A 47,509-nucleotide genomic window follows, 5' to 3' on the forward strand; every position below is an offset into this window, starting at 1 on the left:
CCGATTAAGGTGGCAAATTGAGTTATTGTTCAAAGAGCTTAAATCGTATTGCAACCTTAAAAAATTCAGCACACAAAAAGAGCCTATTGTTTGCGCCTTAATCTATGCCAGCTTCATCACTGTGTTACTAAAAAGGATGATGGCATTTGCAACAGAGGCATTAAAATCTTTATGGATATCGACACAAAAAGTGGCGAGGTCCGCACCAACATGGCTATCACTGTTAGTTAATAAACTGAGTCAACATCATGCAGTAGCGATAGCAGTGGAGGAATGCGTAGAACTAATATCAAAGCTATGTCCACGCGCCCACCCCAAGCGAGATTTGAAAGATGGGCTATATCAATTCGGTGTTATATCCTTGGTTGAAAATAACGGGATTGATTAATAAGTGAGCTTAAGTACCTACATATGAAATGGATTTAGGTGTTAGAACGACGCAGGAGCCAAAGTCGAGAGTAAGCGCTGACAATGAACCATAAAACCTGAGCGAGAAGACTATACCCAGCCTCAGCAGCAAAGATATTAGTTTTCAATTAATTTCAAATCGCCCCATTAACAGTTCGGCTATTTGGAGTGATTTTAAATAATGCGGCAGCAAAAAAATCCAAGCAATTTGAAGATACTGAGCGTGCGCCTTGTCGTGACTTGGGCATAAGTAAGCCGGACTATTTTATTAAGATATGATTATGCGGGTGGCTGATTTTTAAGATCAATCTATTACTTTCGCTTTATTGTTTACAATTAACTTTAAACCAAATGGATTTTCTAGTATCTTGAATTTAACTTTTCATTAATAAATATTAACTATGCGAAATTTATATTATTACTTAATTCACTGCTTAATTTTATTACTCGTGTGTGCTTGTTCAAGCTCGTATAAACCCATAGCTCAAAATTTAGTGGTTGCACCCACTCAATCGACTGAAATTGAATATCATGTTGAAGGTAACTTAAATAAGTTGATCACCTTTGAACTGACTAACCCACAAGATTATGCCAGCATCAGTTTAAGTGCCGATAACGATATAATTTTAGATAATTTAGATATTCAATCGAGTGGCGATCACACATTAACAGCGCTGGTTAAGTTTACTAAGCTAGGCAAAACGCAACTGGCATTATCTAGCTTAAATGCAGAGTTAAGCATTGATTCATTTACGATTGCAGATGCGACCCATATTGAAATACCTAATTATCAAGATGTATCGGTAAAAGCCGGGTTAGACAAAGTGAGTTCAATTAAATATGGCGGCCCAACCATTGCCGATTTAGATAACGATGGCGATTACGATTTTATCGTAAATAACCATAATGCAGAAACCAGTAAACTGTATTGGAACAACGGTGATGGCACCGTACGCAAGCATAATAAAGATTTAGCCCGTTGGTTTATGCACGATTTACATGGGGTTTCGGCAGGAGATTACGATCACGATGGCGATCTCGATTTAATTATCACTCAAGGAGGAGGCAATGGTAAAAATCCATCTACCGCTAACTTTTATCATAACAATAATGGTAAATTGGTGTTAATGACAGGCGATGTTAATATTGACCGTGGCGGCCGTGGTCGGGGTGGGTTTTGGACCGACATGGATTTAGACGGCGATTTAGATTTGTTGTTAATTAATGAAACCAGTTTGCACGGTGACAAACCACAACATTTTGCGTACGAAAACCTCGGCGAAAACGGATTTAAATTTCGCCATATTGATGGCTTGCTTAATCAACACCCTTCACGAGCAGTGATAACCGACCTGAACAATGACCAAATAGACGACATTATTTTGTACGGTCCATTATCGGTGTGGCAAGGTAATGGCGATTTCACTTATACCGAGATCACCGCGCAATTTCCGAGTGAAGTGACCAAACTGGGTGGCATCATGGCCGTAGCTGATGTTGATATCGATAATGATGGCGACTTAGATTTATATTTAGCCCGCGGCAAAGAGTTTGAAAACGGCCGCGGTGAAGCGCCAAATGTTGATTTTGAACCGACAAAACAAATATTCTCAATTAAACCACGTGGCTTTAAAGGTAAAGATGCTTTTAGTTTTACCGCGCCTGCCGCCGTCAAACTTTATAATTATTACTATCTTACTCAAGGTGATTTTAGAGGGCAAGATTACCCCCTCTTTTTAGGCAAAAACAAACAAGCGCATAACGTACAATCGGGTGAAACCTTCACTTTACAACCACAAGCGGCGCTTGGCTGGCCACAAGATATTAGCGAAAACGGGGTTTATTTTGGTTACCTTGGCAATAACCAATGGAAAGCGGTGTTGGTGCGTAACAGCAATATATTTTGGAACTACAAATTTAGTTTAGCGGGTGTTAACACGGCAAAACTTGATTTTGCACCTGAAAATAGAAATTTAGCAGATGTATTACTCCGTAACGACAATGGTAAATTTGTTGATGTGTCAAAACAGTGGAATATCCCCCAAGGTGGTAACTCGCTGGGTGTAACGGTTGGAGACTTTAATAACGACACTTTACAAGATATTTTTGTTTACCGTTGGGGGCTTATTCATGCTCGCGGTTCTGATCTTATGTTACTTAATAGCGGCAACCAACAATTTATGGCCACTACCGCCCATGGCGCAAGCGATAAAACGGGCCCTGGCAATGGCGATATGGGACAAGCATTCGATTTTGATTTAGATGGCGATCTTGATTTACTCAGCGGCAGTGAAGGTGGCGAATGGTATTTGTATCAAAACCAAACAGTTGCAACTAATACCGCTATCAACACGGTCAAGAGCACGGTTAAGAGTACAGTAACAAGTGCAACCGCTAATGCCCCAAAACAAGGTAACTATGCATTAATACGGGTAAGCTATTCACCCAAAGCTAATATTGACGCGATATCCGCGACAGTAAAAATTAAGGTAGGTAATAAAACCTATCAAAAACGTGTTGGCTCTGCTGGCTCGGTATTCTCGCAAAGCTTACTTAACATTGTGCATTTTGGCTTAGCCGATAACACCGTAATTGACGAAATGACGGTTACCTGGCGCAACGGCGAAACGGTTAGTTTTAATCATCAAGCCGCAAACCAAATAATAAACGCAGGTATTCAATTACAACCCGCAGATAGACAAGCCAATCAAACCACACAAGCCGGTTATGTGGCTCCTTACGTTAAAATATTAAACCGTGATGAATTTGAAAACCAACCGCTTAAAGTGGGTGATAGCTTCACATTAAACGTGGCTTACCATGCTGGCACCGGTAATAAAGTTATCAAATCTGATCAAGGGGGGGTACGTTTCTGGTTCCGCCATTTTAAAAACCAATGGATCCCGATAAAAGATACGGTATTGATTGATAAATCGGTTGTAGGCACTGAATCAGGCGAAACAAAAATGACTTTTAAATTAACCGATTTAAAAGCAACCTCTGCATTGCCCGAAAAACAGCTTTATCAGTTTAGAGTCTCGTTTGCTTCAAGCAATGGTGATATGTTAAATGAAGTGATATATCCACTTAATTTGATTGAATAAAACAACTGAAAGAAATAGGGCTGAACAACAAGCTAACCTCGTCAGCCCTAGAATGGCACAACCGTCTATCTAAAAATTGAGTATCCTCGGTTTCCGCGAATTTGCGAACCAATCCATTTTTAAACTTGTTTTGTCATGTCGTCGTCTTTGCGGTATTAATTTATAGTTGTGGGCATCTAAGTTGGTTATACCCTATCAATTTCTTATTTAATCACGCGCTAAAAACTGATTTCAAAGCCAAATTTAATCCGATCTTTTTGTTTAAACTGACCATATAAACCCTCTGCTTTTCCCCAAATGATGTCAGTCGTTAACCAGATTTTTAGGTTATCGTTATAATCATGGATCAGGCTGGCGTTAATGAACCCATCATGGTCATCTATATTTTTTACGACAAGCAATTCACTGGTTAGGGTGTCATGCCAAAACTTATTGCGAATTAAAAACGTTACATGGGTATCGGTTGTTGGCTTAGTTAAATTAGGCTGCGTATTGATGGCATGGTTCTGCATAAATTGAGCACTGACTAGCGTGTTATTAAAGCCAAAATAATCAATACCTAAAAGATAAGTTAATTCATTATATTGACTGATTTGGTTATGTAAATTGCGTTGTTTAATATGGGTTTGATAAGCCATTTCACTGCGTAAAGTGATCTCTTTAAAGGTAGTAGCAACACTACCGCCTAATAAATGAGAGCGAAAGTATTCAGCGTTAATATTAAGGCGCTGTGGTGAATAACTTGTATTAAATAGGGGTAAATCCACAAAGTGATATAAATAGTTTAAGCTAAGATCCCAGCCATTAATAAAGCGTGTCCAACGTAAGCCTATATCCGCATTTTTCACATGCGTGCTGGGTCTGTTATTCGGGTTTTGAATAACGTTTATATCGCCTGTAGGTGAAAATGGGGTATCGGCTAGTTGCGGTACAATACGTGACGTGGTTACCGTAAAACTTGCATTTTGTGGCGCAAGTCTGTGAACGGTTGTATCGGGTATCCATAGTAGTTGTAAGACATCGTTATTTTCAAAACTAAATTCGACATTCAACATCCATAAAGGGATACGTGATTGCTCAAACTCATCAAAAATAAATTCGTTAAATGATTGTGGGTTTACGACATCTAATATTTTAATACCATCTGCTTTTCCCCATACGACTTGTTGTTTGCCTAAGGTTAAAAAGTACTGGTCTAACGGAATTTCAATATACAATTCACGTAAGGTTAATTCAGAATGATTCGCTAGGTTTGTTGTCGTATTAAATGCGGAATACGTTTTATCTTGAAAAATAGCTTGCATGCCATCGCTAAATTGACTGTTTAGATTAATGATGCTCGTGAGTGTAAAATCGTCTGTTTGGTAAGTGATGTCGCTGCTCAGTGAGTTACTGAATAGTTGTACTCGTTTTTCATTATTCTTTGTGGCAATTGCTATTTCACTACGCATTTTATGCGTTGTATTAATTTGGGCATAACCGTTGATTGCGCAAAATAAATTTGTGGCACTGAGGCCACAAATAAATAATACAGCGCGATTAAAATTGACAGCGCTGAGCATGGCTATAAACCTCTTTTTAGCGTTTGTTGCGTGAATATTTTATTGCTTATAACCTGGTCATAATTAACGTTTTTGAATATGAACTCGGTTGTGTGTTCCGTTTTATAGTTGACAACCTTGATCTGATGAGCCGTCCATATATTCTGAATTAAACGGATATCGGTAAACGTAATGGTTTTGAGTAAATTACCTTTGGTATCCCAATAAATCGCTTTTCGGGTTATCCAAATATTTTTGTCGATATAAGATTCAAGTTTGCTATAACCTAACTCTTTCGCTACGTGACTATTTTTAGGCACTGATTCAATTACATAATAATCTATACCCTCTATATACTTTGATTTAAGCGTTCTATGATTATAATCGTCCACCGATATTTTGGTTTCTAGTTTGATTTCTTCATAGGTGAAATCAGTACCTAGAAAGTAATCACCACGATCAGCTGCCGATATGCGACGAACACGTCGCATGGCGGGTAAATATAACCATTGGTCATCATCTTTGTTTTTATTAGCATAATCATAAGTAAGAAAAGCCGTATCTTTAATGTTCTTTGGCGTTTCATAAAAAATAGCGGTGCGTTTTTCATCGCCAAAATATTTTCTAAACGCTTGCGTTTCTCTGACGCGTTTTTTACCTGAACGATCAATCATTGTCATGGTTAACTGACGAGATACCGCTTCGCCTTCATCACGACTATTGACTTGTTGTACGATCCAATTAGCATCAATCAGTGTGTTAGCTTGCAAGGTAAAACTACACACTAAGGTGCTTATAAATAACGAAATAAATAAATAAATCTTCATCTTTTGCCCTTAATTTTTCAATTTAGCCGGTTAGGTTATACGTGTTGGTGTTAAGCTTTTTCTTGATGCGCATGGCTTGATTCAATCGTGGCCTCATTAAGTGCTAAAGCGATGTGATTTTTATCTTGTTGAAAACCCAGAAAACGGGGTTGAAATATTTTGATCAATGCGGGTAAAACCGTGATGCTTACAATAAAACTGATAGAAACGGCAAAGGCAATCAACATACCTAATTTTGCTAAAGGCGGAACATAACTTAGCCCAAGTACGCCAAACCCTAAAAACACGGCAAAAAAGTTAAATAACAACGCTCTGCCGGTGCTGGGGAAAAGTTGTAATAAAATAGAATCAATCTGGACTTTATTAAGCTCATCTGGCTCGTGTAATTCAGCCGTGTGCGATTTGATTAATACTTTAACGCGCTCTATCGTGTGAACCGCAAAATCAATCCCAATACCTAACCCGATTGCTGCGGTCATTGTCGTACCAACCGCAAGCGTAATACCTGCTGCTCCCATAAAGGCATAAATAGCTAACGTTGACAGCATGACCGGCACTAAAGCCAATGACCCCGTTCCTATCGATTTAAAGGCAAGACAAGCGACTAACCAAACTAATAACAAAGCCAAAGCAACCCCTTTAAAGTGAGAGTCGACTAAGTTAGTTAACCATTCATAATCAACATAAACCCGTCCAGATAAAGACGCTTTAATGTGAGTATCGTTAAACTCGTTATTTATATAAACCTGTAGTGCTTCTACAACCGGTTTAAAACTTTGTAAACGGCCATTAGTGAGCTGAACTCTGACCAGCGCTTGTTGATAATCATAATCGATTTCTTCTTCAAAATCGGTTGGGTCACCACTAGCCGCGTATAATAAAAAATATTGTGAAATTAAGTTTTCATCGTTCGGTATTCGGTATTCACTTGGCTTGTTCTCATTTAAAGAACGGTTCATTTGTTTGATATAATCGGCAATTGAAGTGCTGCCGCCAACAACATCAAAACGTTCAACAAAGTCTTGTAACTTTTCTATTTTGTGTAAGTTTTCAGGTTTAAATAAGCCTTCTTTTTCATGAGTACTCACAACAATATCAAGGTTACTTGTCCCATTCATTGTTGCGTTTATGGCAACATCAGCTTGATAAATGAGCTCTGTTTTTTTGAAGTTATCCACCCAAGATTCATTAACTGATAAATTCATGGCACCATAAATACCAGCACCCGCTAAGATGAGAGATAACGTTAAAACGGTTTTAGCCCTAGCCAAAACGAGCTTTCCGATAGTGGTCATGAATGTCGAAAAAATATCGTTTTTAATCGTGTTGTTTTTACTTTTAAAAGCGGAGCTATCGCCTGCTGGCATTAACATTAAACATGCCGGTACCACACATAAAGAATATATTCCCGCTATGGCCAGCCCTAACATTGAGTAAATGCCAAATGCTTGCATCGGCGGCATATACGAAGAGAGATAAACGCCAAAAAATCCAATCATTGAAGTCACGGTGGTTAAAACAATAGGACGCCACATTTTTTGAGTTGCATCGATCACCAGTAAGCGCTGGCTTAACTCGGGTTGTGCTGCTCGTTGTTCATAATATTCACTCATAATATGAATACTGTCAGCGACTGCAATACCAACTAATAATATAGGCATACTTGTTGTAATAACATAAATTGGATCGCCCATGGCACTCATTACACCCATGGCTGAAGTCGCCGCGGCTAAAATAACAATGCCTGGTAGCAGGGTGCCTTGCACGGTACGAAAAGCAAAAAAGCACAACAAAGTAATAATGATGACACTCAGCGGCACTAAGCGCGATGCGTCAGTTACAATGTAAGTTGATAAATAGCCTGATACTGCGCCGTCACCAGCAACATGTAAAACTTCGTTTTGTTTGATCGGTGCTTCAGCAACAAGCGCAAGCAATGATTCATAAAGAGCTGGTCCATTGGCATCATCCGTTAGTTCAATAACGATGAGGCTGGTACTGGCATCTTTTGAAACAATCGATCCCACATAAAGTGGAAAATCAAAAACGTGTTGAGCCAACCCATCGGCCTGTTGCTGACTGATAGGGAGTTCATCAACAAAAGGTTCGACTACTAAACCTTCTGCATTGCCGCTGATATTATCTTCAGTGGTTAAACTAATAACGCGCTCTTGATTGACCGCCGGCATCGCAAGGACTTTTTGCGTGAGCCAATGAATGAGCTCAATGCTATCGGGATTAAATATTCCATTTTTCCCTTCATTTGTGACGGCGATAACCATTGGGTCATTTAAGCCAAAAATATCTTCAACTTGTTGACGGTAAATTAACGCAGGTGAATCTTTAGGCAAAAAAGATTCTGCTTCAGGGTCCATCGTTAACTGGGGCAAAAATGCCGTAAAAAATAAAATGGCTAATAAGCCACTCAGCAATACTTTTTTGGGATTACCTGTGAGCCACCATAAAAGGGCCGAGGTTTTTGTCTTATTTAATGTGTTCATTTATACCATCCTGTAGTGTAATTACACTTTAAGTCGTAAAAAATTTTAAGGGTTAAAATTTAATTGATTAATTTGGTCTAATAACCGTGATAGTGTTGTCATATCTTGCCCAGCTAAGCTGGTTTGTATGTTTTCTTGAGCTTGTTGCCACAAAGGGCGAGCAGTATCGAGTGTTTCTTTACCGTGATGAGTCAAATTTGCATAGCGAGTGCGACCGACACCACTGCTTAACGTCACTAAACCTTCTTTTTCAAGTGGCTTCAAATTTCGCGTTAATGTTGTTCGTTCCATGCAAAGGCTCTCTGCTAAATTCGATATAGAAATTGGGGCTTGAATATTAATCGCCACTAACATAGAAAATTGATTGGCCTTTAAACCCGTTGGTTTTAGTGCGTCATCATAAAGCCGTGTAATCGTTCGACTAGCAGCACGTGTTTTATAACAAAAACAGTTTTTAGCAATGGTTTGATCATCAATCATATAGTTTATTATAAATAACTAGGTGTAATTACACTTTAGTTTTTTGATATCGAATTGTCAATTTTTAATTTTGTGGTAATAGCGACAATATCTTTAGATTGCGAGAAATATCTAAGTGCTAAAATAATTGTCATTATAATTCCGTATTCGTCAGATAAGATGAGTCGCAATAGATAATAATTGAACACGAGCCAATAATGACTGGGGAGGGTTCAATTATTATCCTTTCTGCGAAATCGGCTTTAGTCTGATTAACCCAAATAATGTGCGTTGCTCACAAATATGATGCAAATATAAATATTACACAGGGTTAAAGCCAAATTCCTTATTGAATTGCAGTTAAATTTAGCTAATAGATGGTACATAAATTGCTTCTATTGTTAGTGCATTATGTTTAATTAATTTTGGTGAGTATATAAATGAGTTTTAAGATTCGTATTTTATCGAGTTTGGTCATTGCTGTATTGACGGCAAGTGTAGCGGTGGTTGTGCTGATTGCTAATATATCGATTGCGGAGTTAAACACTAATATTCAAAAAGAGTCTCAGCGCGATTTAATTGCCAAGCGCGAGGCTATTACATCTAAAATAGAAAATTATTTTTCGCAAATAGAAAAGCAAATTATTACTTTATCCGCAAATCACCAAACTCAACAAGCGGCGTTAGATTTTATCAGTAGCTTTAAAGTGTATGAATCTGAGCGAGATGACTTATTGGTCGGCGAGACCCTCAGCTCTATTGAACGCTATTATAATAATGAGTTTGGTAAAAAATTTAGCGCGCTAAACGATAAAGCGATTAACACCGCACCTTTATATAAAAACCTGAATAATACCGCTAAATTATTGCAGTATGATTTTATTAGTAATAACACAAATCAATTGGGGCAAAAAGATAAGCTAACAGTACCAGAAGGCGATACTCGCTATGCTAAAGTTCATCAAAAATATCATCCAGACTTTCACACCTTTTTAGATAACTTCGGGTATTACGATATCTTTATTGTTGATAGTGCCTCGGGTGATATTGTTTACAGTGTATTTAAAGAGCTTGATTACGCGACCAATTTAATCAGTGGTCCTTATGCTAAAACAGGTATTGCAGAAGCCTTTAAAAAAGCCAAAAACTTATCTCATAATCAAACCTATATTTCTGATTTTAAACATTATTTACCATCTTATAACGGTGAAGCCAGTTTTATTGCAAGCCCTATTGAAATAGAAGGTAAACAAGAAGCTGTTCTTATTTTTCAAATGCCACTCGCAGAAATTAATAAAATAATGACCCATGAAAATGATTGGAAAAACAGAGGTTTTGGTAATAGTGGCGAAACTTATTTAGTCGGGCATGATAGAACGTTATTGAACGAGAGTCGTTTTTTTGTAGAAGATAAATCACAGTATTTAGCTGTGATTAAAAAAGACTCACCTTCAGTTGCGCGATTAATTGAAAATCAAAATACCTCGATCGGTATTCAACCTGTTGTTGGGGTTGCATTAGAGGCTGCGCTTTCTGGAAAAGTCGGTTTCACCACATTGCAAGACTATCGAGATGTTTCTGTTTTGTCTGCTTATGGGCCGATTCATTATGGTTCTCAAACACTAGCGTTGCTTTCGGAGGTCGACGTAGACGAAGCGTATGGTGCTTTAAATGTATTGAGTGAGCGTATTTGGATGTCGGCAATTACCGTTATTATTGTTTTATCCATCATCACATCACTACTTGGCTACTGGATGGCTATTATTTTAACAAAACCGATCAACAAACTCGGTAATGAAGTGGCTAAACTCAATAGCGGAGATGCTGATTTAAGTGTGGTTTTAAAAGATTCGGGTATTGTTGAAATAGATAGCGTTACGCAAAGCTTTAATCGGTTTATATCCATGATTAAAGAGGTTGTTGATTCAATAAAATTAAACGCTGACAATATTGCATCGTCGAGCACTCAACTTAGTGCCACAACAGAGCAAACCAATCAGTCTGCTTATAATCAACAAACACAAGCTCACGAAATCAACGAAGCACTCAAACAGTTTTATCATGCGATTGAAGAAATAGCGCAAAACTCGGTTGATACTTCAAATCAAACATCGACCGCTAAAGACATAACAACTGAAAATAGCGATCGTGCTACATTAGCCAAAGATAATATTAATCAATTAGTGTTAGAAATAACCGAGTCATCTGAAACGCTTAGCCATCTGCAAGAGCAGGTCGATAACATAAACAATGTGCTTAATGTTATTACATCAATTGCAGAGCAAACAAACTTGTTGGCGCTAAATGCAGCTATTGAAGCGGCAAGAGCAGGAGAGCATGGACGCGGTTTTGCAGTGGTTGCCGATGAAGTAAGACAGCTAGCCACCCGAACGCAACAAAGTACGGTAGAGATCCAACAAAACATTGGTTCATTAACCACGGTTGCTAGTGATGCGGTGAATGCAATGACGCGAGCTACAAATTCCGCTAAAGACGGTATTGAATTGGTTGATGGTGTTAGTGAATCGTTAAATGGTTTGTTAGTGGCAATTAAACAATTAGATGAATTTAATCATTCTGCGGCTTCAGCCAGTGAAGAACAAAAATATACTTGCGATTCTATTGTGCAAACCATGGAACAAGTCGAGATATCTGCAAATGAGTTGTTTTCAGCTTCCCAAGAAGTATCAAGTGCAAGCTTAACATTGTCGGATATAGCGATCGATTTACAAGGGCAAGTCACACGCTTTAAATAAGGATTAAGCTTTTATTTTTGGTATGTTTGATGCTGTCATGAATACTGCTCCACTTGATTTTATGGTTGTGACTGACAGCTGTTTCTTTTTAGTTGGCGAGAAAATCAAAGAGCAAATTTAAACCCACAGAGCTTATTTTGAAATTGCAAAGAATCTAACTGCGCTATACTTCTTGAAAATATTTATTTTAATATTAACCCGATATTAATTAAAAAGAGGTGGATGAAAGATGGCTTATATTGATAGTTTTGTCGCTGCGGTGCCAACCGCAAATAAACAAGCTTATTTAGCACACGCAACGTTATCGGCACAGCTATTCAAAGAGCAAGGTGCGTTGAATGTGATTGAAGCATGGGGAGATGATGTGCCAGCAGGCGAGGTGACCTCGTTTCCGATGGCAGTAAAATGTACAGCGGACGAAACCGTTGTTTTCTCGACGGTTATATGGCCTTCAAAAGCGATCCGCGATGCGGGATGGCAAGCGATTATGGCTGATGAGCGAATGGATCCTGCGGTTAACCCGATGCCTTTTGATGGTAAGCGTTTAATTTATGGCGGTTTTGACATTTTATTAAACGAATAATCCAACTTATTAACCTCAACTCGGTTCCATTTAACCTTAACCTAATTGACTGGCTGATTTTGACAAAAGCGAGCGTGATTAAAAATATCGATATTGATTGATCACGCTGAGCTCACTTAAGATAATATTTGTTTAACGCGGCCGACATCGCCACTTTCTAACCGTACCTTTATACCGTGAGGGTGATTAGGGCTATTGGTTAATATTTTTTCTACGATACCGCGTGTTAAGTTTCCGCTGCGTTGATCTTGTTTTAAAACAACATCAACCTCTAAGCCAATTGAAATATTTGCTCGAAGATTTCCCGACATACGTAAATGTTAAACCTTTATAAAATAATAATGTAGGCAGACTGCATTAAGTCGTTTAAACAATCAAGAGAAAGGTGGCTGTGTTTACGGCTTTTATATAGCGTGTAATCGTTTTATCGTCGTTAATAGCCGATCACCATAGCGGGTTAAAAGCGCACTTCAGTTTAGTGATATCACACTCCTTCCGTGTAAATATAAACGTAGGATCTTTATGTTGCGTGTATGTTTGTGGTAATGTATTTAATCTTTATAACCTTAAATTAGATTAAAGCACGAGAGGTTGAATATGAATCACGAATTATCAAGGCGTAATGCACTTAAACTAGCGATGGCAGGCGTTGTTACAGCCGGTGTGGGTTGCAATGCGACTACCCCTAATAACTTAAAAAAGGCCATTAATACCGTAAAAAACCATGAGCCGATGCAGGATAAGTGGGCAAAAACGCATGATCGACCTTGGATTGGTGGTGATTATTGGGCTAACCCGATGGAAGATTGGCATATTGTTAAAGGTGGCGCAGAGTGCACCAGTACCAATGGTCAAAGAAGTATCCATTCATTAACGCATCAATTAACTGATGCCACTCAAGCTTTTAATATATCGGTAGACGTTCAACAAATTGCACAAAACAACAATGACGGTGGTGTCGGGATCCGTTTAGGTGTTAAAAACGAGATTAACGAATACCGCAGTAGTTGCTTTGTGCAAAAGGGTTTAGATATCGGCATTATTGATAATCAATTATCGATTGCGGGTAAAAAATCACCTTTAACGATTCAATTGAGTAAACAAGTGGTTAAGATCGCTTTAACGGCGACCCCACAATATGGTGCTGTTAATTTAAAGGTGATTGCTAGCTTAGTTGATTCGGGTCAAATTATTGCTGAAATGGCACATTTAGTGCCTGCGGATGATGTGATTGGTAATGTGGCGGTAGTGAGTAACTTTGCGGTGCATGCTAAAGCCGGTCAGCGAGCGGGGCGATATCGTTTTGCTAATTGGACCTTATCAGGTGCTGCATTTGAGGTATCAAAAGCGCATAAATTTGGACCTCTGCTTTGGACCATGTATTCATTAAGTGATTCACGCAGCGAAGCGGGTTTTGTGATGAAGCTAAGTGCATTCACCGGTCCAATGGGCATTAATGATAATAAAACGGTTGAATTACAAGTTAAACAAGACGGTATTTGGCGTTCTTTAGGTCAGGCAACGTTAGACCCCGATGCATGGGTGGCTAACTTTAGAGTGACTAATTGGTCAGAAAAAACAGATAGCGCATTTAGAGTCATTTATAAAGAAAAGCATATTGATGGCAGTGAAACGCCTGATATTTGGTCGGGTATTATTAAAGCTAACCCGGCAGGGCGTTCATTACGTATGGCGGCGCTAACTTGCCAAAATGATTATAGTTTTCCTTATGCACCTGTTGCTGAAAATGTTAAAAAATTAGCGCCTGATTTGGTCTTCTTTTCGGGTGATCAAATTTACGAAAGCCATGGTGGTTTTGGTATTATACGTAGCCCTTTTAAACCCGCTTTTGAAAATTATTTACGTAAATTTTATCAATTTGGTTGGGCATTTAGAGACGTTATGCGTGACCAACCGACAATATGTTTACCTGATGATCATGATGTACTGCAAGGTAATTTATGGGGCGAGGGCGGTCAACTTAAAAAAGACCCTGCTGCTGATCCGAGTGCCTCGTTAACAGGGGGCTACATTGAATCGGTTCGTTTTGTTAATGCCGTGCATAAAACCTGTGTTAGCCACCATCCAGATGCTTATGACCCAACGCCTAATCCAAGCGGCATTAGCTGTTATTACGGAGATATGGTTTATGGCAATGTGGGATTTGCTATTTTAGCTGACCGACAATGGAAAACCGGGCCAGAACAAGCCGGCGTTGTAGTGGGTGAAACGGGGGTAGATGAAGCCCCTACTTTTATAAATGATGCGATTAACCCTAAAAATTCTGTTTTATTAGGTCAGCGCCAAGAAGATTTTTTAAAAAAATGGTCTCAAGACTGGCGTGGTCATAAACTGAAAGCCGTATTAAGTCAGACTGTTTTTGCGGGTATTGCGACACATCAACCGTCACCTGAACGTTATCTTAAATATGATTTTGACAGTAGTGGTTGGCCAAGACCCGCACGGGATTCGGCCGTAGAAATCATGCGTGAATCTAAAGCATTACATATTTGTGGTGACACTCATTTAGGTTCTTTAGCGCAATATGGTGTTCACAAGCAGCGCGATAGCAACTGGTCTTTTTGTACACCGGCGATTTCGGCTGGTTGGCCGCGTTTTTGGGTGCCTGATCAAATGGGGCTCCCGCATCAAAACCGTCCCGCTCATGGTTTGCCGCAAACGGGGGAGTATCTCGATGCATTTGGTAACAAAATGTATGTTTATGCGGTTGGCGTACCTGAAGTGGGTCAATCAAAAAATCGATACGTTAAAGCACATGAAAAAGGCAGCGGTTTTGGTTTTATTACCTTTAACACCGAACAACTGACTTATACCTTAGCTGCATACCGCTACTTAATTGATGTTGATATCGAAAGCCCTATAAACCAATTTGAAGGCTGGCCGGTAACGATTCATCAAGATGAAAATATCGGTAAAAACCGCTTAACCTAATAGGGTATTTAAAAATGCCAGCGTTACCACTATCGCTGGCTTAATTTTCACGTTATGACAAGCGGCTCGTTGCCGTGTTTCCCGCATTTAATACGATGTTCAAATAAAGAAGATGAGCTAATCGCTCCTAAAGCAGCTCCGCTTAGAGATTGTATTCTTTTGGCTTGTTGGGTATCACCAAAAATACGTTGCGTTAGTTGTTCTATATTTAACTTGAGGTTGTAAAGTTTCTCTTTTTAGTACAAAGTCCGCACTTAATACGCCTTCTAGACCCTTTTATTCTTTCGCTAGATCTTGTTATTGAACGCCCATTTTCGTTGTTTGCTAAATTAATATTATTCGAGTTGGTGTTCTCTTTCATCACGGTATGACGGGTGAATTTACCTTTGTGGAGGAAGGAGGAGGGGCTTATTTAGCTAAAATTTAAGTGGTGAAAACTTTTACGTGCAAGATAAAAAAAGCCCTGAGTTAACACTCAGGGCTTTTGGTTTATTAATTAAAAATGACTTAAATTAATTATACCAACGTTCATCAATACACTCTGGTAATGCAACCGCAGTGTTAAAGTTGGTAATGCTAGGGGACAACCTTTCTGAATGAGCATCAATAACTTCGTGATGCGTATCAGGGAAGTCATTCGCAGTCAGATTATAAACGTTAATATTAAAGTTATAATCCACGCCTTCTTCCTGAGCATTAGCCACTGGCGCAACTGAATCACCGATAAAGATTTGACCTCGGCTTGCCCATTGTTCTTCGGATGCTATACACAGGTTATCTGTAGTAGGGATGTAGTATAAATTTTCCAATTTCAAATTAGCTTCAGTTCCATAGTTAGCAGTCACGTTAAATACGTGTGACTCTGCAAACCAACCCGGTTTCAAGCCTGTTGCTTGATGCACTGCATCTAAACAAGCATTTGTCGGGTTAATACGGGTAGCCCAGCGACCACCGCCACGAACATAGGTCGTACTAGCACAGCCATCGCCGTATGTAGCATCAACCTCGTCTCGCCATTCATTACGTGTGAAACTGACGCCAGTTGGGCTAAATATCTCAACAAAGCCTTCATCTACACGCACTGCAAAGCTACAGCTGTTCGATGTAACACCGTTAACTTGTACCGAGCCATTCTCCATAAAGTGAGGGCCAAACATCACAGGCGCTAAACAATCCGTACCACTGATATTTTCAGCAAAAATATTACGAATACCGCCTTTTTTATGCTCTTTCATCGACAGGTTATCGGTTTCCATACGCAACGTAATACCGCCCTCACTGTGTAAGTCTCTGAACAGAATATTGTCAGCGGCGTAAGTTTGAATAACACCATAACCAAATAAAGAATTACTTTGATCAATTTTTTCGATTATTCCGTTTACTGGCCAATGCAAGTCACCATCGCGAACCGATACACCCACTAAGAAAGAGGCGAAGATAGTTTTACCATCTCTAATTCTAATATTAGAGATCTTAAAGTTCTCCATGTCGCCCATTCTAAATACAGCGGTTCTGACATTAGGTGCGTTTTGTAAATCAATAGTAAAGCCATTACCTAAACCAACAATACTTAGGTTTTCTGCTTTCTCGCCATGACCACTTTCAAACATAAACTCATTATAACTACCCGCTGTAACCATATGGAATGTAGCGCCTTCAGCCACTTCAATATGAACATTAGAGCGCAAGTGTAAGCTACGTAAGTAGTAGTCACCCGCAGGGATATGCAGCTTACCGCCACCCTGTACGTCGCTGATTTCATCAATAGCCGCTTGCAGCACAACCGTATCGTTTAAGGTATCAGTATTGATTACGGCAAAATCATTAACAGCATCAAGCTCAACATTGTAGCTCGCTGGTTCCGTGAAGAAGTTCTCGTCCGCTACTGGTAATGGTTCGGCACGGCCATTAGTTGTATAAGTGCCACTACCATCATGGATCCCATAGTCATACACTGGCGCATCACTAATTGCAGGGCGAGCAAATTCTTTATCACCAATCAATACATAATCGTCAATGATAACTTTGTCACCTGTTTCTAGGCCACCAAAGAAGAATGATGGAAGAACATCAACAATGTCATAACCACTTTCAAGTTGCCATAAATCAGGTACAGAGAATATTTGTGAATTGGTATTGGCATCAACAAACGTGACTTCAACCCAGTCACCAAACTCATTCGCTGCAACCGTTGCCGTATAATCGGCAGAAATGGCTTGCGCCGCCGCAACTTTACCGGTTTTACCGCCTTGTGTCGTTACGTTCCAAGGTAACAAGTGATGTTTAATAGTGACATTCTCAGAGCCCGTATTACCGGCTGCTTTTTCAACTTTGACTCGTAGCGTGACAGATTGAATCTCGGTGTCGACTGCGCCGCCGCCTAATGCTTTACTCCATGGGTTAGCGTTACCCCATTTGTGCCACAATAAAGAATGGTTATCGACGTATGTGCCGTCGTGGATGTCGGTAAACGATACTGCTTTGCTATCTAAATAGCCTGTGCTTTCTTCTAATGCATAAGCACCAAAACCTGAAGCAATGAAACCCCAACCGCCATTTTGTGCAATGGTAGCCGTTTCAAAATCATACTCGATTGTGAAGTCAGTAGGAATTGGAGCAGGTTCTCCCACGGTTGACATTGCTTGATAGTCATCAATGTATACTTTGTCACCCACTTCGGTGTTACCAAACTTAAATTCAGGATAAATTTGTAACTGATCTCCCGCCGCATGATACCAAGTAGGCGGTATAGTGAAATCTACACCCTCGGTACCTTCAATTACAAAATCAACTTCAACCCAACCTGTACTTCCAGCCGGAATGGTTCCTACTAATCGAGGCGTAGCCGCGATACCAGCCGGAATGTTAACGCTTTTGTTACCGTCTTCTAAGCCATAAGGAATTAAGCGGTGAAAAATCTGTACATCTTTTTCAGACGCTAGCTCAGTTTTGGCCCAAAGTTTGATACTGTTAATGGTATGGCCATTATTCTCAAACATAGTTGTAAACGGGTTAGCTCGCCAATCTTGTAAGTAAGTACCTGTTTGTTCTGGGTTAAGATTCACGTGAGTATCGGTATAAGACAACGCATTGCTTTCATTTCTACCGGCTTCTTCAAATCCCAGTTCACCACGATATACTCCTTGATCGACAACAGAGTGGATCCAACCTTGCGAACCTTGGTCTTCAGCTATTTCGTTTTGGTCAAAATTGAACGTAAAGGTTAAATTATCACCTATTTGGAAGTGACCATCAGCACCAGAAGCCCCAATTAAAGTTGCAACACCGGTATCGAAATTACCTCGTGGAAGTTCATTGTTATTTCCGCCACTACCACCAGTATTACCACCGTTAGAGCTACCATCGTCTTCAACAGGTTCACAGCAAGCGCCTTCAATTGGTGATTCACCGATTAAGTAGTTATCTAAGTAAACTTTATCGCCTACATCTAAGCCAGCAAATAAGAACTGAGGATACACTTGAATGGGTGATTCACCATCAACATTGACCCACGTATCAGGGATCGTAAATTGTGGTAAGCCCGTTGCGGTATCAATAAACTCAACTTGAACCCAGTTGCCGTTTTCAGCCGCCGGAATAATCATTTGATATTGAGGACTAACCGCAACACCGGCTGCAATTTCTTCACCTTTTGTGCCGTCAATTAATGGATAAGGAACCAAATTATGTTGAACAGTCACGTTACCTGGTGTTGCTTTTTCAACTTTAACCCACACAGAAACAGACTCTAACGTTTTGCCCTGTGCATCGCCTAAAAACTCAGTCCAAGGATTAATATTTTCTTGGTTAGTTCGGTTATTAAAACGAACACCGTTTTGCGCGATGTTAGTATTAGCACTGGTATCTTGATACGCAAGCACTGCAGAACCATCTTCACCTTGTTCGGTTTCAAACGTCATAACACCACGGTTAGCAGTAGGATACACCCAGCCTTCCCAATTGTTATTTTCAGTTTGTACCTGATTTAAGTTAAAGTTATAACTAAATTCAGTCTCGGTGATTGTATAACCCGGATCTGTGTTTTCTGCTTCCTCTTCAGGGGTGTTTTCTTCAGATGCAGCACCGATTATCGCTTGGTAATTATCGACATAAACCTTATCACCGACTTCTAAACCACCAAATAAGATGTCTGGATAAACTTGAATCGGTGAAGCACCATCAAAATGAGCCCATGTATCAGGGATATTAAAGGCCGAATTACCGGTATGGTTATTAATAAGCTCAATGCGGATCCATTTACCATTGTCTTCTGCTGCAACCACGGCTTGATATTCAGGACTTTGCTCAATACCGGCTCTGATTTGATTACCTTTGGTATCGTCAATTAATGGGTATGGAATTAAGTTGTGCTGCACAGTCACGGCACCTGGCGTTGCTTTTTCAACTTTAACCCATAAACTAACCGACTGTACGGCTTGACCTTGTGCTTGACCCAGTAAGTCAGTCCAAGGGTTTATATTGGCTTGATTTGTACGGTTATTAAAGCGAATACCATTTTGAGCAATATTGACATTAGTACTGGTATCTTCATATAAGTAAGCCGCTGAACCATCTTCACCTGCGTTAGCTTCAAACGTTACAACGCCTCTATGAAGAGTTGGATAGACCCAACCTTCAAAATTATTATTGGCCGTTTGTATTTGATCAGTATTAAAGTCGTAACTAAATACCGTTACATTAACTTCTTGCTCATATTTTTCAGCATCTAATGGGAAATAATCTTCAGCATCATTTACACCATCACCATCGGTATCGGCATCAAGCGGGTCAGTGCCATTAGCTAATTCGTCTAGGTCGGCTACACCGTCGTTGTCATCATCAAGGTCGGCATTATCACCCAAACCATCAAAATCAAAATCGTAAGCTTCTGTCGCATCAAGCGGGAATACATCAAGAGCATCATCAACGCCGTCAGCATCCGTATCAGGGTTTAGTGGATCCGTGCCCGCAGTCACTTCATCAATATCACTAACACCGTCATTATCATTGTCAGTATCAGCGTTGTCACCTATACCATCATTGTCTACATCAGCCCATTCAGTCGCATCAATTGGGAAAACATCGACTAAATCACTTACGCCATCAGCGTCGGTATCCGCATTTAATGGGTTAGTGCCATTTGCCGCTTCATCAAGATCGCTAATACCATCATTGTCATCGTCAAGATCAGCGTTATTACCCGTGCCATCAGTGTCGGTATCAAGCGTTTCGGTTGCATCAATTGGGAAAGCATCGGCTAAGTCATTAACACCGTCAGCATCCGTATCCGCATTTAACGGATCCGTACCGTTAGTCGCTTCATCAAGATCACTAACACCATCGTTGTCATCGTCTAAATCAGCGTTATCCCCAGTACCATCAGCATCGCTATCAAGGGTTTCAGTGGCATCAGTTGGGAATACATCGACTAAATCATTAACGCCATCAGCGTCGGTATCCGCATTTAACGGGTTCGTACCGTTAGCCGCTTCATCAAGATCGCTAACACCATCATTGTCATCGTCAAGATCAGCGTTATTGCCTGTGCCATCATTGTCGGTATCAAGGGTTTCGGTTGCATCAGTAGGGAATGCATCGGCTAAGTCATTAACACCGTCGGCATCCGTATCAGCATTTAACGGATCTGTACCGTTAGCAATTTCGTCGTCATCACTAATACCATCGTTGTCATCATCGGTATCGGCTCGGTTAATAATACCGTCACCGTCATAATCAATATGTTGTAAATGTGCTAATAACCAAACTTTAAGGATTGGTTTTTTTTCAAAATTATTAAGGATCCAGTCTCTTAATTCACTAATGTCAGTAAAGTTATTTTGAAACCAGCTTTTAACTTCATCAGCGTTACGCAGCTTATCTTTGAATAATTTTTTAAACTGCTTTCTTAATGATTTTTGTTTAGTCCACTTAAGGTGCTTTTTATGTTTGTTGTGGCTTCTTTGATAGTGAGCGTTATTCTCGTTTTTTCCATTTGAAAAAAACGGTTTGTCATTCCAATACTTAAAGAAGTCTAACAGGCTATACCGATCAGCGTTAGCAGACGCTTGCCCACTAACCCCAATCAGCAACGCTGATATTAAAAGACGTTTCTTATTTGAGTGTGCTTTCATTACGTGTCTTTTCCTAGTTTATTTCTGTAAACGTTAAGAAGTACCCAATTTAAACTTTGAGTCAGCACTTCTTATTGAGTATACGTATAATAGTGGTATTAATTTAAACATCATACCTATCAAATAATAACATGTTAAAAACAAAAATATAATCACTGTGACAAAAAAGTTAAAAAACAGGCTAAAACAACAAGGCGTTCAGCAGGCAGGTTACATAGTGCAATTAATCATAAGAACAGAGTTGCAAGTTAAATAAGCAAGGGAGGTTGGTTGAATCGTTATTAAGGTACGGTTCGCAAGTTCACGGCACCCTACGAAAATAATGATAGTTTTTAGGGCTGTATGAATAGGTTAAATGGATTTTGTAGGGTGGTTTAGCGAAGCGTAAGCCACCTGTTTGATACGCCGTGTTTGATATGCCCTATGCAAGATGACAAAGGGAATTTTTACCCTTGATTGGAGTTTATCCGGCTTACGCGCTAACGGCGCTAAACCGGTCTACATGTACATTCAAGTTCTGGGGCGGGAGCTTTTAATATGAAAATTGTTTGCGTGTTTTAACCCCCCTTTTTTACTTGGTATTTAAGCCAAATTAACTAATACTCTTAACCAGATCCTAATCATTAATTTAAGAGAGTGTCATGACAAATAAAAATAACATTCCGCAAGAAGCCTTTGATTGGTACGATGAATATGCACATGGCGGCATAGACAGAAGAACGTTTATGAAAAAATTAGGTTCATTGGCGGCGTTAGGGTATTCAATGACGTTGCTCACTTCGGCCTTATTACCTAATTATGCCTTAGCCGAGCAAGTTTCATTTAACGATAGCGATATTAAAGCCACTTATGCCACGTTTGATTCACCCTTAGGCCACGGTAAAGGCAACGGCTATTTAGTTACGCCAACCCAACAAACCGGTAAACGGCCTGTTGTATTAGTTATTCACGAAAATCGTGGACTCAATCCTTATATTAAAGATGTTGCACGGCGTTTAGCCAAAGCGGGGTTTATTGCATTTGCACCAGATGCGCTATTTCCGTTAGGGGGCTATCCGGGTAATGACGATGATGGCAGAGCCATGCAACGCACACTCGATCGCGCTAAAATAGAACAAGACTTTATTGCCGCCGCGCAATTTTTAAAAACGCATCAACACAGTAATGGCAAACTTGGCGCAGTTGGTTTTTGCTTTGGTGGTTATATGGTTAATTTTTTAGCGGCTGTATCGACTGATTTATTGGCTGCGGGTGTGCCTTTTTACGGAACCCCAGCGAAACCTGAATTACGCAAAAACATTAAAGCCCCTTTGTTAATTCAATTGGGTGAGCTTGATCAACGCGTGAATAAATCGTGGCCAGAATATGAGCAAGATTTAAAAACCTACGATGTTCCGTATCAAATGCATATGTATAAAAATGCTCATCATGGTTTTCATAACGATTCAACAAGCCGATACGATCAAAAAAGTGCCGATCTGGCTTGGCAGCGCACTTTAGCCTTTTTTAATAAAACACTAGGGCCTGTTTAACTTTCGAGTATGACTTAGCTGTAGGTCACTTGTGCCTATAGTAAGGTAACAAAGTAGCGTGTTGGCACATATGTAGCAACACGCTACAGTAATGTTATAAGCAACAGGAGTGTTATCATGGCTACAGCAAGTATTAGATTAAACAAAGAGTTAGTTGAAAAAGCTACAATTATGGCAAAGGCGCTTAATCGTACGCCTCCGAAACAAATTGAACATTGGGCAAAAATTGGTGAAATGATGGAAGATAATCCAGACCTGCCATATGAGTTTGTAAAACAAGTTATTATTGCTAAAGCGGAAAAAGAAGCAGGAAAGCTTGAGGCATATAATTTTGGCTAGCCAAATTAAGGTTCTACAAACTCCCAGTTTTAAAAAGTCGGTCAAAAAGCTTCACAATAATCAAAAGGCTGATCTTGATAAGGCAGTAAAAGAATTAATGTAAGATCTTTTATTAGGCGAGCAAAAGAAAGGTGACTTGTCATTTATGCGAGTTTATAAATTCAAAATGGTGGAGCAATTAACTATACTTGGCTACAGCTTTGAAGATGGGGCTTTAGTTCTTGAGTTAATGACCTTGGGAACTCACGAAAACTTTTACAGAGATGCCAAAACGTTATTTTGAGTGATAACATTTAGTATTCATTCACTCGTCGTTTGTGTGAATGGAACATTTGTTGAGCGGGTAGATACGTCGTGTGGATCAGGCATCAATAAGCTCTTCTATTAACTAACTCATTTATCAAAGGCAACTGTTGTGGGTGAGGTTAACATACCCTTGGCTACCCGATTATGTATCGGTGCTTATTAACATTTCTTCTAGTTTTTGGGTAATGTGTTTATTGTCGTCTAAATTTGTAGTTAACGGGTGTGATCTAAAGTGCTCTATTAATTTCCGGTAATCGCCTTTCCACATACGAATTAAAGGAAATTCAACTACAAATTTTATTTGTTCAATAATAAGTTCATCCAATACTTTTATTGCATTTGTAGAGCCTTCATCAAGCATGGCTTTTCTAACCTTTACCATATTCATCATTTCTAGGAATGCGGTTTTATTGATAATGTACGTGAATCCTGGCTTTAAACTTTCGTGAAACTCTTTTATTTCAGGTTGACATATTTCACTGTAATTAGCATAAAGCGATTCTTGGTTTGACATCGCTTCACTAACATTTGGTAGCAGTAATACTGGTAACAATATTTTATTGAATATTCTCATAGATACATAACGAGCTTGTAGAATAACTCGTATTTATTGTTATTTTTAATTGCGTTAAACAGTATCTGAGTTTGTCAGTCGCTTCAATCTTATTTACCGTATTTTTTGAGGGTATTTATGCTGATTAGCTATTTCAGGTGAGAGATTTATTTGTGGCGGCCCAGTAAATTACTAACACATTGCTATTTATATTGTTTATTTGCAGATAAACAATATATCAACGATAAAAATGCACGATTTGCGCATTTAATTGAATAGGGGAACCAAGACCGGGTTTATTAGTGCCTGCTGCATGAGTGCTCCTACCCGATAGTTTTCTAGTTTTCCATTTCAAAGTTTACGATAACAACAATGTATTTTTCTTCGCTTATATACTTATCAATATTTTTCTTTATTAACTTAACCGCTTCTCTACTATAAGGGTGATTCAAATCACTAGCTTCATGAAAAAACACTACCTCCCCCGTATTATCCAAAAAAAGTTTAAACTGAAGCTTGGCATTTTTAAAGTTGTTATGACTAAAAGCACTAGAATTCGGCAAGAGTTCAGTAACTTTTTTAACCTTTTGTTCATTATTTATCTTAAATATTAAATCCACTGTACCTGCACAGCATGATGCTATGAACATGTGACTAAATATAGTTAAAAAATAATTCTAATTATCATAGTTGATCCTCAATGGTAGCCCTTTGTACGCCCTATAAATGTCTTCTGCATTTGTCACCGTCCAATGCTCATTAAGGTTCTTAGATAGACTGTCCTCGATAGTATTAAGGTAAGATTGTACTTTAAGCAATAACGTGATCAACTAACTAATTATCAAACACAATGTAGCCAAGATCAGTTCAATCTATCTTTTCTTAGAGCTGCCGTCCCAGATAGTTTTTGTTCAATGTTTATTAACAGGCATATTAAGAGTAAACTCAAATCAAAAATAATGGAGCGCAGGATTTTATTGCCCCCTCGTTATGTTTAAATGGAGTTTAATTTGAAAAATACCGTGATTTATTTGTTGCTACTCTCTCTAGCCAGCTGCGGCGATTCTGATGATAAAGATACTTATACCGATTACTCAGAACAATATCAGAACCCAATAGGAAAATGGGGTTCGAATTGTTTTCTTACAACTGACGAGTATTTTAAAGATCCTATAGAACCAAAGATAATTGATATCGATTTATACGTTAAAGAAACATTGGAGTTTACAGATACAACTTTCAAAGCAACACGGCAGTTTTATTCGGATCCCAGCTGCAATCAATTAGCTAATTATGTCTTGGACCCTTATAGCGGGGAAACCGCTATTTATTTTTATATAAGCAACTTTGACAGCTCAGATGGATTAAAGTCGAATTCCTACAAAATGGAGTTTCCCTATTCCTATGGCATAAGCAGAGGCATCATTAGGTTAGACAGTAAAGGAGAGCCTATACCGAGTTTATTTGAAAAAGCCTATTACTTTGACGTTGAGAAAATGTACCCGGTTTTACCTGCACAAGAAAATTTATATGTTAATTATCAAATCGAATACACTTTATTGTGAGCTATGTAGGACTGGCACAATAAACCTATTTGCGCATTTTATGCTCAATCCGCGCACACCCAAAATCAAGACTTAAAATTAAATAAATCATAGGTTTATGAGTGCCTGTCCTGAATGGACGACTAACTCATTTATCAAAGACAACTGTTGTGGGCTGAGGGTTACATACCCTTGGCTACCTGATTATATGCCGATTACTCAAACGCGACAGAATTAATATCTGACTCTGCTTCTAGCTTTGATTTGAAAAACAATACGCATTCATCACTGCGAGATATTTTCTCTTTACCGAGTAACTTCTCTATAAATGAACGTTGCTTATCTATTTGAAAAATCCACTCTAATTCAGAGTTTGGATCATCTCCGTCTTTATAGAAGGTTGAAGCACCAAGCATGTACTCACGTTCATTCCATGTAATGTTGCTATACCACCCCCAATCTTCCGCATCAGGTTCTGTTATTTCGTGAGTTGAATTAAGTTCTAACTTTAACCATTTCAATAATGATTCGCCATAAATCGGATTTATGGGATTCTTATTTTCATTTGAAACATTAAACTTTGAAGTTTTAAAACTTATGGCAATATGCACGATTCCCTCCTAGGCATATAACGCTTAATCATGCGCGATTTGCGTATTTTTCTGCTCAATCCGCGCGTATTTTTATACTTGTTGTATTGTTAACAAATACGCTAATACATTGCTATTTATATTGTTTATTTGCAGATAAATAACTTATCTACCATAAAATGCGCAACTTGAGCATTTTATTGAATAGGGGAACCAATACAGGGTTTATTTGTGCCTGTCCTGCATGATCTTGGTGAGGTTAACATACCCTTGGCTACCCGATGAGTTGCCGCTTAGGCTAGTAGTGATATCGACATGATATTATTGTTAAATATGGATCTGATACAGCATACACAAGGCGATTGGTTTCATCTATTCGCCTAGACCAAAAGCCTGACAAGTTCTCCTTTAATGGCTCAGGCTTACCAATACCTTCAAATGGTGAACGCTTACAATCACTAATTAACTTATTAACACGTTTTAACGTCTTTTTATCTTGTCCTTGCCAATAAACATAATCATTCCAAGCTTCATCTGTCCATGCAAGTTGCCTAGTCATCTACGAGCTCTCGGCATTGCAATTTACCTGAATTATATTGCTCTATGGATTTTGATAAATGCGCAGCGTTAGCTGGTGATTTTAATAAATGAACCGTTTCCATTAAACTATTGTAATGTTCTAGCGACATTACAACGGCATCTTCTGCGTCTCTGCGTGTTATAACGGTATAATCCACGTCATTGACGACATGATCCAAAACAGATTTAAGCCCATTTCGAGCTTCAGTGAACGATACTATACGCATAAAGCACCTCAGTAGTTGTACGTTTAATAAGACAAGTCTAACGAATTAATTATACATGTGCAATATAAAGGACAACTCATAAACGTGAAAGGCAACTAATATTTAGTATTCATTCACACGTAGTTTGTGCATAGGCTTATTGATGTCTGCTGAGATGGTTTTTACTTCTTTTCGGATTGTTATCTCAGTTGAAACTGCACTTTGAAAATCGTGCGAGACAGGTAGCGTTAGCATCCTAAGTAAAGACTTAAAATTAAATAAATCATAGGTTTATGAGTGCCTGTCCCCGATAGATTCATAACGCTTAATCATGCGCGATTTGCGCATTTTATTGAATAGGGGAACCAAGACCGGGTTTATTAGTGCCTGTCCCGCATGAGTGTGCCTGAAATCTGAAGGGTTATATTCACTGCGCGATGGTTGGATAGCGCTTCATCATCCTAAATGAAACGCCCTGTGCGGGGCCGCATGCAGGGTGTTGTGGGGGCTGGAGGCTAGATACCTCCGGCTACCCGATTATATGCCAATTTACTCTGATGTTTCAAATTCAAAGCCACCAAACTTTTTAGCTAAACGATTATAAACAAAAAAGAATAAACGCTGCATTAAATAAAACATAACGCCATAAAATATAGGAGCGAATGCAAAAAACAAAAACGGAAAGCTAGGCATTGTATCGCCATTAGACGTTCCAACTTCTGGAGCCAAGAAGAAAAACAAAATACTGATAACGCTAAACGGTAACATTAAAACAAAAAATGTAAGTGCTATGATCTTACTCGATTGGTGCGAAGAAAATGATTTTATTTGAATTTTCACCTAAATCTCCATGGCATATAACGCTTAATCATGCGCGATTTGCGCATTTTTCTGCCCAATCCGCGCGTATTTTCATACTTTTTTATTTTTAACAAATACGCTAACACATTGCTATTTATATTGTTTATTTGCAGATAAAAAGTTTATCTACGATAAAAATGCGCAACTTGCGCATTTTCTTGAATAGGGGCGCAAGTACACTGAGCTGTATATACAATAGGCAAAAGATAAGGTTTTAGTATTGAAGATATGAGTCTGTAGGCTATTACTCGTACTGTAACGATGTAACGATGTAACGATTTAACGATGAACACCCATAGAGCAGAGTGTTCATTTATGGCAGCGGCTAAATAAGCTGTGCCATTCCGTTTAAAAAACACGTATCGCCATCAACCATTTTGGCCTTAATACTTAACGCGTTACTGGCCGCTAGGTAGCGCTGACAAAGTGATTCACCGCCTACAAAATGCATTAATTCACCTTTAATGTTTTGTAATTCATGGCCAATAAGTAGGCCAGAGATAAATTCATGTATATGCTCGTCATTTATGTTGTTAAACAGTAAATGCGTGCGCGCTAAAAATAACAGATGGGTTAGTTCGCCGGCTGTACTTTGCATAACGCCTTTTAAAAACATCTGCTCTGATGTTTGTTGTGGTGGTAGGTTTTTTCCTAAAATAGAGTGCTGTGTGATAATCGCGAACAGCTCGCCTGTCATGTAGGTTTTTAAATCAATGATTTGCCCATTTTCAACCGTGACATGTTTGCTATGTGTACCGGGTAAAATAGCCATATAGTTGTTTTGATGGGTGAGTTTGCTCAGGCCTAAAATTTGAACCTCTTCACCGCGCATCACATCAAATGATGCAGGGTTGAGTGAATGTTTAACCCCCGGTGTTATTACCGCGGCGGCTCCCCAAGGTAAAGTAAATGAGTAGGCGCCTTGTTTTAATTTTTGAGCATTAGTTGGGGTTTGTATGTAGTCAATGTTGTGCCAGCCGTTAGCACTGCCAACCATGCCCGCCATATAAACGGGCAATGTTGCATAATCGATTAACCAATGTTGTAAAATAGTTTGTAGTGCATGGGCAAAGTTATTGTTTTTAACTTGCAGCAAGCCCATGCTTTCTTGGTGGGTTTGAATTAATTGGTGGTCTGCGCTCATTAAAAAGGCACGAAAATTACTCGTGCCCCAATCAATGATCAGGTAGTTGTTTTTGTCTGTTTTATTCATTTATTTGGCTTTAATGCATTAAATTAATAAAGGATAAGCTAAGCGCTTAAACGCGGAGACTCATGCCTGTATTAATAACCATTAATGTGTTGGTTAAAAATATTTAGACCAATAATCGCCACTATTTGAAATATGCTTTTTTAAAATATCGATTGATTTATCTAAATCCCGCGCTTTAATGGCGGTTAGCATTTCTTTATGTTCGCTTAAGCTTTTGCTTACCCGTGAAGCTCTGATCGGCAAATTGGCATGCATGATTTGTAACACTAAACGTTTTTGGCACCACAGTTCTATCGCGCTTTTGTTGTAGTGTTTGCTGTACATATACCAATGAAATTGCGTGTCTAAATTTCTAAACGATACATGATCATCTTCTGGTAAATTTTCCATTTTATGCATGATGCTAAGCAGCGTATCAAGGTCTTTTTTATCGTGTTCTAAAACAAACCATTCCATCAGATAAGGATCAAGTAATTGTAAAATTTCAAAAACATCACGCATTGTTTTGTTTTCAAATTGCGTAACACGTGAGCCACTATTAGGGTTTGAAGTAACAAAACCTTCACCTTGTAATTGCTTTAAGGCTTCTCTAATCGGGTTAACGCTCACATCGTAACGCGTCGCTAACTGAGTTGTAACCAGCCTGTCACCTGCTTTAAATTCACCATTCGAAATATCTCGAATAATACGAGTATATAACGAGGTGTCATCTGAGAATAAGGGTGATTGTAATTCTTTAGTCTGGTCTGCGCTCATTTATCGAACTCTTTATCGTCATCTAATTAAGCTAGATCATACCATATCTTATCAAAGATAAAATGTGAGGAATGAGCCCATTCGCACAGTTTATGGCACACGTAATGGTTTTATTGCTACAGAGTCTTCTCTTATCCTATTTTAATAAACCATTAAAAACAAACTAAAACACATTATATTTTTAATTTAGATGATTTAATTTTAATAAATTGAATATTGATCGTTTATGGATTGTGTGCAATATTGCGGTTGTTAATTGTATGATGACTGTTAACAATGAGTAAATAACTTAAATAAAACTATTATAAAATTTCATATGGGGAAGAGCATGGATAAATTTAACAACGTGTTTAAGCGCAATAAAGTAGCGATGGCGGTTGCTATGATTACCTTAAGCGCACCGTCAGCGTATGCTGAAATAAAAGCAGAAGAAAGTGCTAATGAAACTGAAACTATCAGTGTTGTTGGGTTACGGAGTTCATTGATTAGCGCTTCAAATATTAAACGTGGCTCAAGTGGTGTTGTTGATGCCATTACGGCGGAAGATATTGGTAAATTTCCAGATACTAATTTAGCTGAGTCGCTACAGCGGATATCGGGTGTGTCGATTGATCGATCAAACAATGAAGGTAATCAAGTGTCGGTTCGTGGTTTTGGTCCAACATTTAATATGGTTACATTAAATGGACGAGCGATGCCTACATCTTCTACCTTATCAACAGATGTTGGCATTAACCGCGCTTTTAATTTTCAGCATATTGCGGCTGAAGTCGTGTCGGGGGTCGATATTTATAAAACCGGTAAAGCAAATGTGACCAGCGGTGGTATCGGCGCAACGGTAAATCTAAATACGGCAAAGCCTTTAACCCTAGGTGAACGTAAGTTAACGGCCGGTGTTAAAGCGATTATGGACACCAGTAACGTAAATGGGAGCGATATCACACCTGAATTTTCGGGGTTATATAGTGATGTTTTCTTGGATGGGAAATTAGGGGTTTTGGCTGCGTATGCTCACTCTGAACGTGACAGCCGTAAAGAAGCCGTTGTTAATGATGGTTGGCTTTCAGATACCGGAGCTGTTTACACAAGTATTGATGCAAGTGGCATTACTAACCCAAATAACCCAGATGGCAATTTTTGGGTTCCGCGAAATTTTGCAGTTGAATATGGCGACCACGAGCGTAAAAGAGATAATGCGCAATTGGTTGTTGAGCTTGCCCCTAATGACGATTTAAAGATGGCGCTTGACTACACTATGTCACGCTTTGACGAATCGGTTAACCGTGTACTTACCGGATTTTGGTTTGATTCAGATGCTAATACCGTAGGGCAAGCTGATGCAAATGGCACGGTTGTTAATCCTCGTCATAATAACCATCGGTTAAACTTTACGGCAACTCACCAATTAGTCGAAACCGAAAATGACTCTTTAGGTTTTAATGTTCAGTGGCAAGCGACCGATTCTATTGGCTTTACATTTGATACGCATCAATCTACTTCTGAAACTCAACCGGGTGGCGAGATTAGTGAATTCACCTCTGTTATTAGTACACCACCCGATGCACGTTACGTTGATATTGGCCTCGATTTTGGCCATGCTGATGTACCCTCAGTTACGGCAATCAAAACGACAACATTAGAGGGTGAGAATGCACCAGGCCCTATTCCTAGCGATTATAACCCTTATTCGACAGCGCATATTGATGGTGACGTGGTTGTATTACGTGGGCACGCGATAAAAAATACGATTAAACAATGGGAGTTTAGCGGTAAGTGGGTTAACCCTAACGATGGCATATTAAGCAATATTACGGTTGGACTGGGTAATACTGATTATCAATTTGATACGGCAAAGCGTTTTGGTTTTGACTTTTTATATGGTGATCTCGATATGAATAAGTTGGGGATCTCATTTACACCATCAACCATTGGCAGTAACTTTAGTGGGGGTGATACTTTATTTGCTCAGCAATTTAATGTTAACCCTAAAATGGTTAATGCCGCGGTAACCGCTGGTAATTTTGTAGCCGAAAACCCCGTTACGACAGACAATGTTAATGAAGATACGTTGTCGGCTTATATTTCAGCTGATTTAGTGACTGAAGTTAATAATATGCCGGTGAATATTAATTTGGGTTTACGTTATGAAAATACGGATGTTACCGCTTCTTCTACGGCTACATTACCGATAAATTTAGCGTATTTGTCGGTTGAAGAAATACGTGAAGTTTATCCTGAAAACGGCGGTGCAACGATTGATACCCTGACGGGGGGCTATTCAGACATTTTGCCTAACCTAGATGTCAATATTGAATTAACGGATGATGTTATTGCGCGTTTCTCTTATAGTAAAACACTGACCCGCAGTGATGTTACCTCTATTGCCCCTGCCACTAATATAACCAATACTCGCCCTGGTGGCCCCTTTAATGCGACACAAGGTGATCCTAACTTACAGCCTTATAGCTCGCGCAATATCGACTTATCGTTAGAATGGTATTACGACGAAGGGAGTTATGTTTCAGTTGGGTATTTTAATAAAGATGTTAAAAACTTCATTGGTACAACAACGGGGCTAAGAAGCATTAATGATGCCAATGGTAACCCATTGCGTGATCCGTCTGCTAACCCTCGACCGGGTTGTCCTGATGCGACTCAAACGGTTGATTGTACGGCGATCAGCTCTGATCCTATCATTGATTTTGAAGTGACTATTCCTCAAAACCTTGAAGATGCAAAAATTGATGGTTTTGAGGTTGCAGTTCAGCATTTAATTGGTGAAACAGGCTTTGGTGGGCAAATTAACTACACCCTAGTTGATGGCAGCGTTGAATATGATATTTATTCATTTGAACAAACCGTTGCTTTAACAGGGTTAAGTGACTCAGCTAATGTTGTCGGTTTTTATGACAAAGATGGTTTTCAAGTCCGTATTGCTTATAACTGGCGAGATGATTTTTTACTTAATACGAATCAATTCCACAGTAGCGGTGAACCCCAGTTTACCGAAGCTTATGGCCAACTTGATTTTAGCGTGAGTTATGAAATAAACGATAACTTGTCGCTTTCACTTGATGGTTTAAATGTCACGGAAGAAACGACTCGTCGCCATGGTCGATTCAAAAATCAATTTTTAGCGGCTGAAGATTTTGGTAGTCGTTACTCGTTGGGTTTAAGAGCTAAGTTTTAACACTTCATTTTTTAAGTGAAAAATTAATATCCCCGCTTATGTTGCTCTTGCAGGCTGCTATTTTTAAATAGCAGCCTCTTTTTTTTATGGCTATTTTTTTATGTTATAGTCTTCTCGTTCAGGTTTTATGGTTCATTGTCAGCGCTTACTCGCCCCAATCACATAGTAGAGCATATGCTCATGGGGTCTCGAAGCTTGACGGCTTCCCCTAAAACCCGATCGCTTTGACTATATTTAGGTAGGTAATTAATGACCCATCAATTACAAAACATTGTGATAGTCGGTGGTGGAACCGCGGGTTGGATCACCGCCGGTACTTTAGCCGCGACAATAACGCGTAAATATGGTGCTGATCACGTTAACATTACGGTTATTGAATCACCCCATATTCCAACCATTGGTGTTGGAGAGGGTACGTGGCCAACAATGCGTAGTACATTGGCTAATATGGGCATATCAGAATACGATTTTATTCGTCAATGTAATGCAACATTTAAGCAAGGCTCAACATTTGTGGGCTGGCTAAAAGGGATAAAACAAGATTGTTATTATCATCCGTTTTCTTTGCCTGCTGATTTTATAAAAACGAATCTAGCCTGGCATTGGATGCATAATGATCGCAGCATGCCTTTTGCTGAGTTAGTTTGTCCTCAACCCGTTGTTTGTCAGCATGCCTTGGCACCTAAATTAGCCACTTCGCCCGAATTCGCAGGGTATTGCAATTACGGGTATCACTTAGATGCAGGTGCGTTTTCAGCGTTCTTAAAAGACCATTGCATTAATAAATTGGCTGTAAAACATATTATTGATGATGTAATACAGATTAATTCGATTGTTAGCGATAATGTATATGAAGGCGATATTAAATCGGTTACAACAAAAGATCACGGCGATATTGGTGCGGATTTATTTATTGATTGCACCGGACAAAAGGCGTTGTTAATTGGGGGGCATTTAAAGGTTCCGTTTATATCACAAAAAGAAACCCTTTTTATCGATTCTGCATTAGCTGTGCATGTACCCACAAACCCGACTGATACTATTGCTTCAACGACGTTTTCTACTGCACAATCAGCTGGGTGGATATGGGATATTACATTACAAAACCGCCGAGGTATCGGCCATGTTTATGCCAGTGAATATGTGAGCGAAATACAAGCTAAACAAGAGCTGATCAATTATTTACAAACACTGGACTGTCCAAATCTTGATATTAAAGCACTCGATATTCGTAAAATTAGATTTGAGCCAGGGCATCGTGCATTATTTTGGAAAAACAACTGCGTTGCGGTGGGGTTATCTGCGGGTTTTGTTGAGCCGCTAGAAGCATCCTCTTTAGCGCTTGTTGAACTTAGCGCTAAAATGATAGCTGAGCAGCTGCCGGTTAATCGACAGGCGATGACGCTTGTTGCACAAAAATTTAATGCCCTTTTTTTACATCGCTGGCAGAGTGTTATCGACTTTTTAAAGTTACATTATGTATTGAGTCAACGAACGGATAGTGCATTTTGGCAAGATAACCAAGATGAAAAATCAATTCCTGAAAGTTTAAAAAACAGGCTGGCTGTTTGGCAACACCAACCCCCATGGCATCATGACTTTGAGCAAGTAGAAGTTTTCCCGTCGGCGAGTTATCAATACATATTAACGGGCATGCAGTTTAAAACTCAAATGCACGGATTTACGCCTTCTTTGCAGCAAGAGCAGATCGCGGTTGCACATTATAACGATGTACAAACGCAAACAGGCAATTTGCTAAAGCAGTTGCCCGATCATCGCGCGTTAATACAGCAATTATTCAATATAACCTGAATTTAAAGAAGAAATTAAAGAAGAAATTAAAGAAGAAGTTAAAGAAGAAGTTAAAGAAACCCCAGTGGTTTTAAACCACTGGGTGGAGTTGTTATGGTTGTTATTTGAGTTGCACACTCATTAAGGTGTCATGCGCGGTTAAATATAGTGTTTTTTCATCGGCTGATAAGGTGCAGTTGGCGGTGAGTTTACCGGTGTAAATTTTTGCCAATACTTTGCCCTTTGGTGTAACAAACCATACACCGCCGGGGCCCGTCATAAACAGGTTGCCACTTGAATGCAAAACCATGCCATCGGGCATGCCTTTATCGCCTTGGTGTACTGGTTTACGTGCATCAATCAGGATGCGTTTATTGCTAACCGAACCATCATCTTGAACATCATAAGCTAACCATCTAGGATGCTGTTGATCGGATACCGCAACAAATAAGGTTTTTTGATCTAAAGACAAGCCTATACCATTCGGAAAGTTCACGCTGCTGTCGAGTAATTCAAGTTTTCCGGTTGGCGATATACGGTATATACCTTGATACGATAGCGCTTTACGTTTGTCGTTTAAGCCCTTTGCTAACCCATAAGGCGGATCGGTAAAATATAAACTACCATCGGCATGATAAACCGCATCGTTTGGGCTGTTTAATCGCTTATTTTCGTAATGACTCGCTAAGGTTTTAAACCGACTTTGTGGTTGGCTTAAATCGGCGTCCATTAATGCGACGCGTCTATCGCCTTGTTGCAACAAAACCAGTTTGCCAGTCGGCGACAATAATAGGCCGTTTGAACCTTGGCTGTAATCACCTTCGTATAACTGGGTTGCACCTGATTTTTCTAAATAAAGCTCAACGGGGTGGTTGGGTGTGTATTTCATTATTGTGTTGTTGGGTATATCTGAAAAAAGTAAATACCCACTCTTTTTTGAAGCCTCGTCTTTGTTGATCCAAACTGGGCCTTCGGTCCAAATATAGCCTTGACCTAATGTTTTTATTGCCGCGTTTTGCGCTAAATAAGGTTGAGCTTCGGCGTCATATATCTCAACGTAGGGCTTAAAATCAGCTACGTTTGAGGCTTCATGCGTTGAGGTGGTGTGTTCGGTTTTGGTGATAGAACAACCCGACAGGCTGAGTAATACAAAACTTATACCTGCCCATAGGGTACGGGTTGATAACGCTTGTGTACACCGATGTTTGATAAATATAGTCATCATACTTTTCATTATTAAGCTTCTTTTTGATTTGTGTTTGGTATCTTACTGAGATAGTTTTTGACATGTTGAATCAAATCGTTTTTTTCTTGTTGGGTGTTTACGGCTTGCGTTAAATCGTTACCCACGCCTACCCCTATCGCACCTGCTTCAAACCACTGTGCAATATTATTAATATTAACGCCGCCAACCGGCATAAAAGGCACATCAGAAAACGGACCTTGAATATCTTTAAAGTATTTAATACCAAACGCACCCGCTGGAAATATCTTAATAAAGTCTGCTTTTAAACTAATGGCTTTTGCGATATCAGTGGGGGTTAGGGCTCCCATTAATACCGGTAAATTGTGCGCATGCGCTAATGTGATAACGCTGGCTTCAGTATTGGGTGTCACAATAAATTGCGCTCCGGCATCAATGGCCTGTTGTGCCCGTTCAGTATTGGTGATCGTGCCAGCACCTACTAACACATTAGGGTATTTTGCACGTGCTTCTGCTATTGCTTCACAATAACCGGGGGTATTAGCGGTCACTTCTAAGGTGGTAATTCCACCGGCGACTAAGCACGCTATAACGCCTGCTACGTCTTCTTTATTATTTAAACGAATGATGGCAACGAGCCGACTTTTAGCGATTCTGTCGACACTTTGTAAATGTTGTTGAGTTAATGGCATGGTTTATTCCGATTTAATAACAGGTTGAGTTGGCACTTGTTCAATTTTGCCAACTAAAAACAAATAGGCGCACGAACCAATCGCGGCAAGGCAAGCAATAAAGAGGAGGGCTGGTTTAAAGTCGCCATCTTTAACTAAAAAGCCAATAATAATTGGCACGGTTACCGCCGCTAAACCGCCGATTGAATTAAAACAACCACCGACTAAACCCACTAAATGTTTAGGCGCTAACAATGAAACAAACACCCAAGCGATTGATGACAAGCCATTGCCAAAAAAGGCGATAGACAAAAAGGTAATAACCCAAAATGTATCGTCAGTGTAATTTGCACCCACAATAAAAATGGTTAAAAACATGCCAAAAATAATGGGCGCTTTACGAGCGACTTCTTTTGAAATGCCTTTTTTGACTAAAAAATCTGAGGTAAAGCCCGAAACTAAAACGCCACAAAAAGCAGCTAAAAAAGGCAATGAAGCTAAAAAACCTGATTTAATAAAGTCTAATCCGCGGTATTCAACTAAATAGGTTGGAAACCACGTTAAGAAGAACATCAACGTGCCACCTAAGCAGTATTGACCTATATAGATGCCCCAGAGCTTCTTGCTTGAGAATACGGTAGCAAAATCTTGCTTAGTGATTTTTTGGGGGATATCAACAACAGGCGAGTCTTTTTCTTGGCTTAACGATTTGGCTGTGTGTTCTTCACCTTGTATTAATTTAAGCTCGGCTTTATTAATGCTGGGGTGATCGTGTGGATCACGATAAAAAATATACCAAATTGCAGCCCAAACAATACCAATGATGCCAGATATAATAAATAATCCACGCCAGCCAAAATAACTCTGAATTAACGCCAATACCGGCATTAAAAAAGCAAGCCCAATAAATTGACCTGATGTGTAAACCGCGATGGCAGAGGCGCGTTCATTCTCAGGAAACCAAGACGTCACAATTTTATTGTTACAGGGGTATGACGGGGCTTCAAAAACGCCAATCACCATCCGACAACCAATTAATGCCGAAAATGAGCTAATAAAACCTTGAACTAATGTGGCGATTGACCACGCGGTTAATATAAACGGATAAAGTATGCGTATTTTAACTAAATCGACGGTTAAGCCGCCGGGTATTTGTAAAATAGAATAGGTCCAACCAAACGCCGAAAAAATAAGCCCCATTTGCACACTTGTGAGTGATAGCTCTTCGGTTAACGCGGATGCGGCTACCGAAATGTTCGTTCGATCCATGTAATTAATAACCACACTGATAAAAATAAGTGTGAGTACCTGAAATCGTTTTTTAGTGGGTTTTTCACCAACACCTAATACGTTACTTATCATGTTAACCTCTGTTTTTATTCATTGTTTTTATTTTTTATTTTTTATTTTTTATTTTTAATTTTTATGCAGCATTGCACCCTAAGATCACCAATTACAGTAAGACTGATCGGGTTTGTGTAATCTGGGTGGCTCCCAAAATTTAAAATCAAGGTCTTTTATCAGCTCTTCGTTAACATCGATACCTAGGCCGATGGTTTCTTCAACAACAAACGCGTTGTTTTTTATTAACGGGCGATTAATAAAAAACTGATCAAAATCAGTTGTGTCACCATCGTAAGGCGCGAGCTCTAACCATGATAGGTTATTAATAGCCGCACAAAAATGTATTGAGGCGGCAGTGCAAATTGGACTTAAAGGATTATGTGGCATCATATCGATGTAATGTAATTCACATAACGCGGCTATTTTCATGGCCTCGGTAAAACCACCTGCGTTACAAATGTCGATGCGACCAAAATCGGTTATCGCGTTTTCAACAAAAGGAGCAAAATCCCATTTACTCGTAAATTCTTCGCCAATAGCTAAAGGCACATTACAGCGGTCTTTTAATGATTTATAGGCTTGTGGTGATTCAGCCCTAATCGGTTCTTCAATAAAATCTAACGTGCCTTCAGGCATACGTTGTATGAGCGATAGGGTTTCAGGAACCGTTAACCTGTGATGATAATCAATACCAAATGTGATTTCGCTACCCAGTGCTTCTCTGGCTTTTGTTAACCATGTGGCTGCATTCGCGATTGATGTTCGGGGATCAAATAACTCAGACTGTTCTTGATTTCCGTGTTGGCCGGTTGTTGCTCTAATAACTTTCCAACCTTGGTTTTTTAATCGAAGTACATCATCTACTAATTCTGGGCCTAACGGGACAACGGTTGTCGCAAATAAAGGAATGCTATTGCGCTGTTTGCCGCCTAAGAGTTTGTATACCGGAATATTAAGGCTTTTAGCCACAAGGTCATGCAAGGCAATATCGATGGCTGCAATGGCGGCAGCGAGCACTCGACCCCCTTCAAAATATTGGCTGCGATACATTTCTTGCCAAAGTGCGCCCATATTTGTTGGATCTTTGCCAATTAAAAACTCTCTAAAATGTGTAACCGCACCGATAACCGCTTGCTCGCGACCCGATAAGCCTGACTCTCCCCAACCATAAATGCCTTGGTCTGTTTCTACTTTGACTAAGCAAACATTGCGAAACCCGGCCCAAAAGCCGTATGCTTTTATGTTAGTGATCTTCATTTATTACACTCGTATATTGTTAACATTTAAGTATATTACACTTTGTTATGTATAAATTGCACACAATATTTATATTTTTATTCATTGAAGATGTCAGTCCATTGACGTGATTTGCATATAAAAAGTTAAATTAGATAAACTAGGCCATATTTAAGCGTGCCGTTTTAAAGTGTAACGCGGTATATACCCAAGTGACTTGGGTATATAAGGTATAAAGAAAATTAAACGATAAGAGAGCGATAAGAGAGCGATAAGAGAGTGATCAATCTAATGTGCAATAAGCTAATCCAAATCATGTTGATTGTTGATTGTTGGTTGAAGCATCTGACGAGGTGTTAAATAAGTTATTTGATGGTTTTGATAAAGATGCTATTCAAACATTAATGCAAACGAATTATTAAAGATAAAAACAATTTTGGAGTGGATATGAGTGCCTGGAAATTAGACGACAAACGATGGGTAAAAGCACGTAAAGGTAAATGGAAAGAAATGCGCAGCCGCCTGCAACAGTTACAGATAGTCCCAAAAGAAATTGGTTTTTTAAAGGATTACTTTTTAACCGGGCAATTTCGTCCGCATAGCTATGCACATGCAAAACCGTTTTTTGAATTTTGGCTACACCCCGAACCGTCGGAGGAGCTACTTGAAAATATCGTCGAAGATTATCGAGGTGATCCAAGGCGTAAGCAACAAATTAAAAATATGCAACACTTTGTTCAATCTCAAATGGCGGGTGCGCAACACACTCGCTCAAGCGAACACATGTTTAAACACGATGGTAGCAGCGTCAGTTTTTTTGATGGTTGGGAAGATTTATTTTATCAACGCTTTTTTAAGCATCGTTTTGTTCGAGAGGATTATCCAAACTTATCGGATGAAGAGTTTAGTTATTTTGCTAAGCGACAATTTAATTGCTCTATTGCAACAATTGAGCATGTTATATACGCTGAAAATGCTGAGATAAACCCGCACAGTTTGGCGTTGCGAAGAATTCCCTATTGGCATGATGCACTTAAATTAGGTTATTTTAGATTGTTAGGTTTTGATGGTTTTGTTAAAAGAGTCGATTGGAATTTAGCAAACCCAGAAGAATGCGATCCGCTGCAACTCAAATTTACTCAAGAAGTGAATGGTGTGCTTTCAGACCCTGAGCTACCCGAAAGAGCAAAACAAGATATTGCCACAATCCGTGCAGGGGGCGAATTTGAGGTGGAAAATATGGCCATTTTTGAGCCAAAAGCGAAGCTCATCGAGGACAGGCTATCTAAGAAAAAAGCTCATCGAAGACAGGCTATCTAAGAAACGCCCAAAGAGCGTGGACGAGATGAAAGGCTCTAGCCAGAAAGAGGTATCGAGTACAGTTATCAATGTATAGTCGATTAACTTATCTAATGTCGAATTAAATCAATGGTTTACATGTTACTTTCCTGCATGGTTCGTGGGTGTTTAAAACTAACCGAGATAGATAAACTAGGCCATATTTAAGCGTGCCGTTTTAAAGTGTAACGCGGTATATACCCAAGTGACTTGGGTATATAAGGTATAAAGAAAATTAAACGATAAGAGAGCGATAAGAGAGTGATCAATCTAATGTGCAATAAGCTAATCAAAATCATGTTGATAACCTTGGTCATCGTTACTATTACGGCTTGTAAAAGTACTAATTGGCGTACCGCAAGCCGAGAACCCGCCGGCATTGCGCCAAAACCTATGGTAGAAAAACAAGCTGTGATTGAGTTTTATGCTGCGGATGCATTTAGCTGGCGTGGTTGGTTTGCCGTGCATACTTGGATTGCTATTAAAGAACAAAATGCCGATAAATACACCGTATATGAAGTGATGGGGTGGGGGGTTGATCGAGGGCGCTCTGCTTTACGAGAATACAAAACAGAAACACCTGATCGATATTGGTTTGGCGCGAAGCCAGAAAAAATACTCTCTGTGCAAGGGCCAAAAGCAGCATTATTAATTCCTAAGATTAAGCACGCTATTGCGCAATATCCTTGGAAGAGTGAATACACTTTGTTTCCTGGACCTAACAGTAATACCTTTCCTGCGTGGGTTGGTTTACAAGTACCTGAATTAGGGTTAGACATGCCTTTTAGTGCTTTAGGCAGTGGTTATGCTGATACTGCTGGCGAGGATTAAATAACCCAACTTGGGTATATAGTCTTCTCGCTCAGGTTTTATGGTTCATTGTCAGTGCTTACTCTCGACTTTGGCTCCTGCGTCGTTCTAACACCTAAATCCATTTAGGCGGCCCTAATCACATAGTAAAGCATATGCTCATGGCGTCTCGAAGCTTGCCTGCATGGATGCAGGTAAGGGGCGAGAGCAGGACGCGGTAGCTTTGACGGCTTTCCCTAAAACCCGATCGCTTTGACTATACATCCATTTACAATCGCGCTTTTAACCTGGGCTGTTTAAGACATTGTTTACCCTAAATGCGCGTTTTTGACGTCTTTTTTAGCATCTTAATTAGCGACTAATAATAGCGATATCCCTAAGTGTTTAAACTTATAATTGACTGTTAATTACGTATTTAACTATCTAGTTTAGTCTCATTTAGCATCAAATTAAATCTAAATGAGGAAAATGTTAAAATCAAATAAAGTCATAATAGCTAGGTTTATTTAACGTCATATATAAATTTATGGCTTTTAAATGTGCGATTAAAGATGCGTGATTAGTTTAACTAAACGATCACAATACGCTCATTATCTGTGGTTTATTCGCTGCTACTTTTACGGCGCTGATTGTTTATTTAATCACTTTTTATATTTTAATACGCTATTCAATATTTTATCTTTTGTATATATACAGACGCTTGCATCCCTTTCTATTTATGATCTAATAAGATTTTTTCGCTGCTTTAAAGCAAGATAGATTGTTAATTTATTCGTTTATAAAATGTGTATATTTAAAAAATATTCCATTTTACTATTTTTATAACCTGATCACTCCCGTGAGTGTTTAGTAAATAACGCCTACCTCTTTTATATTTAAATCCATCGTTTCGTCACTGTTTTTTTTGTTATTAATGTAAATTTTTATTGATTGAATTGTTAACAATTAATTTTGAATGGTAAACAAAATCATGATAGCGTTTGATGCAAATTGCGTTTAAATATGAGATTAAATGTACGTTTATATAAAAGGTCTACACGACCCATAAAAGCAAAGAACAATAATTATCAAAGTGTTGATTTAATAGCTTCATTTTTGAATATAAAGACTCAAGCATCGAAGTGAAATTGAAGCTAATCAAGTGCTGACAAAAACAATAAACAAGGAATTATGATGTACAAAAAATATCGAACGTGGCTGATTATGTGTGCTGCTGTTTCATTATTATCAGCCTGTGAAGATTCACAGACAGATAAAGACAGCGATGGTGTGCTTGATGATGTTGATCAATGTTTAAATACCCCCGCAGACACTAACGTTGACGCTATGGGTTGTGAAGTTATCGTTATTTTAGATACGGATAACGATGGCGTGAACGACGCGCTAGACCAATGCGCTAATACACCAGCAGGCACCAGCGTAGATACGACCGGCTGTGCGGTGGTTGTAGTAACTGATACAGATAACGACGGCGTTAATGATACCGCTGATCAATGCGCTAATACACCAGCAGGCACCAGCGTAGATGCAACCGGTTGTGCGGTTGTGGTGGTTACCGATACAGATAACGATGGCGTTAATGATACCGCTGACCAATGCGCTAACACCCCAGCTGGTACTAGCGTAGATGCGACCGGTTGTGCGGTGGTTGTGGTAACCGATACAGATAACGATGGCGTTAACGACACCGTTGACCAATGCGCTAATACCCCCGCTGGCGCTAGTGTAAATGCGACTGGTTGTGCGGTTGTTGTAGTAACAGATACAGATAACGATGGCGTTAATGATACCGCTGACCAATGCGCTAACACCCCAGCTGGTACTAGCGTAGATGCGACCGGTTGTGCAGTTGTGGTTAATACCGATACGGATAATGATGGTGTTGCAGACACGCTCGATCAGTGTGCTAATACGGCAGCCGGTACAACGGTAGATGCAACGGGTTGTAAAGTGGTTGTGGTTGCCGATGCAGACAACGATGGCGTTAATGACACCGCCGACCAATGCGCTAATACCCCTGCAGGCGCAACAGTTGATGCAACTGGTTGTGAAATCGTAAGCAGTGCTGGTTTGTTATATGGTGAAGTCGCGGGCGCGATGAACGAAACAGATGCAAACCCTAATTGGCTTCGTACAACCGATTTAATGGAAACCGAAGATACAATTGGCGGTGATACAACCGAGATTTACACCGGTTTTATTACGGATGCCGATGGACATATTTCATTCTCAGAACACCTTGATGACTCAGTGCGTTTGTATATCGATGGTAACCTTGTGCTGTCTAATGATAGCTGGGCCGACCCATCGTCAACAGACGATTTAAATTTAACACCGGGTATCCATACTTTTGAACTTAGATTAGGTAATGCGGATGGTGGCAGTGGCGCAGTAGGTGACAACCTTGGCTTTGGTATTGATGTTGATGGTGGCACAAACTTTGTTCACCCTTCAAAATTAAGCGAAAATATTTTTACCGCAGCTGGCGAAGCAATTGGTGATCCTAACGCTGGGCAAAAAGATGACATTATTGTTGAGCTAGAAACATTTGTTGGCACGGGCGCGCGTAATAAAGTGGGTGGCGACAATGTGCCTGGTTTTAAAGCAACGGCCACAGGCGTTAGTTTTGTTACAAACGGCGATTATGGTGATTATAAAGTTACCTTTACCGAGCCCGGTGTTTATCAAGCTTACATTACGATCGCAGTAGAAAAAGAAGGGAGTTATGGTGCTCGTATTATGCTTAACGATTGGCCTGTAGCTTATGGTTATATGGCCTCTACGGGTAGCTGGGATGTATCTAAAGAATTTGGGTTAGCCGGAGGACACTTTGCCGTAGAAACCGCGGGCACTTATGATTTACGAGTACAAGCTTACGGTGGTTCAGATTGGCAGTGGAGTGGAGACAAAGTACGACTTAACCGCATTGGTGATTATACAGCGGCGCCGGTTGCACCTTATGATCCAAGCGCTCATGTTGTTGCCGATATTGAAGGCCCTAAAACTGACGTAATGCATTTGAGTAAGCCAATTCAAATACCGGCGGCTAAACAAGTATTAAAATCAGATGTTTGGTATACCTACCCACAAAATAGTCGTATGGCGGGTTACGATGACTTTGGAGCAACCGGTGCATTTTGGGGACATCCACCAGAGCATGATTTTTATGATGACACCACCATTGTTGACTGGACCGAGTTAGTTTCAAACTTCCAAAATGAGGGTATTGAATACACCGCTCGTGGAGAATTTGATTGGGGCTTCCGGTGGTTTACAGAATACGCCATTAACCCTGAACCACATTATGTGCGTACCTTAGACGATACTTATGTCAGAATGACCTTTATGGGTTACCACAGCTATGGCGGTTTTAATAACAACTGGTTGAGTAATCATAGCCCCGCATTTGTACCGTTTATGAAATCACAGGTAGACCAAATATTAAAAGCTAACCCAGAGCGCTTAATGTTTGATACGCAAACCAGTTCTACCCGTACAACCGATATGCGGACTTTTGGTGGCGATTTTAATGAATACGCAATGGCTAACTTTCGTATCTGGTTAGATAAAAAGTACAGCAACACCGAGCTAGAAGCGATGGGTATCACGGATATCAATACCTTTAGCTACAAACAGCATTTAATTGATGCTGGTTTCAACCATAATACCTTCAAAAATGGCGCGGATAAGATCACCGGTGATATTCCGATGGTTGAAGACTTTATCTACTTTAATCGTGATGTTTGGAATCAAAAATTTGGCGAAGTATTAACCTATATTCGTCAGCAACGCCCTGAGATTGAAATTGGTGCCAGCGCGCATTTATTTGAATCACGTGGCTATATTTTTAACGAGAACATTACCTTCTTAGCGGGCGAGCTGAATCTAGGGGCAAAAACAACAATTGAGCAATTACCCACTAACATTCTTGCTCACTTAAAAGGGGCGCAAGCCGTGGGTAAAACATTAGCTTATTTCCCATATCCTTGGGAATTTGCCGAGCTTAAAGCGCAAAATGCACCACGATTTGGTCGTGGTTGGGTCGCACAAGCTTATGCTTATGGTGGATTATTCTCTATTCCGGCTAATGTGTGGATAGGTGACGAGGGTGTTTGGTCTCCGGGCGCTGATAACTATCGCGACATTTATCAATTTGTTCGAGCAAAAGCGAGCTTGTTAGATAACTACACCTCTTATGCTAAAGTCGGTCTTGTTCACGCTATGTACTCATCAATGAAAGCAGGCTTTATTGACGGTGGTAATCAAATGCAAATCAGTGTGAAAAACTTTACAGAAGATAACATCAACTTCGACATGTTAGTGTTTGGTGATGCCGGTCACCCTGTTGTACCGCGTGCTGAAGACTTTGATAAGTACGACGTGATCTTCACGGATGCCGATAAAAAATACTTAACGACTGAACAAAAAGCGGTATTAGACGCGCAGGGCGATAAGGTTAGGCATTTTGGTCAACGTAATAACTACAAAGATACAATACTAACAGTCAGTATTAATGATGTGGTTTCTAACGAAGTTGTATCGGGGGTATCACGCATTCACGAGACCGATGTTGATGCACCGTATGTGGTTCATTTAGTGAATCGTCCGTTTGTTGATGGCGTAACACCAACACTTAACAATGTTGAAGTCGCTATTCCACAAAGCTACTTCCCTAAAGCGGTAACGTCAGCCACACTGCATTTACCAGATGGCACCAGCACAAGCTTAACGCTTGCAACAAACGCTGATGGAGATGTTACGCTACCGGTTAACAACCTAGAAGTATGGGGCATTCTTGAGTTAGGTCATTAATTTATAGATCTATTATTGCTTAAATTAATCAGCCTTTTGGAGGTTGTGCTTATCAGTTAAACTGGTGAGCATAATCAACAAGAGGCTTTTTTGTATATACCCAAGTCACTTCACACATTGGCGGTGCAATATATGTCCTAGATAACTTATTAAAGTACGTAGGTTGGGCTGAAGCATGAAGCCCAACATGCCCAGCGACAAGAAACCAAACACAAAACCAAGCCATTTTAATACACCCTGCGTGATGTTGGGCTTCGTCCCTCAGCACCAACCTACATAAAATAAATATCATTCACCAAATTTACGCGCATTACTGCCAGTGACTTGCTCAATATCACCACCCCAATTTTTATCGGCTTCACCCCGTTCAATAAATTGATGAATAGACGAAAACGGCCAATCAACTGCTTTGCTAACGTAGCCATGCTTAACTGGGTTGTAATGAATATAATCAATATGCTGAGCTAAATCTCGCTCATCACTAATATGATGCTGCCAAATACCACGCTCGCGTTTATTAACTCGGCTGGGGTTTAAAGCTTCGCGACTCTGTTGAGCTAAATGCCGCGAAAAATAACCTTTAATCAAAGACCAGCGCATTGAATAATCATGATCACCTTCCGGCAATTGCCAAATCACATGCAAATGCTCAGGTAAAATAACACTGCCGATAATATCAAAAGGATGATTCGCCTTGGTGTAACGAAATGCATTGCGTAACAAATTGATATTGTCGGTTAGCAGGGTTTGTTCGCGATTGGCTAACACCACAGTGAAAAAGTATAAGCCGCCATTTATTTTTATCCGCCGGTAGCGCATTCGATATCCTTATCAATTTAATAATATAACGTTGATCACGTTTTGCGAAGGTTGGGCTGAAGTATGAAGCCCAACCTTCGCAAAACGACAAGGGACCAACCACAAAACCAATGCCATTTTAATACACCCTGCGTGACGTTGGGCTTCGTCCCTCAGCACCAACCTACATACGCTCGAACATTAAGCTCGTCCTACGTAGGTTGGGCTGAAGTATGAAGCCCAACATGCCCAACGACAAGGGACCAACCACAAAACCAATGCCTTTTTAATGCACCCTGCGTGACGTTGGGCTTCGTCCCTCAGCACCAACCTACATACGCTCGAACATTAAGCTCGTCCTACGTAGGTTGGGCTGAATTATGAAGCCCAACATGCCCAGCGACAAGGGACCAACCACAAAACCAATGCCTTTTTAATGCACCCTGCGTGATGTTGGGCTGAAGCATGAAGCCCAACATTCCCAGCGACAAGAGATCAACCACAAAACCAAGCCATTTTAATACACCCTGCGTGACGTTGGGCTTCGTCCCTCAGCACCAACCTACATACGCTC

At 39.7% G+C, this 47,509-nt stretch carries 31 protein-coding genes and 2 pseudogenes; 14 read left to right on the plus strand and 19 right to left on the minus strand.

The features are described 5' to 3' along the window. Nucleotides 1–388, plus strand: a pseudogene (locus DPX34_RS22115) (IS4 family transposase); the annotation flags it as partial. A gap of 421 nt (nt 389–809) precedes the next feature. After that, the gene (locus DPX34_RS18935; protein ID WP_111980006.1) at nt 810–3,512 is read left to right on the plus strand and encodes a CRTAC1 family protein; all 2,703 of its coding nucleotides are present in this window, start codon (nt 810–812) and stop codon (nt 3,510–3,512) included. A gap of 218 nt (nt 3,513–3,730) precedes the next feature. On the opposite strand, the gene DPX34_RS18940 is transcribed toward DPX34_RS18935, so the two are convergent. Genes DPX34_RS18940 through DPX34_RS18955 form a run of 4 tightly spaced genes read right to left on the minus strand, consistent with a single transcriptional unit; the run spans nt 3,731 to nt 8,861 of the window. After that, nucleotides 3,731–5,074 carry a DUF1302 family protein gene (locus DPX34_RS18940; protein WP_111980007.1) on the minus strand — a complete coding sequence of 448 codons (1,344 nt, stop codon included), beginning with the start codon at nt 5,072–5,074 and terminating at the stop codon, nt 3,731–3,733. Nucleotides 5,075–5,076: 2 nt separating this feature from the next. Further along, nucleotides 5,077–5,880 (minus strand): outer membrane lipoprotein-sorting protein, encoded by an 804-nt coding sequence (locus tag DPX34_RS18945; protein ID WP_111980008.1) that lies wholly within the window; start codon nt 5,878–5,880, stop codon nt 5,077–5,079. A 50-nt stretch (nt 5,881–5,930) separates the two neighbouring features. After that, nucleotides 5,931–8,381, minus strand: a complete 2,451-nt coding sequence (locus DPX34_RS18950) for an efflux RND transporter permease subunit (RefSeq protein WP_111980009.1) — start codon at nt 8,379–8,381, stop codon at nt 5,931–5,933. A 45-nt stretch (nt 8,382–8,426) separates the two neighbouring features. Then, entirely contained in the window at nt 8,427–8,861 is a 435-nt protein-coding gene (locus DPX34_RS18955) for a MarR family winged helix-turn-helix transcriptional regulator (RefSeq protein ID WP_111980010.1), read from the minus strand. Nucleotides 8,862–9,280: 419 nt separating this feature from the next. Between DPX34_RS18955 and DPX34_RS18960 the strand changes: the two genes are divergently transcribed. After that, entirely contained in the window at nt 9,281–11,596 is a 2,316-nt protein-coding gene (locus DPX34_RS18960) for a methyl-accepting chemotaxis protein (RefSeq protein WP_111980011.1), read from the plus strand. A 229-nt stretch (nt 11,597–11,825) separates the two neighbouring features. After that, nucleotides 11,826–12,179: a DUF1428 domain-containing protein gene (locus DPX34_RS18965; RefSeq protein ID WP_111980012.1), complete on the plus strand. Its 354-nt coding sequence runs from the start codon at nt 11,826–11,828 to the stop codon at nt 12,177–12,179. A 116-nt stretch (nt 12,180–12,295) separates the two neighbouring features. On the opposite strand, the gene DPX34_RS18970 is transcribed toward DPX34_RS18965, so the two are convergent. After that, on the minus strand, nt 12,296–12,490 hold the full coding sequence (locus DPX34_RS18970; protein WP_111980013.1) for a YwbE family protein: 195 nt from the start codon (nt 12,488–12,490) through the stop codon (nt 12,296–12,298). A gap of 286 nt (nt 12,491–12,776) precedes the next feature. On the opposite strand from DPX34_RS18970, the gene DPX34_RS18975 reads away from it, so the two are divergent. Further along, nucleotides 12,777–15,131 (plus strand): alkaline phosphatase D family protein, encoded by a 2,355-nt coding sequence (locus DPX34_RS18975; RefSeq protein WP_111980014.1) that lies wholly within the window; start codon nt 12,777–12,779, stop codon nt 15,129–15,131. A gap of 512 nt (nt 15,132–15,643) precedes the next feature. On the opposite strand, the gene DPX34_RS18980 is transcribed toward DPX34_RS18975, so the two are convergent. Next, on the minus strand, nt 15,644–21,262 hold the full coding sequence (locus tag DPX34_RS18980) for a hypothetical protein (protein ID WP_111980015.1): 5,619 nt from the start codon (nt 21,260–21,262) through the stop codon (nt 15,644–15,646). A 641-nt stretch (nt 21,263–21,903) separates the two neighbouring features. Between DPX34_RS18980 and DPX34_RS18985 the strand changes: the two genes are divergently transcribed. The 3 genes and pseudogenes from DPX34_RS18985 (at nt 21,904) to DPX34_RS22360 (ending at nt 23,416) form a co-directional block, all read left to right on the plus strand. Beyond that, a complete protein-coding gene (locus tag DPX34_RS18985; protein ID WP_111980016.1) occupies nt 21,904–22,794 on the plus strand; it encodes a dienelactone hydrolase family protein in 891 nt (296 codons plus the stop codon). 117 nt (nt 22,795–22,911) lie between these two features. Next, nucleotides 22,912–23,133, plus strand: a complete 222-nt coding sequence (locus DPX34_RS18990) for a TA system antitoxin ParD family protein (RefSeq protein ID WP_111980017.1) — start codon at nt 22,912–22,914, stop codon at nt 23,131–23,133. Then, nucleotides 23,126–23,416, plus strand: a pseudogene (locus tag DPX34_RS22360) (type II toxin-antitoxin system RelE/ParE family toxin). The gene DPX34_RS18990 and the pseudogene DPX34_RS22360 overlap by 8 nt, the downstream one beginning before the upstream one ends. A 165-nt stretch (nt 23,417–23,581) precedes the next feature. On the opposite strand, the gene DPX34_RS19000 reads toward DPX34_RS22360, so the two are convergent. Together DPX34_RS19000 and DPX34_RS19005 are read right to left on the minus strand one after the other, a co-directional pair. Continuing rightward, a complete protein-coding gene (locus tag DPX34_RS19000; protein WP_157964794.1) occupies nt 23,582–23,953 on the minus strand; it encodes a hypothetical protein in 372 nt (123 codons plus the stop codon). Between the two features lie 377 nt (nt 23,954–24,330). Beyond that, entirely contained in the window at nt 24,331–24,612 is a 282-nt protein-coding gene (locus tag DPX34_RS19005) for a hypothetical protein (RefSeq protein ID WP_157964795.1), read from the minus strand. A gap of 390 nt (nt 24,613–25,002) precedes the next feature. Here DPX34_RS19005 and DPX34_RS19010 point away from each other — a divergent pair, with 390 nt between their 5' ends. Next, nucleotides 25,003–25,557 carry a hypothetical protein gene (locus DPX34_RS19010; RefSeq protein WP_157964796.1) on the plus strand — a complete coding sequence of 185 codons (555 nt, stop codon included), beginning with the start codon at nt 25,003–25,005 and terminating at the stop codon, nt 25,555–25,557. A gap of 194 nt (nt 25,558–25,751) precedes the next feature. Here DPX34_RS19010 and DPX34_RS19015 read toward each other — a convergent pair whose 3' ends face one another. From DPX34_RS19015 to DPX34_RS19040, 6 genes are all read right to left on the minus strand, one after another. Next, entirely contained in the window at nt 25,752–26,057 is a 306-nt protein-coding gene (locus DPX34_RS19015) for a hypothetical protein (RefSeq protein WP_111980036.1), read from the minus strand. 367 nt (nt 26,058–26,424) lie between these two features. Beyond that, entirely contained in the window at nt 26,425–26,685 is a 261-nt protein-coding gene (locus tag DPX34_RS19020) for a Txe/YoeB family addiction module toxin (RefSeq protein WP_111980021.1), read from the minus strand. After that, nucleotides 26,678–26,932, minus strand: coding sequence for a type II toxin-antitoxin system Phd/YefM family antitoxin (locus tag DPX34_RS19025; protein WP_111980022.1), 255 nt, complete (start codon nt 26,930–26,932; stop codon nt 26,678–26,680). Before DPX34_RS19025 ends, DPX34_RS19020 begins: the two co-directional genes overlap by 8 nt. Nucleotides 26,933–27,460: 528 nt before the next feature. After that, nucleotides 27,461–27,751, minus strand: a complete 291-nt coding sequence (locus DPX34_RS19030) for a hypothetical protein (RefSeq protein ID WP_111980023.1) — start codon at nt 27,749–27,751, stop codon at nt 27,461–27,463. A 346-nt stretch (nt 27,752–28,097) separates the two neighbouring features. After that, on the minus strand, nt 28,098–28,985 hold the full coding sequence (locus DPX34_RS19035) for a 2-dehydro-3-deoxygalactonokinase (protein ID WP_111980024.1): 888 nt from the start codon (nt 28,983–28,985) through the stop codon (nt 28,098–28,100). 93 nt (nt 28,986–29,078) lie between these two features. Next, entirely contained in the window at nt 29,079–29,741 is a 663-nt protein-coding gene (locus DPX34_RS19040; protein ID WP_111980025.1) for a GntR family transcriptional regulator, read from the minus strand. Nucleotides 29,742–30,069: 328 nt separating this feature from the next. On the opposite strand from DPX34_RS19040, the gene DPX34_RS19045 reads away from it, so the two are divergent. Together DPX34_RS19045 and DPX34_RS19050 are read left to right on the plus strand one after the other, a co-directional pair. Then, nucleotides 30,070–32,931 (plus strand): TonB-dependent receptor, encoded by a 2,862-nt coding sequence (locus tag DPX34_RS19045; RefSeq protein WP_111980026.1) that lies wholly within the window; start codon nt 30,070–30,072, stop codon nt 32,929–32,931. 249 nt (nt 32,932–33,180) lie between these two features. Further along, nucleotides 33,181–34,743 (plus strand): tryptophan halogenase family protein, encoded by a 1,563-nt coding sequence (locus tag DPX34_RS19050; protein WP_111980027.1) that lies wholly within the window; start codon nt 33,181–33,183, stop codon nt 34,741–34,743. Between the two features lie 100 nt (nt 34,744–34,843). Here DPX34_RS19050 and DPX34_RS19055 read toward each other — a convergent pair whose 3' ends face one another. From DPX34_RS19055 to DPX34_RS19070, 4 genes are all read right to left on the minus strand, one after another. Beyond that, the gene (locus DPX34_RS19055) at nt 34,844–35,956 is read right to left on the minus strand and encodes an SMP-30/gluconolactonase/LRE family protein (RefSeq protein ID WP_232824806.1); all 1,113 of its coding nucleotides are present in this window, start codon (nt 35,954–35,956) and stop codon (nt 34,844–34,846) included. 2 nt (nt 35,957–35,958) lie between these two features. After that, entirely contained in the window at nt 35,959–36,618 is a 660-nt protein-coding gene (locus DPX34_RS19060; RefSeq protein ID WP_111980028.1) for a bifunctional 4-hydroxy-2-oxoglutarate aldolase/2-dehydro-3-deoxy-phosphogluconate aldolase, read from the minus strand. 3 nt (nt 36,619–36,621) lie between these two features. After that, on the minus strand, nt 36,622–37,959 hold the full coding sequence (locus tag DPX34_RS19065) for an MFS transporter (RefSeq protein ID WP_111980029.1): 1,338 nt from the start codon (nt 37,957–37,959) through the stop codon (nt 36,622–36,624). An 84-nt stretch (nt 37,960–38,043) separates the two neighbouring features. Further along, a complete protein-coding gene (locus tag DPX34_RS19070) occupies nt 38,044–39,198 on the minus strand; it encodes a mandelate racemase/muconate lactonizing enzyme family protein (RefSeq protein ID WP_111980030.1) in 1,155 nt (384 codons plus the stop codon). 426 nt (nt 39,199–39,624) lie between these two features. Here DPX34_RS19070 and DPX34_RS19075 point away from each other — a divergent pair, with 426 nt between their 5' ends. The 3 genes from DPX34_RS19075 (at nt 39,625) to DPX34_RS22435 (ending at nt 46,137) form a co-directional block, all read left to right on the plus strand. After that, nucleotides 39,625–40,497 (plus strand): hypothetical protein, encoded by an 873-nt coding sequence (locus DPX34_RS19075; RefSeq protein WP_111980031.1) that lies wholly within the window; start codon nt 39,625–39,627, stop codon nt 40,495–40,497. Between the two features lie 315 nt (nt 40,498–40,812). Beyond that, the gene (locus DPX34_RS19080; RefSeq protein ID WP_232824808.1) at nt 40,813–41,346 is read left to right on the plus strand and encodes a DUF3750 domain-containing protein; all 534 of its coding nucleotides are present in this window, start codon (nt 40,813–40,815) and stop codon (nt 41,344–41,346) included. A 1,149-nt stretch (nt 41,347–42,495) separates the two neighbouring features. Continuing rightward, nucleotides 42,496–46,137, plus strand: a complete 3,642-nt coding sequence (locus tag DPX34_RS22435) for a thrombospondin type 3 repeat-containing protein (protein WP_111980033.1) — start codon at nt 42,496–42,498, stop codon at nt 46,135–46,137. A 288-nt stretch (nt 46,138–46,425) separates the two neighbouring features. On the opposite strand, the gene DPX34_RS19095 is transcribed toward DPX34_RS22435, so the two are convergent. Then, complete coding sequence (locus tag DPX34_RS19095) at nt 46,426–46,956, minus strand: REP-associated tyrosine transposase (protein ID WP_111980035.1); 531 nt, start codon at nt 46,954–46,956, stop codon at nt 46,426–46,428. Between the last annotated feature and the right edge of the window lie 553 nt (nt 46,957–47,509).

Origin of the sequence: Algibacillus agarilyticus (genome assembly GCF_003286125.1) — a bacterium.
In the GTDB taxonomy this organism is placed as follows: domain Bacteria; phylum Pseudomonadota; class Gammaproteobacteria; order Enterobacterales; family Alteromonadaceae; genus Algibacillus; species Algibacillus agarilyticus.

Coding starts and splice junctions, on each gene's coding strand:
- DPX34_RS18935 (WP_111980006.1), top strand. CDS start 810: ATGCGAAATTTATATTATTACTTAATTCACTGCTTAATTTTATTACTC.
- DPX34_RS18940 (WP_111980007.1), bottom strand. CDS start 5,074: ATGCTCAGCGCTGTCAATTTTAATCGCGCTGTATTATTTATTTGTGGC.
- DPX34_RS18945 (WP_111980008.1), bottom strand. CDS start 5,880: ATGAAGATTTATTTATTTATTTCGTTATTTATAAGCACCTTAGTGTGT.
- DPX34_RS18950 (WP_111980009.1), bottom strand. CDS start 8,381: ATGAACACATTAAATAAGACAAAAACCTCGGCCCTTTTATGGTGGCTC.
- DPX34_RS18955 (WP_111980010.1), bottom strand. CDS start 8,861: ATGATTGATGATCAAACCATTGCTAAAAACTGTTTTTGTTATAAAACA.
- DPX34_RS18960 (WP_111980011.1), top strand. CDS start 9,281: ATGAGTTTTAAGATTCGTATTTTATCGAGTTTGGTCATTGCTGTATTG.
- DPX34_RS18965 (WP_111980012.1), top strand. CDS start 11,826: ATGGCTTATATTGATAGTTTTGTCGCTGCGGTGCCAACCGCAAATAAA.
- DPX34_RS18970 (WP_111980013.1), bottom strand. CDS start 12,490: ATGTCGGGAAATCTTCGAGCAAATATTTCAATTGGCTTAGAGGTTGAT.
- DPX34_RS18975 (WP_111980014.1), top strand. CDS start 12,777: ATGAATCACGAATTATCAAGGCGTAATGCACTTAAACTAGCGATGGCA.
- DPX34_RS18980 (WP_111980015.1), bottom strand. CDS start 21,262: ATGAAAGCACACTCAAATAAGAAACGTCTTTTAATATCAGCGTTGCTG.
- DPX34_RS18985 (WP_111980016.1), top strand. CDS start 21,904: ATGACAAATAAAAATAACATTCCGCAAGAAGCCTTTGATTGGTACGAT.
- DPX34_RS18990 (WP_111980017.1), top strand. CDS start 22,912: ATGGCTACAGCAAGTATTAGATTAAACAAAGAGTTAGTTGAAAAAGCT.
- DPX34_RS19000 (WP_157964794.1), bottom strand. CDS start 23,953: ATGTCAAACCAAGAATCGCTTTATGCTAATTACAGTGAAATATGTCAA.
- DPX34_RS19020 (WP_111980021.1), bottom strand. CDS start 26,685: ATGACTAGGCAACTTGCATGGACAGATGAAGCTTGGAATGATTATGTT.
- DPX34_RS19025 (WP_111980022.1), bottom strand. CDS start 26,932: ATGCGTATAGTATCGTTCACTGAAGCTCGAAATGGGCTTAAATCTGTT.
- DPX34_RS19035 (WP_111980024.1), bottom strand. CDS start 28,985: ATGAATAAAACAGACAAAAACAACTACCTGATCATTGATTGGGGCACG.
- DPX34_RS19040 (WP_111980025.1), bottom strand. CDS start 29,741: ATGAGCGCAGACCAGACTAAAGAATTACAATCACCCTTATTCTCAGAT.
- DPX34_RS19045 (WP_111980026.1), top strand. CDS start 30,070: ATGGATAAATTTAACAACGTGTTTAAGCGCAATAAAGTAGCGATGGCG.
- DPX34_RS19050 (WP_111980027.1), top strand. CDS start 33,181: ATGACCCATCAATTACAAAACATTGTGATAGTCGGTGGTGGAACCGCG.
- DPX34_RS19055 (WP_232824806.1), bottom strand. CDS start 35,956: ATGAAAAGTATGATGACTATATTTATCAAACATCGGTGTACACAAGCG.
- DPX34_RS19060 (WP_111980028.1), bottom strand. CDS start 36,618: ATGCCATTAACTCAACAACATTTACAAAGTGTCGACAGAATCGCTAAA.
- DPX34_RS19065 (WP_111980029.1), bottom strand. CDS start 37,959: ATGATAAGTAACGTATTAGGTGTTGGTGAAAAACCCACTAAAAAACGA.
- DPX34_RS19070 (WP_111980030.1), bottom strand. CDS start 39,198: ATGAAGATCACTAACATAAAAGCATACGGCTTTTGGGCCGGGTTTCGC.
- DPX34_RS19075 (WP_111980031.1), top strand. CDS start 39,625: ATGAGTGCCTGGAAATTAGACGACAAACGATGGGTAAAAGCACGTAAA.
- DPX34_RS19080 (WP_232824808.1), top strand. CDS start 40,813: ATGTTGATAACCTTGGTCATCGTTACTATTACGGCTTGTAAAAGTACT.
- DPX34_RS22435 (WP_111980033.1), top strand. CDS start 42,496: ATGATGTACAAAAAATATCGAACGTGGCTGATTATGTGTGCTGCTGTT.
- DPX34_RS19095 (WP_111980035.1), bottom strand. CDS start 46,956: ATGCGCTACCGGCGGATAAAAATAAATGGCGGCTTATACTTTTTCACT.